Origin of the sequence: Microbacterium sp. NPDC064978 (assembly GCF_044543605.1) — a bacterium.
Lineage (GTDB): Bacteria > Actinomycetota > Actinomycetes > Actinomycetales > Microbacteriaceae > Microbacterium > Microbacterium meiriae.
The window spans coordinates 1-54,774 of sequence record NZ_JBITWF010000002.1 but is presented as its reverse complement, the minus strand read 5'-3'; the positions used below and the strand labels follow the sequence as shown (position 1 = coordinate 54,774).

Sequence of the window (54,774 nt, the reverse complement as noted above, 5' to 3'; positions counted from 1 at the left end):
GACCTCGTCGACGAGGGCGAGCGCCTATCTGTACACGACAGCGTCCGAGGTGGATGCCGTCATCGAGGCGGTCGCCGGGGCGATCGCGTTCTTCGGGAGGGGCGCATGAGCGACCTGCAGAGCCTGTACCAGGAGCTGATCCTCGATCACTCGCGCACGCCGCACGGCTTCGGGCTCCGCGAGGAGATCGCGGCGCAGTCGCATCAGCTCAACCCGACCTGCGGCGACGAGATCACCCTGCAGGTGCATCGCGGCGCCGACGGCGACGTGGAGGCGATCGCCTGGGAGGGGCAAGGGTGCGCCATCTCCCAGGCGTCCGCCTCCCTGCTCGCCGAGCTTGCCGAAGGCCTCACCGTGGACGAGCTCGAGGTGCGCATCGCGGCCTTCCGCGAGGCGATGCGCTCCCGGGGCACGATCGAGCCGGACGAGGAGCTGCTCGGCGACGCCGCGGCCCTCGGCGGGGTCTCCCGGTATGTGGCTCGCGTGAAGTGCGCCATGCTCGCCTGGGTGGCGGCCGAGGACGCGCTCACGCGCCTCTGACCTCGTCCGCTCCTGTCTCGGACCGGGAATAGCATCGGGCGGCAGGCGTTGGCCCGAGCATGACAACTCTCGGAATCATCGGAGCAGGCAACATCGGCAGCCAGGTCGCCCGAGTGGCGGTGGCCAACGGCTATGACGTCGTGATCGCGAACTCGCGAGGGCCGGAGACCTTGGCCGACCTCGTCGCAGAGCTCGGGCCGCACGCGAAGGCGGCGACGGCGGAGGAAGCGGCCGCCGCGGCGGACGTGGCCGTGGTGACGGTGCCGCTGCACGCGATCGATCAGCTTCCCGCCGCACAGCTCGCCGGGAAGATCGTGCTCGACACGAACAACTACTACTTCGAGCGCGACGGGCACATCGAGGCCCTCGACAAGGGCGAGACCACCACGTCCGAGCTCGTGCAGGCGCAGCTTCCGGAGTCGAGGATCGCCAAGGCGTTCAACCACATCTACGCCGCGGACATCACGACCGACGGGACTCCGGCCGGTACGCCGAACCGTCGGGCGCTGGCCACCGCCGGTGATGACGCCGAGGCTGTGGCCTTCGTGACCCGCTTCTACGACGAGGCCGGCTTCGACACGGTCAACGTCGGCCCGCTCAGCGAGTCGTGGCGGGTCGAGCGCGACCGTCCGGCGTACGTCGTCCGGCAGAACGCGGAAGAGCTGACCGCGAACGTCGCGCGGGCGAACCGTCTGCCCTGAGCCGGCTCGCGCCTCCGGTCTGGGATACCAAACTTGGCCAATCCCGGGCCGGGGTGCGAGAATGCCCGGATGGCGGGGGCTGTGGGGGTAGGCGGGGAACTCGAGTCGGTCAGGGTCACGAGGATCCTCCGAGACGACATCGTGCTCGGGCGACGCCCACCGGGATCGCGTCTCGTGGAACGGGACATCGCGGCCGAGCTGCAGGTGTCGCGTCTCCCGGTGCGGGAGGCTATCAGGACGCTGGTCGCGGAGGGCGTGGTGGTCGCACGACCGCGGACGTGGGCGGTCGTGCGGGAGTTCACCCATGACGACATCCGCAACTTCGCCGAGGTGCGGGAGGCGATCGAGACCCTCATCTTCGTCTTCGCGGCCGAGCGGCATGACGCCGCCGGGCTCGCACGCCTGCGGGATGCCTATGAGCGCGAGGCCGCGGCGGCGCGGGCAGGAGACGCCGAGACCGCGCGCACAGCGGCGGCCGAGTTCCACGAGATCGCCGTGGATCTGGCGGGCAACGAGATGCTGGGCGAGCTCATCGCGGTGTTCCTGACCCGCCTGCGGTGGCTGTTCGGACAGCACGACGATCTGGCGGCGATGGCGGACGAGCACCGCGTCATCCTCGAGGCCGTCGCCGCGCGGGACGTCGAGGCGGTGCGCCGGATGGTCCCCGCTCACCTGGCCAGCGGACATTCGGCAGCCGAACGACGGCTGGCGCAGACCGTGACCGGCTGAGCGCGTCCGCGAAGACACCCCCACCGCGCGGAAGGCCGGTTGTATCCTTGTCCGGTCGGAGTCGGTCCGGTCTGTTCGCGCTGTCCTGGGGAGCGAGATGCGAAATCTTGCTGTCGTCGTCGGGGGAATCCTCCTGCTCGGCGGTGCTGCGCTCCTCGTCGTGGCCGACCAGGAGCGTGCCGCGGACGTCGCCGCTGTGAAGGCCGAGATCGCTCGGATCGAGGACGTGCTCGACGAGTCGCAGACGGAGAACCTCGCCCTCGCGGAGCGTCTCACCGAACTCCGGTCCCGTATCGCTGAGCAGGACGCCGATCTCTCGGACACGACGGGCTTCCTGCCGTGATGCGCCGGAAACTGGCGGTGACGGTGTCGGTGGCCGTGCTCCTCGCGGCGGCCGTCGTCGCCCGGGCCGACGCGCTGGACCACGAGCGGGCGGAGGCGTTGGCGCAGCTCTCTGTTCTGGCCGACCGATCGCACGACGCCGCGCAGCGCACCGACCACCTGTCCGGCGCCGTCGCGCAGGCCGAGCAGGACACCGCGGATCGGGCCGCCGTGCTGGCCGTGCGTCCCGCGTTCCTCGAGGAGCTCTCGACGCTCGCGGCCGTCCTCCGTGGTGCGGACGGCAAGGTCGACACCGCGGCGCATCTCGCGTCCGCCCGGTCGGCTCAGGAGACGGTGCGCGCCGAGCGCCACGATCCCGACACCGTGGTCGCGGCGACCGCGACGGTCGAGGCGCTCACGCAGAAGGTCGGCACCGAGGTCGCAGGGTGGCAGGCGTCGCAGAGCGCCGGTCCCGGCGGGCCCGTGTGGACGTCGAGCGGGCCGGACGGCTATGCGCGGGTGCGCGCGGCCCTCGACCGGGTGGGCGGCGGGGGCGTCGGGCTGTACGAGTCGTCGTCGTGTGCGGGCGGCACAGCGCCGGCCTGCGCCAACAGCAACGGCTACATCAAGTACCGTGCCGACATCACAAGGTGGAGCGACGGACGCCTGAACTGGGCGATGGCGCACGAGCTCGCCCACATCCATCAGTTCCGGGTCTGGGGTGCCCTCACCTCGTCCGGCGCCTACGCGACGATGTTCGGCGGCGATCCGGAGTTCCTGGCCAACTGCATGGCCGTCGTCCGCGGCTTCCCGGGTTCGGTCGGGTGCTCCGGCGAGCAGCAGACCTGGGCCTCCGGTATCTGGGTCGGGGTCGTCCGCTAGCCCCGGCCCGACATGGCTTCGATGTCGGAGGTGTGCGGCATGCTGATCCGGAGCCAATCCGGCCGAGACTGCGCGGCATCGGTACCGGTACGCTCGAGAGAAGGAGGTGCCGGTGGGACGGACTGCGGATGCCATCGCCGAAGGCGTCGCGATCGCGACGGCCGCTGCGCGCCTCGCCGTGAAGAATCACATCCTCATCGGCACCATCGCCGAGGACGGCGTCTTCGACCTCGACAAGTACGTCGAGGATGCGAGGGCTGCGCTCGGGGCGATGGCCGAGGAGTCGGAGGAGGCCGCGGCCACGGTCACGGCCTTGCGCAAGCGCGCCCGCGGTCGGCATTCCGATCCGGTCGGCACGCACGACTACCGCGACCGCGATGTGCGCAATCTCCGGAGGCGGGCGAAGCAGTCGCTCGGCGTCGCGCAGCGTCTGCGCGAGATGATGGACGACCGGCCGCAACTCGAGAGCATCGTCGAGGAGGCGCGCGCGGCGGCCTGGGCCGACGTGCGGCACAACCTCGACCGTCGACTGCGCGTCGAGGGCATGCGACCCGATCAGGATCCCGACTACGCACGTATGCGTGAGGCGCGGATGCAGGCACTGCGGCTCGTCGACCTGCAGGCGCTCTCCTCGCAGCAGCGGGCCAGGGAGAAGCGGCGGAAGAAGCAGGAGAAGGTGGCCGCGAAGGGGGAGTGAGCCCTCGTTTCGCTTTCCGGTCTCGTCTGTTGTAGGCTGGTCGTCGGCCCGCTGAGCGGTAAAGCACCGCGGGTCTTGCGCCTCTAGCTCAATGGATAGAGCATCTGACTACGGATCAGAAGGTTGGGGGTTCGAGTCCCTCGAGGCGCACACTGTGTTGAGACAGTACGGAAACCCCCGTCGCGGAAGCGGCGGGGGTTTTCGCTGTCCGGGGGCAGGTGCCGCGGTCAGAGCAGGCTGGTGATAGCGGGATCGCGTTCCGCGAGGTCGGCCGCCGTCGCCATGATCGCCGACCGCATCGCGGCGACCGCGACGGCGGGCGTCACGTCGGAGCGGTGGGCGAGGCTGATCGTCCGGGACATCGCGGGGTGGGCGAGACGCGCGGATCGCAGTGCGGGGCGTTCGTACAGCACCATCGCTGGGACCACCGCGACGCCGACGCCGCGCTCGACGAAGCGCAGCACCGCATCCATCTCCGCGCCCTCCAGCGCGAGGGTCGGGGTGAGATCGGCGGCCCGAAAGGCGGCGTCCATCGCGGCGCGCAGTTCGTAGCTCTCGTCGAACTGGATGAGCGGGAGCGTGGCGAGGTGCGCCAGGCTCACGGACGAGCCGTGGGTCACCGGAGGGGCCGCCGCCGACGAGATCACCACGAGCTCCTCGGCGAGCAGCGGGACGTGCGTGAGGCTGACCCCTGCCGGCACCGGACCCTCGGACTGGGTCACGAGGGCGATGTCGACCGCGCCGACCGCGAGCTGCTCGACGAGCAGGCGAGAGCCGCCCTCCGTGAGGTGCAGATCGATGCCGGGGTGGGTGGCATGGAACGAGCTGAGAGCTTCCGCCACGAGGCTGATGCACAGGGTGGGCGGGGCGCCGAGTCGCACCCGGCCACGGCGGAGCCCGGCGAGCTCGGCCACCTCGTCGCGGATGGCGTCGGCCTCGGCGAGCATGCGCTGCGCGCGAGGGAGGACCGTCTCCCCGGCCGCCGTCAGGGCGATGTGGCCCCGCGCGCGATGGAACAGCTCGGCGCCGAGCTCGCGTTCGAGGGTCGAGATCTGACGGCTCAGCGACGGCTGGGCGAGGTGGAGGTGCTCGGAGGCGCGGGTGAAGTGGCCGAGGCGGGCGACTTCGACGAACCCGCGGAGCTGCTCGAGGTTCATATCCATAGCGTACCCGCATGGTTTCCAGACGAACTATGCATTGGAGTTATTAGGATCGCCTAACTAGCGTCGAGAGCATGAATGCACCCGAACGTCAGATCTCCACCACGGTCCTCGTGATCGGCACCGGAGGCTCCGGGCTCCGCGCCGCGATCGAGGTCGCCGAGCACGGCGTCGACGTGCTCGCCGTCGGCAAACGCCCGCGGCAGGACGCCCACACGTCGCTCGCGGCTGGCGGCATCAACGCCGCTCTCGGCACGATGGACGCCGAAGACAGCTGGCAGCAGCACGCGGCGGACACGATCAAGGAAAGCTACCTCCTCGCCAACCCCCATACCGTCCAGATCGTCACCCAGGGCGCCGAGCGCGGCATCCGCGACCTCGAGCGCTGGGGCATGGACTTCGCCCGCGAGGGCGACGGCCGCATCTCGCAGCGCTTCTTCGGTGCGCACACCTACCGCCGCACCGCCTTCGCCGGCGATTACACCGGCCTCGAGATCCAGCGGACGCTGGTCGCCCGCGCCGAGCAGCTCGACGTCCCCATCCTCGACAACGTCTACATCACCCGTCTGCTCGTGCGCGACAACGTCATCTTCGGCGCGTACGGCTTCGATCAGGCGGACGGCACGCGCTACCTCATCCATGCGGACGCGGTGATCCTCGCCGCGGGCGGGCACAACCGCATCTGGCGCCGGACGTCGTCGAGGCGTGACGAGAACACCGGAGACTCCTTCCGGCTCGCTGTGGAGGCGGGAGCCCGGCTCCGCGACCCCGAGCTGGTGCAGTTCCATCCGTCCGGCATCATCGAGCCCGAGAACGCCGCCGGCACGCTCATCTCCGAGGCCGCGCGCGGGGAGGGCGGCATCCTCCGCAATGCCCGGGGCGAGCGGTTCATGGAGAAGTACGACCCCGAGCGGATGGAGCTGTCGACGCGCGACCGTGTCGCGCTCGCCGCCTACACGGAGATCCAGGAGGGCCGCGGTACGGGGAACGGCGGCGTCTGGCTCGACGTGTCGCACCTGCCCCGCGAGACCATCATGACCCGGCTTCCGCGCGTCTATCAGACGATGATGGAGCTGCAGATGCTCGACATCACCGCGGACCCGATCGAGATCGCGCCGACCGCGCACTACTCGATGGGCGGCGTGTGGGTGCGGCCGGACGACCACCAGACCGACGTCGACGGGCTGTACGCGATCGGGGAGGCGTCGAGCGGACTCCACGGCGCGAACCGTCTCGGCGGGAACTCGCTCATCGAGTTGCTCGTCTATGGCCGGATCGTCGGTCAGGCCGCCATGGCCCACGCTGCGGGGCTCGACGCCCAGCGCCGGTCGGCCGATGCGGTCGCCGCCGCTCGTGCCGAGATCGACGACCTCCTCGCCGCGGAGGGGCGCGAGAACGTGCGGGCTCTGCAGCGCGCGATCCGCAACCTCATGACGGAGTACGCCGGCGTGGTGCGGTCGGAGGACGGGCTGAAGGCGGGCCTCGCCGACCTCGACATGATCGAGGGGCGCATGGAGGACATCGGCATCCACCCGGACATCGCCGGATTCCAGGACCTCGCGCACGCGTTCGACCTCAAGGCCTCCGCGCTCGCTGCCCGGGCCACGCTGGAGGCGGCGCGGGAGCGTCGGGAGACTCGCGGATGCCACAACCGCAGCGACTTCCCGGACACCGATCCCACGCTGCAGGTGAACCTCGTGTGGTCCCCGTCCGCCGGCGTGACCCGCGAGGAGATCCCCGCGATCCCCGAGGAGATCGCCGAGCTCATGCGCGACGTCGACACGACCGGCAAGCTCGTCGAGTAGATCCCCGAGACCCCGCTCTCGCGTCGAGACCCCGCCCTGCAGACGTCTGCAGGGCGGGGTCTCGACGATAGTCCGGGCTTCGGGACGGGTCAGTCGACGCCGATGCCGACGGCCTCGTGATCCGGTTCCGGGTCGTCGCGCTTCGGGGCCTTCGGCTCCTCGCCGGGGGACTTCTCGGTGCTGGGCTCCTCCAGCTCCTCGGTGCTCGGGACCTCGGCCGGGTCCGCGTCCTCCGGGGAGTCCGCCTGCTCCGGGGTCGTCGCCTCGCCCTCCGAGGTGTCGGACGCGGGGGTCGGCGTGGGGGTCTGCGCCTCGGGCGAGAGCTCGTCGTTCGCGGTCGGTTCGGGAGTGTTGTCGGTCATGATCGTCCCTTTCTGCGATGTCGTGCTCTCAGCCTGCCTCCGCCTCGACACGAGATGAAGGGCCTTGACGCCGACCCGTCGGCCACGCGGTTAATCGCGGTGAACCGGATCCGTGAACTCGGCGTAGCCTGGAGGGGTGACTGCGTACGTCTCGGCCTTCGACCTCTTCTCCATCGGCGTCGGCCCGTCCAGCTCGCACACCGTCGGACCGATGCGGGCGGCACTCGACTTCGCGCGCCGGCTCTCCGGCTCCGGCGAGCTCGACCGCATCGCCCGGGTCGAATGCACGCTGTACGGCTCGCTCGGCGCCACCGGCATCGGCCATGGCACCCCGGACGCGGTGGTCGCGGGGCTGCGCGGTCTCGCACCCGAGACCTGTGACCCGGCGGCGGTGCGCGCGGCCTGGTCCGCCTACCCCGAGGGGGAGCCGCTGCGGATCGACGGCGCCCACGCGGTGCCGTTCCAGAAGGACGACATCGTGTTCGCGCCGCGGACCCGCCTCCCCGGTCATCCGAACGCCATGACGCTCATCGCCCGTGACCGGGACGGAACCATCCTGTTCGAGCAGACGTACTACTCGATCGGCGGCGGGTTCATCCGGCGCGAGGGGGAGGAAGCGCAGCTCTCCACCGGCGCCTTCCCGCACCCGTATGCCGATGCCGCCTCGCTGCTCGCCCTGTGCGACGAGCTCGGACTGTCCATCGCGGAGGTCGCCCGCCGCAACGAGACGGCGCTGCGGAGCGAGGAGGAGGTCGCCGCCGGCCTCGACGCGATCTGGGATGCGATGTCGGGCTGCGTGGACGCGGGGCTCCACGCCGACGGGGTGCTTCCGGGCATGCTGCAGGTGAAGCGCCGCGCCGGCACGATCCGCGCACAGCTCGAGGCGGTCGAAGCCGAGGGGCACCGAGAGCTGCCCGGCGAGTGGCTCGGCGCGTTCGCGCTGGCCGTCAACGAGGAGAACGCGGCGGGTGGGCGCGTCGTGACCGCTCCGACCAACGGCGCGGCGGGCATTCTCCCCGCGGTGGCGATGTACTGGTGGCGCTTCCTTGCCGACTCGGGGCTCGGCGCCGGGAACGCGGTGACGCCGTACGGGGAGCTCGTCGGCAGCGCGCTGCTCGGGTTCGACGGGGCCCCGCCGCCCGCTCCCGCACTCGACGGGGAGGACGCGGAGATCGCGGAGGCCAATCGCCGCCGGGGCATCCGCCGGTTCCTGCTGACGGCCACCGCCCTCGGGTCGCTGTTCAAGGCCAACGCCTCGATCTCCGGCGCCGAAGGCGGGTGTCAGGCCGAGGTCGGCTCCGCGTGCGCGATGGCCGCGGGTGGGCTCACCGCGGTGATGGGCGGCACGAACCGGCAGATCGAGAACGCCGCGGAGATCGCGATGGAGCATCACCTCGGCCTCACATGCGACCCGATCGGCGGACTCGTGCAGATCCCGTGCATCGAGCGCAACGCGATCGCCGCCTCCACCGCGGTCACCGCCGCACGTCTCGCGCTCCGCGGCGACGGGAGCCACTATGTCTCGCTGGATGCCGTCGTCGAGACGATGCGCCAGACCGGTCTCGACATGTCGACCAAGTACAAGGAGACCAGCGAGGGCGGTCTGGCGGTGAACGTCATCGAGTGCTGACCTCGCCGACCCACCCCCTCTCGTGCGCCCCGGCCCGTTACGTGCGCACGAAGAGGGGTGGCAGGCACACAGAGGGGTGGGTCGACGGAGGAGGGAAGGGAGAGGCATATGAGGCAGCAGCCGGTCGTCGCGGTGCGGGCGAACGACGAGGCGCCGACCCCGGACGGGACGTGGCCGACGAACATCCCCGCGGTGGCACAGGTGCTGCGCGAGGGACTGGATCTGGGACCGGGAGTGACCTTCCTCGTCGGCGAGAACGGCAGCGGGAAGTCCACCCTCGTCGAGGGCATCGCGATCGCGTACGGTCTCTCCCCGGAAGGCGGATCCCGGCAGGCGCAGCACCGGACGCGTCCGACCGAGTCGCCGCTGTCGGACTGGCTGCGCCTCCAACGGGGCGTCGGCGCGCACCGCTGGGGATTCTTCCTGCGGGCCGAGACGATGCACTCGTTCTACACGTACCTCGAGGAGAACCCCTCCCTGCGCGGCGACGTGCCCTTCCACGAGATGAGCCACGGGGAGTCGTTCCTCGCCCTGCTCGACAGCCGCTTCGATGATCCGGGGTTCTACTGCCTGGACGAGCCGGAGGCCGCCCTGTCGTTCCATTCGACTCTCACGCTGATCGCCGTGCTGCAGCGCATCGCCGACGAGGGTGGCCAGGTGCTGTGCGCCACGCACTCCCCGGTGCTCGCGGCGCTCCCGGGCGCCACCATCCTGGAGGTCGGGGCGTGGGGGCTCCGCCCTGCCGCCTGGGAGGACCTCGAGATCGTGAACCACTGGCGCTCGTTCCTCGGGCAGCCGCAGCGGTATCTCCGGCATCTGCTCGACGAGCGAGGCTCCGCGGAGCCGTAGGCTGACGGGCATGACCGAGCAGAGGGCACCGAGACGACGCGGGCGCCCGCGCGGCGGCACCGACTCCCGCGAGCGCATCGTGTCCGCGGCCGTCGACGAGTTCGGCGCGCAGGGGTACGACGGCGCCACGGTGCGGTCGATCGCCGCCCGCGCCGGCGTCGACTCCGCGCTCGTCCACCACTACTTCGGCACCAAGGCCGACCTGTTCGCAGAGGCCGCCGGGATCCCGTTGCGCCCCGACCTCGACGTCCCGGAGATCCTCGCGGGGCCGAAGGACGAAGCGGGGGCCCGGCTCGTCCGCTATGTGCTCGACGCGTTCGAGAAGCCCGACGTGCGCCGCCGCGGGGTGCTGCTCCTGCGCACGGCGATCGGGAGCAGGCTGACGACCCCCCTGCTCGCCGGCTTCCTCTCCCGCGAACTGCTCTCCCGCGTGGCACGACGCCTCGACGTGGAGGACGCTGACCTCCGCGCCGCCCTCGTCGCCTCGCAGATCGCCGGCATGCTCATCGGTCGCTACGTGCTGCAGCTCCCCGCGCTCGCCGGAGCCTCCGTCGACGAGCTCGTCCGCCGCGTCGGCCCCACCGTCCAGCGCTACCTCTTCGACTGACGCCCGCGTCCCCGGGCACGGCTGCGGAGATCTCGGCCGCCGCGCCGGTCGGCACGGGCCGACGACGGCGTGTCGATCCGGCGCTCCGCAGCTGTGCCCACCGAGCCGTTGACGCCCGACGAGGCGAGGCGCATAATTCATCGCATGATGAATAACGCGGCGGTCGAGATCACGCAGCTCCGCGTGCGGCGTGGGGCCGTATCCGTGTTCGACGGCATCGACCTCGCCGTCCCCCGCGGGCAGATCACGGGTCTCCTCGGCCCCTCGGGGTGCGGCAAGACCACGCTCATGCGGTCGATCGTCGGTGTGCAGCGGATCGCCTCCGGCGACGTGACCGTTCTGGGTGAGCCGGGCGGTTCGCGTCGGCTCCGGCACCGCGTGGCCTACGGTACGCAGGGCGCCTCGGTCTACGGCGACCTCAGCGTGCGGCAGAACCTCTCGTACTTCGCGTCGCTCCTGAAGGCGCCGAAGGGCGATGTCGACCGGGTCATCCAGGAGGTCGGCCTCGGCGCACAGGCCACGCAGCTCGTCGATGCGCTGAGCGGCGGCCAGGCGACGCGGGTGTCGCTCGCGGTGGCTCTGATCGGCTCGCCGGAACTGATCGTGCTGGACGAGCCGACCGTCGGACTCGACCCCGTGTTGCGGGCGGAGCTCTGGACCCTGTTCCGCCGGCTGGCCGACCGGGGCGTCACGCTCATCGTGTCCAGTCACGTGATGGACGAGGCGGTGCGCTGCGACCGGCTGCTGCTGATGCGGGAGGGGAGGATCATCGCCGACACCACGCCGTCGTCCCTGCTCGCCGACACCGACACGACCGACGCCGAGGCCGCGTTCCTGGCGCTGATCGAACGCGACAGAGCCGCCGGCGCCGCGTCCTCCCGGCGCGCACGCCGAGAAGCGCAGGAACACAAGGAGGAGGACGGGACATGAACGGCCGCCGGCTGTTCGCGACCGCCGGCCGTGTGCTCACGCAGCTCCGACACGACCCGCGGTCCATCGCCCTGATGCTCATCGCCCCGAGCCTGCTCGTCGGCCTCTTCGCCTGGCTGTTCAGCGAGCAGGACGGTGTGTTCGACCAGTTCGGCGGTGCCATCCTGGCGCTGTTCCCGTTCATCGTGATGTTCCTCATCACGTCGATCACCACCTTGCGCGAACGCCGTTCCGGCACGCTTGAACGGCTGATGACCACGCCGCTCGAGAAGGCCGACTTCATCCTCGGGTACGCGCTCGCCTTCGGGCTGATGGCCGTGCTGCAGGCGGTGATCACGGTGTCGTTCGCGGTCGGGGTGTGCGGGCTCGACGTCGACGGACCGCTGTGGCAGCTGGGCCTCGTCGCGGTGGTCGACGCACTGCTCGGCACAGCCCTCGGCCTGCTGGCGAGCGCGTTCGCCCAGACCGAGTTCCAGGCCGTGCAGTTCATGCCGTTGCTGGTGTTCCCGCAGATCATCCTCGGCGGGTTGTTCATGCCGCGCGACCAGATGCCCGACGTGCTGTACGCCATCTCCGACTGGCTGCCGCTCAGCTACGCGATCGACACGATCAACGCCGTCACGGCGGGGGACGAAGAGTGGGACGTGTTCGGTCCGCTGCTCATCGTCGTGGCCTTCGCGGTCGGCGCTCTGGTGCTCGCCGCCCTCACACTGCGGCGGCGTACACGCTGAGCCGGAGTCCTGGCCTGGGTCAGCGCGCGGCGCGGTTCTTGGTGTGCTTCGTCGGCACGGCGGCCCAGGGGTCCTCGGGCCAGGGGTGCCGGGGGTAGCGGCCGCGCATCTCGGCGCGCACCTGGGCATAGGGGCCGGACCAGAACGAGGCGAGGTCGTCGGTGACGGCGAGCGGGCGGCCTGCGGGCGACAGCAGATGGAAGAGGACGGGAACACGACCGTCGACCAGCCGGGGAGTCGCCGCCCACCCGAAGCACTCCTGCAGCTTCACCGCGACGACGGGGCGTGCGGTCGGATCCCCGTCGGGTTCCGGGTAGGTGATGCGGACGCGGGAGCCGCTGGGGACCTCGAGCCGCTCCGGGACGAGGGCCTCGAGGTGCACGGCCTCGGGCCAGGGCAGCAGACGGCGCGGCGCCGAGGACAGATCCAGCCGACTCGCGGGGGTGCCGGATGCGAGAGCCTCGAGCTCCGGTGCCATCCAGGCATCGAGGGCGTCGATCAACCCCGCGTCCGACACATCGGGCCATGGCTCACCGAGCTCACGTCGGAGCAGCGCGAGTCTGCGGCGGAGGGCCTCCGCCCCGTCGGACCAGGTGAACATGCCGAGGCCATCGCGTCGGACCGCCCGGGCCACGGCATCCCGCCCTGTCGATGCCGCCGCTCGCACCGGCACCGATGAGCGCAGGATCGCACCGATCCGGCGCTCGCGGCGGGCCTGCACACGACCTCCGACGAACTCGGCTTCCACGCGGTCGCTCATCAGGGGGCCCGCCGCGCGCTCCGCCTGCTCCTCGGTGAGGGTCGCCGCCGTGCGGATGACCGCACCGGAACCGGCGGCCGCCCGGGACGAAGCGCGGGCGACGTCGGCCACGGCGAGCCATTCCGAGGACGCGAGGGGACCGCTCACTCCGGCCCGCGTGCCGGAGGCCAGCAGGAACGTGGCTCCCGATCCCGAGTGCTCGACACGGTGGGCGATACGCTCGGGGAAGGCCAGCGCGATCACGAGACCGACGCCGTCGAGACCCGCGCGGGTGTCCGGTGTCGGATCGGCGAGGCGTTCCAGACGACGCGCGTCCTCGCGCCAGCGACGGGCCTCCGCAGTCCCGCCGCCCCGCAACGCGACAAGAGCGTGGGCGACGTCGGCATCCGGGACGCGCTGATCACCGCCCAGAAGCGCGACGACCTCGGCGGCGAGCCGGCTCCCCACCACGGGGCTGCCGTCCCGCAGCGCCCTGGCCAGCCGGGGGTCGGTCGGGATGCGGGCCAGCACGCGGCCCTCGGCCGTGGCGCGCCCGTCGTCGTCGATCGCTCCGAGACCGCGAAGCACCGCGACGGCGTCGGCGAGACTGTCGGCTCGCAGCGGTTCGATCAACCGCAGGCCTGCTCCGCCCGGGGCACCCCAGCACGCCAGGAGGAGGGCGGCGCCGGTGAGGTCGGCCGTCGCGATCTCCGGGGACGGACGCGCGTGAGCCGCCGCGTAGGCGCGCTCGTCCACACACCGGACGACGATGCCGGGGCCCTGACGCGTCGCGCGTCCGGCACGCTGCACGCACGAGGAACGGGAGGCGGCGGTGGTGACCAGACCCGTCATGCCGCGGGCGGCGTCGCGCTGCGGCTGCCGGGACAGACAGCTGTCCACGACCATCCGCACACCCGGCACCGTGATCGACGACTCGGCGAGCGAGGTGGCGACGATGATGCGGGGCACACCCCCCGGTGCACGACCGCGGATCACGGCATCCTGTTCCGCCGGCGGGATCTGGCCGTGCAGCTCCCGCACGTCGAAGGCGCCGTTCCGAGTGCGGACGCGTCGGGCGATCTCCGACACCTCGCGAGCGCCCGGGGCGAACACGAGCACGTCGGCTTCGGGGTCTTCGCGGACCAGCTCGGTGGCGGCGGAGGCGGAGACACTCGCGATGTGGTCGAGGAAGCCGCGGGTGACTCCCCGTTCGTCGAGGCGGGGCGTGGGACTCGGAGCCCAGCGCTCGGTGAGGGGGAAGGCCGGGACGTCATGGTCGACGATCGGCGCGGGGGACTCGGCGGTGCCGATGACGGCGGCGAGCCGGGCAGCGTCGAGGGTGGCGGACATCGCGACGACGACGAGGTCATCCCGCAGCTCCCGCACCTCCGAGAGCAGGCCGACGAGGAGGTCGGTCTCGAGGGCACGCTCGTGCACCTCATCGATGATGACCGCACTCACGCCGTCGAGTCCCGGGTCGTCCAGCAACCGTCGCAGGAGCACGCCGGCGGTGACGAACTCGACCCTCGTATCCGGCCCGGCGGTGCGCTCGCCGCGGACGGTGAAGCCCACCCGGGATCCGAGCGGGGAGCCATCGAGGTGTGCGAGTCGGCGGGCGGCGGCACGCGCGGCGACCCGGCGGGGTTGGGTGACGATCACGCGGTCGGTGGTTCGTGAGGCGAGGAGCGGCGGTACGAGGGTGGTCTTGCCCGTGCCCGGCGGCGCGGTCACCACCACGGAGCCGCTCGTGTCGAGGGCAGCGGAGAGCTCCTCGAGGGCGCCCGCGAACGACAGGCCTGCACCGATGGCGGCGAGGTCGAAGGCAGCGCGGGTCACCCGTCCAGTCTGCCCGGTTGATCGACGCCCGGAGCCGTTCGCAACTCAGGAGATCCGGGGGGATTCGGAGCAGCGGGACGGATCGCCGCGTCCGTGCCTGCCGATCTCCTGAGTTGTGAACCGGCGGAAGCGGTGCTCCGACGACAGACAGCGGATGCCGCGACCGAGTCGGTCGCGGCATCCGCTGTCCTGTGCTGCTTACTCCGCGTCGCGAGCCGGAGGAGCGGGGGGCGGCGGGGTGGTCGGTGCGGGCGTGCGCGGCGCAGGGGCCGGTGCGGACGCTTCGGCGACTCCGGCTCCGAAGCCGCGACCGACGGCCTGCCCCTGGATGATTCCGGCCAGGTCGAGGCCTGTTGCGGAGTGCACGCTGTCGAACACCGAGCGCATGGCCTTCGCGCTGTCGGCGCCCACGACGTTCGACGCGCCGTCCTCGGCGGACCCGCCGACGATCGAGACGCTGCCGATGGCGGCGTAGCCCTTCGCGAACTCCGACATGATCGACGGCAGCACTTCCAGCACGCGCTGCGAGAGGAAGGCATCCTGGTTGGAGGCGATGGCCTTGGCCTCGGCCTCGACAGCGGCTGCACGGGCCTCACCCTCGGCGCGGATCGCCTCGGCCTCGGCGTTGGCGCGGAGGCGACGGGCCTCGGCTTCGGCCTCCGCCTGGGCGCGCAGAGCATCCGCGTCACCGGTCGCCTTCGCGATCGCGGCTGCAGCCTCACCGTCGGCGCGCGCCTTGTCGGCCTGCGCCTGCTGCTCGGCGATGCGGGTGCGCGCCTCGGCCTGCTTGACCTGCTCGATCGCCGCCGCCTCGGCCGCCCGCTCACGCGTGTAGAGCTCGGCCTGCGCGCGGGTCTCCGCCTCGTACCGCTGGGCGTCCGCGACGCGCTTGACGTCGGCGTCGAGCTGCGCCTGCTTGTTCTCGGCCTGCTGCTGCAGCACGGCCTGCTCGGCCTGGGCGCGGGCGAGCTGCTCTGCCTGCTCCGCCTCGGCGCGGGCCCGGCCGATGCCGGCGTTGGCGTTGGCGGTGTTGGTGTCGAGAGCGGTCTGCTCGACGAGGTTCGCCTCCTGGTTGGCGATGTTCTTCTGGTTGATCGCGCGGTCGGCGTTGGTCTGCGAGATCTCCGCGGCCTGACGCTTCGCCTGGATCTCCGGCGCACCGAGGGACTGGATGTAGCCGACCTTGTCGGTGATGCCCTTGATCTGGAAGGAGTCGAGGATGAGGCCCTGTTCGGCGAGCTCCTGGGAGACGTCGGCGGCGATCTGGTCGGAGAACTTCTTGCGCTCCCGCATGAGCTCCACGACGGAGAGCGTCGCGACGATGCCGCGCAGGGCGCCCTCGAGCTGCTCGGTGGTGAACTGCTCGATGGCCTTGTCCTGGGAGGCGAAGCGCTCGGCGGCCCGGCGCACCAGCAGCGGGTCGGAGCCGATCTTGACGATGGCGACGCCGTCGACGTTGAGCGTCACGTTGTCGAGCGACTGGGCCTCGGCGTTGAGCGACACCTGCCGTGAGCGGAGGGAGATGATCTCGTGGCGCTGGGTGATCGGGTTGACGAGCGACTTCCCGTTCACGATGACCGTGACGGGCGATTCCGTCATCTCCGAGCTGCTGGTGCCGTCGGCGCCGATGACGGCACGCTGCACCTTCTGCTTGCGTCCGGAGATGACGAGCGCTTCGTCGGCACGAGCGACCTTGATCCAGCTGCGTGCGAACAGCAGCAGGATCAGCAGGACGACGATCGCGGCGACGACCGCGATCCCGACGATGGTGAGGATGCCGATGATTCCGGCGATCTCCATGGATGACCTCCCTGGTTCCCCCCGAGGGGGCGGTCCGATATGCCCACGGTCGATGTGGGCGTGCGCAACCCACCCTGCCAGAAAAGAGACGCCCGCCACCGCGTCGGGCGCCATCATGCCGGTATCGGTGGGCGTTCCTCCCGCCGCCCTGCCTGCGGAGGAGGGGAGCGGTCAGCGGGTGCGGAGTTTCTCCGCGAGGTCGCGCAGCAGGCGCAGCTCCTCGTCGTCGAGGCGTGACATCCGGTCGGCGATCGACCGGCCGTGCACGGTCGCGAGCGCTCGGAAGGCCCGGGCGCCCTCGTCCGTCGCGCGGATCAGGGCGCCGCGGCCGTCGTCCGGGTCGGCGCACTTCGCGACCAGTCCCCGCGTCACCATCCGGTCGACGAGGCGGGAGACGCTCGGCTGGCTGATGAGCATGTTGGCGGTGATGTCGCGCAGGCGGGCGGTCATCTCCGGCGAGCGCGTGACGGTGAGCAGCACGTCGTACTCGGCCTGCGTGATGTCGCCGGTGTCGAAGTCGGCTGCCATCTCGGTGAACAGTTCGTGCTGCGCGCGGAACAGGCTTTCCCAGGCCTCCAGCGCGAGCTTCCGATCGGTCATCCTCACAGAGTACCGGGCGCAGTAAAGGGCCGGTCGGAGAGGCTCCCGACCGGCCCTTGTCCCTTGCACCAAGAGTGTCCTGCAATCACATGCGGTGGATGCCACAGCAAACATTCACCGTGCGATCACTGTATAACGGCGAGGTAACGAATGCAACGGTTTGATCACAAATGGCAGGCCCCCCGCGACGATGTGTCCGATCTCACGAAAAGTGTCGGAGTCTCACGAAGGCTGTCGGAGAGTCTCACGAAAGTGTCGGAGTCTCACTAGACGTGTCGGAAGAGCGGCGTGTCGACCAGCCTCGTTGGGTGCCGGACATAGTCTGCCCGTGAGCAGATCCCCAGTCGGGGCATCTTTGTCAGGGCTCAGGACATAGGCCAGTACCGCTCCCCAGGAGAGAGGCTGACTGCCGAATAGGAAGTATCCGTCGATGTCGATTGGATCCCTATGGACCTGACTCAGCAGTGGCCTGTTCCTCCCACCACTAAAGCCAACCGGACGCGAGCTCGCGTTGAGTACCGTCTCGATGGCGTGCAACTAGAGCTCGACGCCGTCGACTGCGACAGCGTGCCCTTCGAACGAGGCGATCCCGTTCGGAACTTTCCCAGTTGGCGGCTCAAGCGTCATTACGACGGCTACCACTGGATGGGTGCGCTTGGCGCGTCTGTCGGATTCGAGTCGCTGACGGAGCGGGGCTGCCTCATCGAATTGGACCGCACCCCGGGCGTGGTTGCGATCGCCAGCCAGCCCATGTGGATCCGATGGACCACACCCGACGGCCCGCGCGAGCACTGCCCGGACTACTTCGTGCGTCTGGACGACGGGCACGCCGTGCTGATGGACGTCAAGCCGGCGACTCAGATCAAGGACGACGTCAGAAGACAGTTCGACATGACAGCGGTGTTCGCCGCTGAGCGCGGCTGGCGGTATGTCGTCTATGACGCGGAATCGGTAGTCCGCGAGGCCAACCTCCGATTCCTGGGCCCGTTTCGAGACTGGGCGAGCAGCGAAGAACTGCCAATGCTCCCAGAAGATGGGCTGCCCCTGGCTGAGGTAGCTGCGCTGCTCGGCGTCGGATCCGAGGGCTTCGCACACTGCTACGCGCACCTCTGGTCAGGGGCGCTCGAGGCAGATCTCGATCAAGCCCTCAACATCAGAACGATCGTGTGGCAAAGGAGCGTGTAATGCGGGTTGTAGTTGGCGGGTCGCTCACGTGGCGTCAACGCAAGTTCTCGGTCTTGTTCATCGAGAAGGATTCGGCGATGCTCCGAGATGAGGACGGAAGTGAGGTCGAAGTCGCTCTCGACGAGCTTCGACATGATGCAACACCGGTGCCTAGCGACACTTCAGGTCTGCTGAACCTTCCTCTGCAGGTGCAGGACATCACGCCGGACATGGATGCGTGGCTGCAATCCTGCATACGTATCGAGGCGACCCGAGAAGAGATCGGGGTCGGGAAGGCTGTTGAAGCAGAGCGCGAGTGGCTGGAGGTGCGCCTAAGTAGAACTGTCTCCACGCGCGCCGTGGAGCGTCGGCTTAAAGCGTTCCGAGAGCAGGGGACGACCACTGCAGGCAAAGGCTCCCCACGCAAGAGCACATGGGATCCACGCCTCGTCGAGGCCATCAACCACGTACTCGGAGGAAAGAGCCGCGCCTCGACTGTGAGTCGAACTACAGCGATCGAACAAATCATGAGGCGCGTCGAACGTCTCCACGGCGATGCGGTGAAGCTGCCGAGCCGAGCGACGTTCTTCCGACTTCTCGAAGCAGACGAGCACGGGCAATTCACCTTCGGTTCGGCCAAGACTCGCGAGTCGCTTGCGCTTCAACCCGACGGCACATTCGGCACTCGCACCGCACTGCGTCCCGGCGAACTGGTCGAGATGGACTCCACGCGGATTGATGTCATGTTGCGGATCGATGACGAAACCGTCGGCCGGCCCGAACTGACGATTCTCCTTGACGTCGCAACGCGCTCGATTCTTGCCGCGATGCTCCGCCCCGAAGGGACGAAGAGCGTCGACCTGGTGGCTGTCCTTGCACGGGCCCTGGTGCCCTATGGCCGGCGTATGGAAGGGGTTCGCGAGACCCGACAGCTGATTTCGACGGCATGGGCTGACGATCAACTGATCGATCAGGAGCGATTTGAGCGATTGCGTATCGCGCAGCCGTATGTGTTTCCGGACACGATCACCACCGACCGCGGACGAAACTATTTGTCGCGGCATTTCCGCGCTGCGTGTGAAACCTTGAATATCTCGCTGATCACCTCGGCGCCGCACACACCAACGGACAAACCGCACGTAGAGCGAGCGTTCGGGGCAATCAACTCAATGCTGCTGCAGCATGTGAAGGGATATGTCGGCCGCAGCGTCGAACATCGCGGGCGCGACACAGACACGGAATCCGACGAACTACTGACGATCGCACAGGCCCAGGAGCTCCTAGAGGACTGGATCGCGGTCGAGTGGCAGAATCGTCCGCATGACGGACTGCGGGACCCGTTGCATCCGCGCATCAAGTTGTCGCCGAACGAGATGTGTCGCGCGTTCCGCGCTTACGTGCCCGAACTCCACGTACCGCTGACGCGAGACGACTACATCGCGCTGCTACCTGTGGACTACCGAGTTCTGAACCGCTACGGCGTGCGCATCGATAACCGCGTCTACAACTCCGAGCGGCTCAAAGGCCTGTGGAGGCGCAAGTCTCCTGACAAAGCGCGGAACGGCCGATGGCCGATCCGCGTAGACCCCTACAATCTGCACGTCGTCTGGCTCGAGCGGGACGGCGAGTTCATCCCTCTGAGATGGTCCAATCAGGTCCATGAACTCCCGATGCTGGGTGATGTCTGGCGGTACGCTCGCACGTCGCGCTCCGGTGGTGTCGCGGATCTCGATGCTGAACGTCGCGAGCTTGCGATGGCGATCAAGGCGTTCGCCGGTCAAGGGAATCCGGCCCCTCGAAGCAACGGTCAGAAGCGAAGCGGGCGAGAGCGCGCTCGATTGGCAGCGATCGCTGAAGATCCGATGAACTTCACCAGTGTGAAGGGCATCGAGGACGAGAAACGACCTGCTGACGATGACAATTCGTCCATCGAGACCACCTCTACTGAGGAATGGCCTAACACCGGTGGCTTCCCTCTCATCGGAGACAGGCTCGACGAGGTGCGGCGGAGGATCGACGAATGATCGAGATCGCGACCAAGGAAGGCTGGCGCGAGCACGTCGACACCGCGTATGAGCGCCCGGCGCCGGTCACATCCGAGGAGCTTCGGGCCATGAGCTTCGGGGACCGCGCGTTATACAACCAGGGACGAGCTCAATACTCGCAGGCAGGCGCCTTCGTGCGGACACCGCAGTTCGAAGCCTTCCAGCGAGCCGTGCGGGATCGCGTCATGCTCAACGCCTACCGACGAGTCGGGAAGCTAGGCCTGATCCTCTCGGGGGAGCCAGGCCAGGGCAAGACTACTTCGCTAGTCGAGATCGGTAGAGCACACGAACGCAGGCGGCGAGACACCGGCCACCCGGCTGCGGGGCCGGGCATGCTCCCAGTCGTGTATGTCGCGGTACCCGCCCAGTGCTCAGCCAAAGCTCTGATGCATGAGTTCGCCCGATTCCTTGGTCTCCCGGTTCTCAGCAGGATGACCTACGGGGACCTGCTGGAAGCGGTCTCGAACGCCCTGCGCAGATGCTCCACCGAACTTGTCTTGGTCGATGACGTGCATCACCTCGATCTGAAGTACCGGCAGAACGTCGAGGCATCAGACATGCTCAAGCAGCTTTCCGAGCGATGTGGAGGCACGTTCGTCTACGCCGGAATCGCAGTTGAGGGGACCGGACTTCTCGACGGCTCACGTGGTGGGCAGATCGGGAAGCGATTCGAAGTGCACGTGGCCTTACCATTTCCTTTGATCTCGACCGCGGAGAAGGCTCGCTGGGGTGATCTGCTTCTCGCCATGGAGAGCTCACTGTGTCTAGCAGAGCAACGGCCAGGATCGATTCTGTCCGCGGCGCCGACACTGCACGCGCTGACGGGCGGGGAGATCGGACTGCTCAAGGACCTCTTGCAGTTCGCTGCCCTGAGCGCGATGGACGACGGAACCGAGAAGCTCGATTCGGCCGCATTTGAACGCGATCTTGCCCGCCGTCAGACGGCCGCAACGCTCCACACAAGCAAGCCGCGACGATCGCGAACGCCTGTGAGTGCGGCATGACCTCGCGTCCCGGGCTTCCGACTTCCGTTCGCCTGTATCCGGGAGAAACGGCGGCGAGCTACTGGGCGCGGCTTTGCGCCGCAAATGCAATCGGCGAAAAGGACCTCTGGTTGGCGTTGCGACGCGAGGATCGAACCCTCCCAATTCGGGTGACACCGAGAAGCGCCCTCCGGAAGATCGAGGCGTTGGGTGGGCTTCCGGATGGTGCATTGCTCCGCGAAGCCGGCGGTCGCGCCTGTGGACATGGTGGCGCCACGCGTCAAGTCGAATGCCCGAGTTGTCGCATGATTCCGGCAGCTGTGGCTCTCTGCAGACGGTGCGCCCGAGGCGATCAGGTCACAGTCGCGCGTATGCACGGTCCGGTCTGCGTGCGACACCGGAGGTGGCACGGAAGCGGCCGAGATATTCCCCTGCCGGGGAGGCACAAGCACCTGCTCGCGCAACGCCTGCTGAATGGAACTCTCACTCTTCGAGGTGTGCCGTATCGGTCACCCGAAGTTGATGCGGCCGCGGAGTTGCTGCGACTGCGAAATCTCGAAGGTGGGTGCGCAGCTGAACTTCTGGATGACGAGATTCTTCAATTTCCGCGGCGAATCGCGCTCACTGCGCGGCTCACTGACGCTCGTCTCGCGAACGTTCTGATGTCGCAGGGTCTCGGTGGGTACGCACTGGCAATGCTGTTCGATCGCGTAGTCGCCGCGCACTCTCTAGGGCATCGCGCCGTGGACGGCATCTTCGACAGCCTGAGAATTCAGGGACGGGAACTCTGGATCGGCAGGTCCGCGGTCGCGACGCAAGGCGGCTGCGTGCTTACGCCCGCTGCCAGGCGCATGCTTCCGAGGGTCAAGGCGATCAGGGCGCATGTGCTGAACCATCGTGTGGAACTGAGGTCGAGGTAGGCATGCGAACTCTTCCCTGTCGTGTGATTCCGCTGCCCGGGGAGACGCCTGCCGGTTTCCTGGCTAGGTTGGCCGTCGCCAACTCGCTCGATCTCAGCGCGCTCACCCACTATTTGGAGCGGACGGTTGGTGCCAACAGGTCGAGCTCGACCAACGCTCGATTCACATCTGCGACTGAGGCAATCGGTGCGCTGCCTCCCGGGTACTTCGCCAAGGAGCGCGCACGCTTCCGTCTGTATCGGCGCTGCCACCACGTTCGGTGGATGCTTCGACGCTGCGCCACGTGCGAAGTTGTTGATCGCGCTCGCTCCGCGTGCTTGGTATGCAGCGACGGAAACCCGACTGAGGTGTTCAGTAGGGGAGGTGGGTTTTGCATTCGCCACCGTCGATGGCACTTCCTCGGTGAAGATGAACTCCTGTCCACCCCGTCGGCGTGCCATCGCGCCGAACAGTCGATTTCAGGAGTCCTTTGGAGACGTGGAGTGACGATGCACACGGGCGAATACGACCTTGCCCTGCGCTTGATCATCGACAGCTGGCAAGAGCGACCTGACGCGCGCTGGCTCCGAGCCTCGTGCTCGTATGCGCCGGCAGTTGACCTGCTCGTGACGCTAACGCACCCTGACGTCACGCTCAGCTTGTTTGCACTCGCCGAGAGCGACTCCCAGCAGGTCGAAGGGCTTATCGGGCTCGTCGTAGGCATTGGAGGTGGAAGCCGGACGGCGGAACTGGAATCGACCGCAGCCACGGTCGTAGCGGTTCACCGCGCCGCGATGTACACCGCGATCCGAATGCCGAAGTCGAGCGGGGCGACGGTATCGAAAACGCCATTTGAGAAGGGGGTCGCGGAAGCGTCCTACCGTGAGAAAGCGGTTCTCCTGCGCCACATCACGCGCTCCGGCAGAAGAGCGGACATCCTGGAGCGTTCTGTGCGTGCGGCACCTGCATCTCGGGTCGTATCCCGGCGCATCGTTCCCGGCTGGGCCGACGATGCACCGTGGGTCACGCAGGGGCCTGAACAGCGCTCAGCGACTTCGAAGATCGGGAGCGTTCCCCGGGACCAGATCGGTCAAGGTGATGCCGAGCACCTGGGTGAGAGCCAGGAGAGTTCGCAACGTCGGGTTAGCCGGGTGGCCGGGGCGTGATTCGCCCTTCTCGTACTTCTGATACGTGTACCGGGTCAGCCCGGCGCGGTAGGCCACGTCTTCCTGGCTCAGATTGGCTTTGTGGCGAGCAGTGCGAAGGGAAGTGGCGAAGCGCTGCGCGAACGCATCCCAATCTGCTTCCAAGTCGTCGTTCCGCTGGCGCACCTTCCAAGCGTCTAGATCCGGGCTCTCATGCTTGGCCTAATCGATATGGCATAATTTGGGAGGCCATACGAAACAATCATCATCTTCGTCGGATTGCTCCGCTACTCCCTGCACGTGTGCTGCCCATCCCGGTGACTGGCGGTCGCGCCGCGGGATCGGCCCGTGCATGCGACCGCGAAATGTGATGGTGTGCGTCATGTGTGAGGCGTTCCCGATCTGGTGGCAGGACATCACGAGTCCGCCGCCTACAGAATGGGTGTACATGTTCGAAGAGTTCACCGGCGATGACACCGCGGAGGAATGGGCGCTGGCTGCCGCCATCTTCATCGCGCAGACTCGACGCCGCACGGGCCTCGGTCCGACGTTCGCCGAACTCTTCACCCACCTGCTGCCCGACACCGGTGGATTGCCGGGTCCTTTCCCAGAACTCGAGTTCATGGAGCGCCGACGGGCGGTCACGGGATTTCGAGGTCACGCCGCTATCGAGTGGCGTCGTCGAGGAATGATTAGCTTCGACAGGGCCGTGATGCGCAGTCTGCGCGTAGGGCGCGCGTTCCGTGAGCATTCTCGACGGCGGCAACAGTCCCGAGCGTCCCTAGTTGCCCGTAACGGTTCGAAGCATTCCACACTGGTCCTGCTTGCGGAACCGCTGGAGGTGGCTGACGAAACGAACGAAGGTACGTAGGCTCCCATCGAGCCGATGTACCCGTGAGCCACCACTAGCCCGTTCGAGTCGTCTAGAGCGGAGAACGTCGATCAGGAGGGGACGATATGACTGAGAACGCTCCGCCGGGGCTTCGGCGGATCATTGCTCGCATCGAACCTGGCTGGCCTGAGCTCATCGATGTGAGCTCCGGCTGGTACCCGCTTCTCGACCGGCTTGACAGAAAGCTCGCGGCGATCGCTCCGGGCTACGTCGTTCAGCAGATCAAATCAAAGTTTGGCTCTCTCAGCTTTTACGCTCGTGCATCCGACGACGTCTACGACTACAACGAAGTGTTCAGCGACGCCATCCTTGCTGCTGAGTGGGAGAGCACGAGGACCTGCGAAGAATGCGGGGCACCGGCGAGGACCTACACGATCCGAATGTGGGTGTGGGCACTCTGCGCGTCTCACGCTCGTGCCAAGGCCGGGGAAGCATCCGAATGAGGGCCGCCCTGCCTGGCGGACGTTCAGACTACGAGCTGCTCGTCTAGGAACTGATCAATTTGCCCAACATCGGCAAGGGTGAGGCCCACGAACTTGTCGGGGCGGACGACCAGCGATGGGACCTCCGTCATCGCGGTTAGCCGTTGCTCAGCGTCCTCGGGAGCTCGATCGTCTGCCCACACGACCGCATCTGGGCCCGTCTGCCGGATGTGCGAGATGAGGCTCATCGTCCGCCATCCACTCTTTGGCCAGTTTTGCCAGGGCACGTAAGGGCCATTGAGCTTGCCGCGTAACGGCTCGCGGATCAACCAGCCGACCTGATCGCGCGGCCAAGTCGTCAACCACGCGAACTGCACGTCGGCTCGCAGTGCGAGATCGTCAAGCGCGTCCACGAGGTCATCGTCGACCGTCATCCAGGAGCGCCAGCCTTGTGCGTTCTGGTGCAGCGTGCGCTCTTCCTCGCGGTGGATCCTGGAGATCGTGCCATCGACGTCGAGCACAAGCAGTGCGGAGCGCTGATGCGAGCGTCTATCCATGATCAGGCATCTCCCCGTAAGTGCTCGGGGGTTTGGACGTGCAGCCGCCTTGACGTGTCCGACGAAGGCTCCGAGATCGTCATAGCGCGAGCTTACGACCCCCTTGAGTTTGAGGTGGAAGTGGCTAAGCGTGAGTGGTCAGCGACGCCGGGTGCCGAGTGATGCGCCGGAGTGTCTCCTTCGGGTGGGAGAAGCCGCGTGCGTTGAGAGCCTCGTGCGCTTGGTCGGTGGGGTACATGCCGGATGTAGGGGTGGCTCGTCAATTTATGAAGTGCTCGAGCGTAGCTCGGCTGCCGAGGTACGTGCTGAAGATTGGACGGAACTCGGCTAGTTCGTGACGTACTGCAACCACGCGCGGTACTTTGAGCGTACAGCGATCCATCCCAGCGCTCTGGCACGAGCCACAGGTTGGACACGACGAGGCTTGCAAGGGGGCGGCGATGAGAACAGTCGATGATCAGATCCGTAGCGCCGATCGTGCCATCTGTGACAGCATCGCTGCGCTGAAAGGCGATCGTGCACTTATGTCGCTCGTGGTTTTGTCACACCTTCGAAATCTCGTAGAGGGAGCAGCGGTTCGCCTTCACACGGGCCGTGCTGATGCTGACTACGACTACGACGCGATTCAGGCGGCGCTGGTCGCCATCGGGTCAGCGCCGAAGCGCGTTCAGTTCCTGCACCGTTTCCACAAATTGCTACAGGAGAGCGTGTCGCACTACACGATGGATGGTGACACCTCCGAGCGGCTGATGCTCAAGTACTACGAGTACCTCATCAGGCTACGCCTGCTGCTGCGGGCAGCTTGCAAGATTGAGACGCTCAATAATCTGGAGGATTTTCCGGTCAACCTCGATCCTTCACTTCGCGAGTACCACCGCAAGATCGCCGCCCGGATCGATGCCGTCCGCGCCAATCCGACACCAGGAGGTGTTCGGAACCGGTACTACGTCCATCGAATCCGGCCGATCTTCACGAAGGGGCGGATTCTCTACGAGGTAGTCTTCCGCGCGACGACTGATCACTTGCAGAAGGTCGACCGAATCATTGCCTTCACGGACATCGAGATGACGGACAAGTACGCGGCGAACCTTACCGTGGTTTCCGAAGCCATCGACGTGCTCGGCCAGACGATGCCGATCACCATCATCACGGACTGGGAGGTCTCGATTCGTCCGTGCGAGTTCGACAACTTCGCTCGGTTGTTCGGAGTGGCGTCGAAGGTATCGTCAGGGTCCAGTGAGTACCGCGTGCTTATGGAGTATTTGACTCGAACGGAGACTGGACTCCTCGATGTCGTCGCGCTTCCTGACACTAGGTTTGCGGGGCTACGAGAGGATGCCACGCGGCGCGTCCAGAAGGCGGCGATCTTTCCCGTGCTTGAGAGGGCCCGCGATCTGATTTCCCGCCATCGCCCCGGGCACAACATGATCCGCTACCTCATGCTCAGGATGAATAACCTGATCCTCAAGCAGCAGTACAGCTCTCAAACCTCTAGCCTGCTTTCGAATCTCAACCTGGATCGCGGATGCAAGCCATTCGATTCAATGCCCTTCTGCACCTCGCCGAAAAAGCACAACGTCACGTTCTCCGACCTGGTCGAAAGTCTGGACACTCGTGACCGCGTCCACGAGCTGCTTGCTCGTCGTGTAAAGAACAACGTCGAGCAGCACGGCATGCTCTACACACCCGATGAGGAGCTTGAGCGCTTCGGCGACATTGACGCTTTGATCGCGACCTTCAACAGCAAGCTCTGGCACGGGCACCGCCCGGCGCGGGACCTCGTCCACGACAAGAAGCACGTCTTCGTCCAGGAGTACGAAGACGACTCGGTCGAGATCATCGAAGAACTTCAGGCCCACGCCAAATCTGGGATCGGCGGATATACCGAGGCGGTCGAGCGATGGCTTGAGGAGACGCCGACGGTGAACGTGGATGATCCGGTGAAAGAGGCAGCGCTCAAAGCACTGTTCGCGAGTTCCCAGGTCGCCTTGATCTACGGTGCAGCCGGCACGGGAAAGTCGACGATGATCGACCACATCGCTCACTTTTTCAACGACAAGAGGAAGTTGTTCCTGGCGCACACCAATCCGGCGAAGAACAACCTTGAGCGGCGCGTCAGTGCCCAGAACTCCACGTTTCGAACGATCGCGAGCCACCTCTGGAACGACACCGGCACCGAATTTGACGTGCTGTTCATTGACGAGTGCAGCATCGTCAGCAACGACGATCTCCTCCAGGTGCTACGGCGGACGTCGTTCGAACTACTTGTTCTTGTCGGGGACAGTTACCAGATCGAATCAATAAAATTCGGCAACTGGTTCACGTTGGCTCCGGCGTTCCTGCCGGACTCCTCGGTGTTCGAGCTCACCAGCCCCTACCGCACGAAGAGCGCCCAGCTACTGAAGTTCTGGGATGCCGTGCGCGGCATCGAGCCGAACATCGAAGAGTTGCTGGCTCACTACGGCTACTCAGCCGTGCTCGACGAGACCCTCTTCGCACCGCGCAATGACCAAGAGATCATCCTGTGCCTCAACTACGACGGCCTATACGGCATCAACAACATCAACCGGTTCCTCCAGAGCGGCAATCCTGGCGAAGCGACCGTTTGGGGCGTCTCAACGTACAAGATCGGCGACCCCGTCTTATTCGGGGACACCTCGCGATTCAGAGGAGTCATCTACAACAACCTCAAAGGAACGATTGTTGGAATCGAAACCTTCCCCGGTCAGATCCAGTTTGACATCGAGTTAGATCGGATACTCACGGCATTTGATGTCGCGCGAGTCTCCGGATTGCAGTGGCTCGGCGGCTCGACGGTCCGTTTCTCCGTTTCGGAGCAGGGGAGTACCGACGAGGAGGACGAGTCCAATAGCAAGACGGTTCCGTTCCAAGTCGCCTACGCGGTTTCCATCCACAAGGCGCAAGGTCTCGAGTACGATTCCGTGAAGGTTGTGATCACCGACGCCAACGAGGACCGCTTCTCACACAGCATCTTCTACACGGCGGTTACCCGAGCTCGAGAGCGCCTCACGATCTTTTGGACGCCAGAGACCCAACACGCTGTGTTGAGCCGGCTCGAACGACCGCACCAAGGACGGGACCTCGGTCTACTCCGTGGACGCCGCGGGCTCAAGTCGATTGGGTCGAAGAAGCGTCCCTAGTCTCCGGTCGGTGTCGCCACCGGCTGCTGAGCGGGGTCTGGTCAGGCCCAGCGGCAAGATCGGCACCACGACCCGCGTCGCCGAAGTGGGGAACAGCCCGAAATGGCCGACTTCATCTCCACTCGTCTCCGTGCATGTGTGCGGCGCGCGCGGCGGTTGGGGTTCGCGTGCAGTTTCGTGACGGTCAGTCGAGTTGGTCGGAGACGGGGCGGCGGCCGGCGCCGCGTTCGTAGATGACAGACACCCCGTGCGGGACGCGCCAGCTCTCGAGGGGGAGAGAGGCGATGAGGACTTCGAGGAGTGCGGCGGTGTGTGGGTCGTCGATCAGTTGCGCGGTCGAATTGTCGGTGACGGTGTCGTTGTGCACGAGGGTCACGCCGACCTCGCCGCTGCCGAACGGTGGTGCGTGGTAGAAGTTCAAAGCATCGAGGAGGGGTCTGAGGGCCACGACCGCGTCGCCGGGTTCTGGCAGCGACGAGATGTGGTCTTCGAGGACGGTGCCGAGGCAGTCGAAGGTCTCGGAGGTTCTCGACAAGATCGGTTCTGTGGCGTCCCGGAGCGCTGCCTGACTGATCCCTGCGTCGAGCTTGGTCATCGCGAGGAGGAACCGGGCGGTGTGACTTGCTCGTGGAGTCCCGGATAGGGCCTGGATGAGTGTGTTGCGAATGAGGCTTCGTGTGGTGGAATCGGCGCTGGCTGCTGCGGTGAGGCCGTCCGCGAACGCCTGCATGTTGCGTGGTGCCGGGCCGGTCAATGCTCGGAGGGCGACTTGGACGAGTCGGCGCAGCCATTTAGGTGTCTGGGTGGCGAGGCCATCGTCGAGGAGGGCAGCGGCGAGTTCGGGGCCGATCGGGCTCAACCAGCCGGGCCACGTCTCGCCGATGTCGACGTTCTCCACGATGTGGACGATCATTTCTCGTTGTTCGTCGGTGCCGTTGGAGAATACGTATCCGGCCATGAACACCCAGGTTGCGCGCCAGTGCGGGCTGGGGGCGAGGGCGATGAGCCGCGTGCGAAGGTTGGCGTCGTTGGTTTTCACGAGTGACCGAGCAGCCATGAGTTCTTGAAGGCTGCGGACTTCGAAGGCGAACCCGTCGTCTTCGGCGGGCACGAGGAGGACGAGCCGTTCGGTTGCGGCTTGCATGATCCGGTCCCCGATCTGGGTTCGGAGGCGGTCTGTGTCGTGTTCGAGTTCGGTGAGTCGGGCGTCGAGAAGCTCGCGCATCTGCCCGCGGGGCATCACCGATTTTTCGCCTCCGGAAGTTTCCGCCTTGATGTGGAGGACCCGGCCGACCGTTTCGTGCAGATAGATGATGGCGTGATTCTGTGACGCGAGGAGGGGTGCCAGGGTGGTGGGTTTTCCTGCTTCGCGCGTGTACATCGTGTCGAAGTACTGGGAGTAGAGCTGGTAGCGGTCCGAGGGCAGTGTTCCGACTCGCTCCAGGATGATCGTCATGATCAGTACCTGGAGCGGAGTCTTCATGAGGCGTTGCATCGTGCTCAGTGAGAACTGACGTTCCAGGGACGCGAGGAGTGGGTCTCGGCGGTCCGGATCGTCGGCGAGGCGCCGTTGAGTGACCATGCGCCCGTAGCGTTCTGCTGTTTCCCGATCGAGGGAGGTGAGGTTAAGTTGACGGAATCGTTCGGGCATGAATCGTTCCGCGTCGCTGGAGGGGCGGGTGGTGACGATGCAGAGGAGGTCGGCGTTGCTGTTCTCGAGGTCTTCCACAAAGTAGGTGATCGCGTCGAGCACTCGTGGGCGGACCTCGAGCGCGGTCACTTCATCGAGCCCGTCGAGGATGATGATCGACGGCCAGGAGGTGAGCCACCGTTTGAGGACGTTCGGTTTGATGTCGATGTCGGCCCGGCGCGAGATCGTGTCGGCGAGGAATCGGAGCAGCATGAGGTCGCCGCTCGGCCCGATGGCCGCAGCGAAATCCGTGAGCCTGATGAGCACGGGCCATCGCCGCCCGGTAGGACCATCCGTCCCGAGGCCGCGGAATGCTGCCTCGGTTGCTTCGCGGACGTGCCGAGCGGTGGGTGGCAGAGACTCTTCTGCCGCAAATTGTGAGCGAAATGCCTGCGTGACGAATTTCGTGATGGTGCTCTTGCCGCTTCCTGCTCGTCCGGTTATGACGACGTGGGGGCGCTCCACCCGATCGGCCATCATGGGTTTCAGCACAGCGCTTGACCGGGTGAAGATCTCGGAGAGGACCGTAGACTCCGTTGCGTCTTCGTCGGTAGTTTTCAGGTCGATGACGATCTGCTCGACGGACTCGCGGTCGCTGCCGCCAGCTTCTTGAAAATGGACCCAGCGTTCGGCGGACAGCGCCGCTCCCGCGTGGGTGTGTAAGAAGGGATGCAGCTCGTCGGGCCTCAAGGTGTCGGAAATCTGAGTGAGGCGTTCGAGCAGGTCACCCACGGTGAGGAGAGCCCTGAACCCGTTGCGCACGGATCCGTGCGCGGTGAGAAGAGAGTTGACTTTGTCTCGGTGCCACACCCGGATCTGTCGAAGGCCGCGCTTTCGCAGGGTGACTCTCGGGTCGCCGGACGCGGGGTTGTCCAACCATTTGGCAAGGTGCGCGGTGAGGCGGTCGATGCCGGCGCCCGGCGCACTCGAGATGCGGGCGTTCGTGACGAAAAGGAGGTGGTCCGGGACTGAAGCCCGGGTGCTGGACATGTCCAGCCATTTCTCGAGTTCCGCGTCGATCTGCTTGAGAAGCCAAGAGAGGTTGTTAGCGGGATCGACGGAGTGATGCTCGCGCTGTTTCGCTTGGATCACCGTGTACCCATCCCACACGTTCGGATCGTCAGGCTCGGTGCCCCACCGAATGAGCCCACGGAAGGTGGCCTCGCGCCCCCCGTCCGGCCCCGCCCCGAAGGCTTCAAGCCCTGGACCGAACACCTCCTCACACACGGCGATCGTCATTTGTTCGAAAGCGCGCGGACTGAGTTCCTCGAGCGGGTAGTCCTGGGCCATGGGGGCTCCATTCGTGGTCTTTCGAGGCGAGACGATTCAATACGTGACAGATCCAGTCGGTCGCATCAATGTACCGAACAGGGCCACTGTTTCACGGCAGGGTGCTCGCCGAGGCTGCTCGAGCAGGAGCGTTGAAGATTGTGCGAAGCGCCCTCCCTTACGAGTGACCCGTGCCGAACATGTCCGGAGAAGCGCAGAGCGTCGGCCTCGGTAAGATCACGTGACCGCCAGGAGGCCACGTGATCTATCTAGCCGCCCTCGCCTGCGTCGCGCCGGCCCCTAATCCTCTTGCCGACCTGGTGCAGGTGGGGATCCTGGTCGTCGCGGCTGTGGCACTCTTCTGGGCTGTCCGGGAGTGGGTATGGGGCGGCAGCATCCTGAAGGTGCAGCTCGAGCTCGGCCGAACCGATGGCCTCCGGATGGTACGTGCCTCTCCGGCAGATATGGAGAACCCCGATGCCATCGACTGGCGGATGCCATACAGACTGGACGGTCCCGCACTCGATGTCGCTGTCATCACAGTGATCAACAAGGGCCGAACCCCGGTGACGGTACTCAGCCCGGCGCTGCTCTTCAGCTCGAAGGGTGCGGAGGACTTGCGAGTGTCGGGTCAGCTGGTAGGCGGCAGCTGGGGAGAGGACGAAAGCCGGATCCGGCTCGAGGTCCATGACTCCTGCGTCTTTACCCTGATGCTGCAGCCGATGGCCGTCATCGCGCGCAGCGACATGACCTTCCAGAAGCCTCAAGGAGCGGGGGGAAATATCTGGGCTCGCGCAGCCGTGACGTCGGGGAAAGGTGGCGTCAAACTATCGCCGAGCTCCGTCCGGTCGAGAGCGAAGTGGTACTCGCTGAACCGCCTGGATGCTCGATGGAAGGTGAGCACTCCGTTGCGCGGGAAACCCCTCACTCCCACCGAAGAGCTGATGGCGCAGTTCCTAGCCCCCGGCGGAGATGTCTACGATCAATCGGTGCTGCTCGGCAGCGTGCTCGGTGCCGCGGAAGCAGGAGAATCCGTGAACGAGCTCGCCGCGCGGGTCGAAGACCGATACGGGATCATGAATGCCGGCAAGATCGCGATGCGCGCGATGGTCCTCGCTGGGAAGCTCTAGGGGCTTCGCGGCCTTCGAGAGTGCAGGCTGACCGCTACGCCAATGGCTGCGCACGGGCACCTCGCCCCGGGCGCTTCTGATTGGGGAGGGTAGTGCGGGGTGCAGCTGTGTACGTGAGCGTGAGGATCTCGCCAGCTGCAGGGGTCTTCACGGCGAGTGGTCGATAGGTGCGTTCCCACTCGGCGGGCACCGCGAACTCCGCAGGCGGCTCCAGGTGAGACAGGCGCGTTTCGCGTCGATCGCCATCTGCAGCCCGCCACTATGGCGTAGTTGGTGAAGCCCGCGTGCAGGAAAGTTCTGGTGAGGATCGCGCCTGCCTTGCTGGCCGAGACGGAACTGATGGGCTGCCGGTGCTCTGTCCGTGCTCGGCGCGTCGACTGCGTTGTGCCGAACTCGTCGGTGCTACGGGAACGACTTTTCATCGATTCCGGTGAGATCCCACGGCGACGCGAGCACTGGCTCGGTTTCAGAGCGGACTAACCGTGTGGGGGCCCACGCTACAAGGTGCTCGCCTTGCGGCGGACTCATGATGTAGTCGCGCGGGTGCCCGGGGCTGTCGGTCGCCGTGGTGGGATGCACCTCGAGCTGCTGATGCCAGAGGTGCGTCGCGGGCGTTGGGATCTGTTGCCCGGCGAACGCGATCGATCCCTCCTTGATGGTGATGACCTGCGGTGGATTTCCCGATGGTGAGGTGACGGTCGCGCTCTTTAGGCGGGCATGGACGACTTTGCCTTCCCAGATCAGACGTGTCTGCCGCAGTCTGACGCGTTCCAGGTTAGTGAAGCGTCCGTTGCAGACTCCGATCTCATTTCCCGTGATCCTCTCGATCTCGATCACATCACTGAGCGCCTCCTCGATAACGCGCATCTGGAGTTCCTCTTCGGCGCTGAGGTCCTCCATCGAGATGGTGATGTTTCCGCCGGGGACGTCGAACACCGCGCGATCTGCTGAGTGCAGGCGCCGTGCGAGCTGTGTGGAGCGAAGCTTTTGCGCGTTTGTGAGTTCGAGGTACTTTTCCTCAGCGAGGGTGCATGCGACTGCCCGATCGTTCTCGAATGTGAACGCGAAGGTGAGGATGAGGCACCCATCGACGAAAATGTCCCATTCGACGCCGCCTTCTTCAGGGCGACGGTGCATGACTGCGGCTTCGAGGTTCGTATGCTCGTCGCCAGTCTGAAGGGTGAGGGACACCTGATTGGCGGGGTCCTGCAGGAACAGGTCAGAGACGGTGAAGCGCGACCATTCGGTCGGCAGGTCGCTGCCTTCCGCTAGATCAGGGACCGCGGTGCCGGTGTCGGCGTAAAACACGCGCACATCGATCGGTGACTCCGACTCGTGAACGCTTACCGCGGACGTCCATGCATCATCAGGCAACATGATCAGCGATCGTTCTTGCAGGTCGCGAACAAGGTCCAATGTGTCGAGTGTGAGCATTGCGATGCGCGAGAACACGCGAACCGCCGCGGTGTAGCGCTCCTTGAGATCATGCTCGAGCGCCGCCACCTTCGCTCCGCGGGGGTCCGCGTGGACGAGATCTGCGTAGAGCCAGCCTGCCGCAAGTTGCGTATCCGAGACGATGCTGGTCGGTGCATGATCGGGTCCGACCGCCTGAACGGTGTATCCCTGGACTTGTGTTCCCTGGATTTCCGTAGACCCCCAGGCTGCTCGTAGGGCCGTGATTCGCTGCCTATCGGAAGCTGATGCCGCCCCGGCAGTCAATGCGGTGATCGCGTCGAGGACCCGGTTGTAAAAGATCGGCTCCGACTCGACCGTGAGCGGGCGCAGGCGAGCGACGAGAGACTCGAAGGTCTCCTCATCGGGCAGGTCCTCTACGACGGTAAAGCGGCCCGCGAGATCGATGTTGCCGCGGATCATGGTGTTGGCGAACGCCTGGAGGCGGTCCCTCGACTGCGAGAGTGAGTGCGCGGCAACCCGTCGCGCACGCAGAACAAAGCGTTCCACGATCTTTGCGGGCTCGATCGTCGGTGCCACCTTCTTCTGGCCGCGACGATCGTTCTGAGCCGCCATCAGTCCACACGCCTTGTGAATCCCGTGATCGGGTCGAACGGCCAATCGACGGCGAAGACGCGATTGAAGCTGATCACCATTGCCGATTCCGTTAGTTCATCCGAGGCTGCCATCAAGATGATCTCGCCAGGGCTCGGTTCGTGTGCGGAACGCGCGACCTTGATGGACCTCGCTACGTCGCCGAGCTCAGCCTTCTGGTCACGGGGCACGTCTCGGGCAACGAGGAGCTCAGCTCTCAACGCATCAGCGCGGGGCGTCCGCGGGATCGCGTGCAGCGCAACGCATCCGGCCAAATATGCAGTCTTGACCGCTGCGATGTGCGAACGGGTTGCGTCGACAATCTCGTAGCTCATCTCGAACTCCTGTTCTCCCAAGATCTGAGAGACCGCCGGGTCGTGTTTGCCGTGTTGGAAGAGAACAAACCCGCCGGATGCGTTCTCGCGTAGTAGGTACTCGCCAACGCTGCGGCGGCCGGGAACGGTCTTGCCCGAGAGTCGTACCTTCCCGATCGCGTTCTCATACCAATTGCGCAGGTGCGGCTCGTACTTGCTGCCGAACTCGTTGTTGCAATTTTCACAGGTCATCGTGATCACGCTCCCGCCAACTGAGTGGGGCGGCACATGCTCTCGGCTTCGCGGCTCCGGCGCGAAGCAGATCGGGCAAACACCAAAGTCGACAAAATCGAACGCGACAGGGAGCGCCTGAAAATACCGCTCTGTTCCCAATGGCCGCGGCATACGCACCTCGAGCGTCGACCCATCCTCCAGACGAAGAACGGCCTGGCTGAGCTCAGGGATGCCGCGACCATTCGCACGCCCATTGACGCTTTCAATCACACCGCGTACACGAGGCTGGCCAGACGAATCGCTCACGGGTCAGACTGTACTCGTCGTCCTCGACGTTGCGGGAATGTCCGCTAGCTCTCTAAATCGAGGAAGTAGCGCGACTGCGTCGCCTCTATCGGTGAATTCGCTCAGGCTTCATGACGGATCGCGCTTGTGAGCCGGATGTAAATTCCGGGGCATGCAGAGTCGTTTCTCTCTGGGGTGAACGGAAAGAGTCGTAGCCTGCGCGGGACTTCGTCCCCAACGTTCCGGCCGAGCTACGCCCATTGGTTCGCCTTCGAAACGGGCCGTGTCGGTGTCCGCCGCTAGCATGCACTTGCGGCGGACTGTCGCCGTGGGCTGGGGGAAAGATGCATCGACGAGAGACAGAACCGTCAGAGGCGGGTCGTGACTTGCTTCTCAACCAGGTGAGAGAGCTATATGGGCGCATCGCGTACACGCAGAAGACCCATGAGAAGCAAGCTGACATCTGCGCGATGTCCTCGCGGAGGCAAAGAGTCTGGAAGTTCGTTCTCACGGCGGTCGGATCGGGGACGTTCCTAGCGTCACTCTTCGGGCTGCTGCTGGACCCGCAGTGGGCATCGCTAGCTACCTCCTTCATCGCCGTGCTAGTCACGGCGGCAAGCCTGGGTGACCGGACATTCCGATACGGCGAGGAGATGCAGCAGCACCGCGACACCGCGGCTTTGCTATGGAACTTGCGGGAGTCGTATCTGTCGCTGATTGTGGACCTGAAGTCCGAGTCTCTGCCGCTCGACCAGGCGCGGCAGAAACGAGACGAGCTGCAGAAGGCGGCTCAGGCCGTGCTGAAGGACGCCCCGCGAACGACACCGCAGGCGTATGCCATGGCTCAATCCGGCCTGAAGGACAAGGAAGATCTCACTCTCAGCACGCAGGAGATCGATTTGATGCTGCCGGAGGCGCTTCGAGAGGATTGGGAGCACTGATGTCGCAAACCGGTGACATCTTCGATGGTCTCCTCACCAATCTCAGGGTCAACACTGCTGAGAGCATCGCCGACCGGCGGGACGAAGTAACGAAAGCTCTGAACAGCGAGTTCCGCAGCTTGACCGGCTCCACGGCGAACAAGCTGATGGTCGGTTCCTACGGTCGTTGGACAGCGATCAAAGGTATATCGGACCTTGACCTCCTGTACATATTGCCGTCCAGTCTGCGCGCCTCATACGAGGAGGAAGGCGGGCCGCTCAAAGCGCTGCGGCGCGCCCGCGCTGCGATCCAGAAGCGGTATCCGACGACGACTGTCGGGGTCGACAGGCTGGTCGTCGTAGTGGAGTTCTCGAACTTCACTTTCGAGGTGCAGCCCGTGTTCGAAAACGAGGACGGGTCCTTCGACTACCCGGACACTTACAGCGACTCGTGGAAGATGACGAAGCCTCGCGATGAGATCTCCGCAATCAGCGAGGAAGACTCAGCTACTAGTGGCAATCTGCGACGCTTGTGCAAGCTCGCTCGAGCATGGCGCAACAAGCAAGGAGTCGTGATGGGCGGGCTGCTCGTAGACACCCTTGCGTACAATTTCCTAACGTCTACGACGGAACATCGCTCTGGCACGTCCCGAATCCTACGGCGAGATGATGCGCGACTTCCTTCTGTACCTCGCGGACCAGGTGGACCACGATTTCTATCTGGCGCTTGGAAGCCGTCAGCGCGTTCGAGTCAAGAAGCGCTTCCAGAAGAAGGCTGCGTCCGGCGCTGAGCTTTGCACCGAGGCGGTCGACGCTGCTGGTCAGAAGAACGAGTACAAGAAGTGGAGAGCAGTATTCGGAAAGTCCGTCCCAGCAGTAGTGGCTGGAGGGGAGAATGCGCTTGCAGCCAGATCGTTCAACGACACGGAGGAGTTCATCGAGGACACCCATCCCGTGGACATCCGTTTTTCGGTCGAGATCAGCTGTACCGTGACCCAGGACGGATTCCGTCCTACCTCGCTGAACTCATTTCTCAACCTGTTCTCGCTACTGCCCGCAAAGAAACAACTTACGTTCGCGATCGACAACATCGACGTGCCGGGATCATATGAGGTGCGTTGGAAGGTACTGAACCGAGGAGCCGAAGCTGAGCGGCGGGATCACGTACGCGGTGAGATCATCCGTCCGACCCACGGCACCGAGCGCCGCGAAGTGACCTCCTTCCGAGGGAATCATTACGTGGAGTGCTACGTCATCCAGCGCAACGTCGTCGTGGCTCGCGGGCATATCGACATCCCGATCGCAGCAGAGTCTTCCTAGACCGCGCCCCTGGTGCAGTGGGTGCCCATGCCCGCGGCCCTGCGGCGATCCACCCTGCCACAGGTGACTGGCTCCAACGCCTCTCGAGCAAGTCAGCTTGGTCGATCATTCTCGTCGTCGGAATTTTGATAAGCGTCATGAGGCAAGTCGCTCCATGTGCCGGCTACAGCTGTCCCGGAAACTCGCGGGATCGCGATCCGATCTCACGACAACTCTCGTGAGATCGGACATCAAGCAGATTTCGACAGGCCTGTCGTTTCTCACGAAAGTCGTCACTTTCTCACGAATGTTGTCGCAGTTCTCATGGAAGGTGGCGGATTCTCATGAAACCTGTCGCAGCACCGATCGGCGGCGAAGCTACCGACCCCGCCGAGAATGATCGTGTACGGCGGGATGACTCGTACAGCCGCTGAATGGGGTCCAGAAACGTGAGCCGTCAGAGGGTTTTGGCAGGCGTATTCGCTGACCTCTGGCGCTCCGCTCCAGTCAGCTCAACGGTTGAGAAGTGAGCTCTGGATCTTCTCGGATACGGCTTGGCGCAGCGGGCGCACTGCTTCGGCGTCCCAGGACTCCGGGTTGGGGAACGACCATTCCAGCACTTCGCCGCGGGGGGTGGAAGGCAGGGTGAGTCCGGGCTTCATCAGGACCACGATGTCGGCAGTATCCAGGTCGTCGATGGTGACGGCGCGAGGTGCCCGGGCGGTGATGTCCATTCCGAGTTCTGCGACTGTGGTGGCCACGGCGGGGTTCACTTGGTCGGCAGGGGCGAGGCCTGCGGAGGTGGCGCGGAATCGGTCGCCGGCCAGGTGCTCTAGGAGAGCTGCGCCGAGCTGTGAGCGGCCGGCGTTGTGCTGGCAGATGAATAGGACGGTGGGGGTGGTGTCGGTCACGGGTTTTCTTCCGGGTTGGGTTTCAGCTGGCGGCGAGACGGGGCGCGAGTTCCGCGATGCGGCGCTCCAGCTCGTCGTAAGTGGTGTCGAAGGCGTCATCGGTGCCGATCCGCACGGGGTCGGGGATCGACCAGTGCAGGTGCCCGGAGACGCCGAGTTCTTCGTGAGCGTTATCGCACACCGTCACCACGAAATCCGAATCGGTCAGGACCGAAGTCAGGGCGCGCGGTGATTCCGTAGGCAGCGCGAGGGCGTGGCGCTCGGCTGTAGCAACCGCGCCCGGATCTATCCGCTCGGCCGGGTGCGTTCCTCCCGATGACGCCGGGATGCTGCTGCGGGTAGACCACAATGCCGCAGCAAGCTGCGACCGGGCGGAGTTCGCCGTACAGACGAACACGACGCGATCCGCGCGCTCCACTCGGCCGGGAGTGAGCCCGCGAAGCGCGGTTTCGGTCAGGTGAACATAGCTGCGCCGTTTGTCAGCCTCCGAGCGTGAACGTGAGACCATCCCCACGGACTCCAGCACATTCAGATGGTGTGTGACGAGGTTGGAGGGAAGGCCCAACGCCACCCCGATTTCGGTGGGGGAGAGGTCGCCCAGCGTGAGACGGTCGACGATCCGCAGGCGAGATGGGTCACCCAGCGCAGCGTGCTTCGCCGCGCGCGCCTCCACCTGATCAGTTCGTTCAGTGTTCATTGTTTCAATCTTGACTGAACTACACCTCTCGGGTCAAGATAAGCCGACATGAACATTGCTACCCGCTCCCAGTCCGAGCCCGCGCGACCTCACCTGCTGCGCCGAGCTGCTGCCGAGTTCCTTGGAACTGGCCTGCTCGTCACGATCGTTGTGGGTTCCGGCATCGCGGCGCAGCGACTCTCGCCGGATGACGTCGGCCTCCAACTGCTGGAGAACAGCCTGACCACCGCGCTCGGTCTGACGGTCCTGATCCTCATGCTGGGCCCCGTGTCCGGTGCGCACTTCAACCCCGTGGTGTCGATCGCGGATTGGCTGCTCGGACGCCGCGCCCGGACGGGACTCCCGCTGCGCGACCTCGCCCCGTACGTGCTCGCGCAAGTTCTCGGCGGTATCACCGGAACGTTCTTGGCGGGAGTGATGTTCGACGCGGCCCCCGCGCTCTCATCGAATGATCGCGCGACCGGTGGACACCTGGTCGGGGAGGTGGTCGCCACGGCGGGACTGGTGCTGTTGATCTTCGCGCTCGCGCGCACGGGCAAGGGATCTGCCACGGCGGCCGCGGTCGGTGCGTACATCGGCGCCGCGTACTGGTTCACAAGCTCTACGTCGTTCGCGAATCCCGCGGTGACGATCGCCCGCATGTTCACCGACACCTTTGCCGGCATTGCGCCCGCCTCTGTCGCGCCGTTCATCGCTGCACAGCTCGTCGGGGCTGCGATCGGCCTCGCTGTGCTGCTCGCCCTCTACCCGACCGCCTCCCGCACGGCCGGCGACGTCGTGGTCCCTCAGCAACTCGAAAACCAGCCCTGAAAGGCACCCTCATGCATCTTGTAGCGATCGGCGGAAGCGACGCTGGAATCTCCACCGCCCTCCGGGCCCGCGAACTCGACCCGTCCGTCGACGTCACCGTCGTGGTAGCCGATGCGTATCCGAACTTCTCGATCTGCGGCATCCCGTACTACTTCTCCCGCGAGGTGCAGCCCTGGCAGTCGCTCGCCCACCGCACCCACGCGGATCTCGAAGCCACCGGCATGAACCTCCGCCTGGACACCCTCGCCACGGGTATCGACGTCGACAGCCGACGACTCACGGTCCGCGACGCGCACGGCAGCGAATCGACCATCGCGTACGACGAACTCATGGTCGGCACCGGAGCATCCCCGTCAATCGCCGGCATCGCAGGCCTCGACCAGCTCGGGCCCGACGACGGCGTGCACCTGCTGCACTCGATGGGCGACACCTTCGCGCTCGAGAAGTACCTCGACGAACATCAGCCCGAGACGGCAATCATCGTCGGAGCTGGCTACGTCGGCCTCGAAATGGCCGAAGCGCTCACCGTGCGGGGCCTCCAGGTCACCCAGCTGCAGCGCGGCCCCGAAGTCCTCTCCACCCTCGATCCCGAACTCGGCTCCCTCGTCCACGACGAACTCACCCGACACGGCGTCGACGTCCTCACCGGCACGCGCGTCGAAGCCGTCGCCCGTGAAGCCGGACGGATCGCCGTCACCGGCACCCGTGACGGCGAAGCATTCTCCCGCAACGCTGACGTGGTCCTCGTCGTCGTCGGCGTGCGACCCAACACCAGCCTCCTCACCGCAGCCGGCGCAACCACGGGAGCGGGCGGCGCTGTCGTCGTCGACGAACAGATGCGCACCGGCCTGCCGAACGTGTGGGCGGCCGGCGACGGGGTGGTCACCCATCACCGCCTGCTCGGCGTCACATACCTTCCTCTCGGCACCACGGCGCATAAGCAAGGGCGCGTCGCAGGGGAGAACGCGATCGGCGGCGACACCCGATTTGCAGGGAGCCTCGGCACGCAGGTCGTGAAGGTCTTCGACGTCGTGGCCGCACGCACGGGGCTCCGCGACCACGAAGCCACAGCCGCCAGCTTCGCCCCGCACAGTCACACCGCGATCGCGGACGACCACAAACGGTACTACCCGGGCGCCACGCCCATCAGCATCCGCATCACCGGAGACACCAACGACGGCCGTCTGCTCGGCGCGCAGCTCGTCGGCACCCGCGGTGCCGAAATCTCCAAGCGCGTCGACACCTACGCCACGGCTCTGCACCACGGCATGACTGTCGCGGCGATGAGTGACCTCGACCTGTCGTACACGCCCCCGCTCGGCTCACCGTGGGACGCCGTGCAGGTCGCAACCCAGGCGTGGGAGCGGGAAACGCGCCGGTCGGCATCTGCGCTGCGACAGCCTGCTGCTTAGGATCGCTCTGACGTGGGGATACTCCGGGCCCACCAACGACGCTGGAAGCCTTACTCGAGTCCTCTTTCGACGATCGCGATTGGTCACCGATGGCTGTATAGTTCAGTACGTGCTGACTATTGCTTCCCGTATCGATGTAATGAACCGGCTTGGCCGGGCGATGGCCGATCCGACGCGCTCCCGGATCCTGATGACCCTGCTCCAGGGGCCCAGCTATCCGGCCGTCCTCTCGCGCGATCTGGTACTCACTCGTTCGAACGTGTCGAACCACCTGACGTGCCTGCGCGATTGCGGAATCGTCGTCGCGGAACCAGAAGGCCGCCAGACTCGCTATGAGATCGCCGATCCGCACCTCGCTGCTGCCCTCATTGCGCTGGTGGATGTGACGCTGGCTGTGGATGAGCACGCGCCGTGCGTGGACTCAGCGTGTACGGTGGCCGGTTGCTGTGCGACGGGGGTGGACGCGTGAGCGCGGCGTGTGGCTGCGAGCACGAGCCTGCCAGCGCGGTGGACGAGGAAATCGAAGAGGCCGAGCGCCCCTGGTGGAAAGACCGCGGAGTTCTGGTGCCGGTTTTCTCCGGGGTCGCGTTCCTGGCCGGCCTGATCTTGGAGTGGTCTGGCCAGGAGATCCCCGCGCTGGTGCTGTTCTGGGTCGGTCTGCTGCTGGGTGCCTCGACGTTTACGCCGGGAGCGGTTCGAAAGCTGTTCAAGGGCAAGCTGGGCATCGGTCTGCTGATGACGATCAGCGCCATCGGTGCAGTCATCCTCGGCTACGTGGAGGAGGCCGCAGCTCTCGCGTTCCTGTACTCGATCGCTGAGGCGCTCGAGGACAAGGCGATGGACCGTGCCCGCGGCGGCCTGCGCGCACTGCTCAAGCTCGTACCGGAAACAGCCACGATCCTGCAGGGCGACACTACTGTGCAGGTGCAGGCGAGAGAGCTGACGGTCGGCCAGGTCATGGTGGTCCGGCCGGGCGAGCGGATCGCGACCGATGGGGTCGTGCGTTCTGGTCGCTCGAGCCTGGATACCTCGGCGATCACCGGCGAATCGATCCCGGTAGAGGTGGAGCCCGGCGATGCGGTGTCGGCGGGTGCGATCAACAGTGCCGGTGCGCTGGAGGTCGAGACGACGGCTGCTGGCACCGACAACTCGCTCACTACGATCGTGGAGCTGGTAGAGAAAGCGCAGACAGAGAAGGGCGAGCGTGCTCGTCTCGCGGACAGGATCGCCCGCCCGCTGGTGCCCGGTGTTCTGATCCTCGCGGCGCTCGTCGCGATCATCGGGTCGCTGCTGGGCGATCCAGAGGTGTGGATCACCCGCGCGCTTGTCGTGCTGGTCGCGGCTTCTCCGTGTGCACTCGCAATCTCGGTGCCACTCACGGTCGTCGCCGCGATCGGCGCCGCAAGCAAGTTCGGCGTGATCATCAAGTCCGGTGCCGTCTTCGAGCGCTTCGGCACCGTCCGGCACGTTGCCCTCGACAAGACCGGCACCCTCACCCGCAACGAGCCCATCGTTACCGCTGTCCTCACCGCAGATGGCGTGTCGGAGGCTCAGGCGCTGGCGTGGGCGGCAGCGCTGGAGCAGCACAGCACGCATCCTCTCGCTGCCGCGATCACGGCGGCCGCTCCGGGTGTCACAGCCGCTGCGGACGTGACCGAGCGGGCTGGTCACGGCATTGACGGCACGGTCGACGACTCGAGAATCACTGTGGGAAGCCCCCGCTGGCTGGACGCCGGCGCGCTCGGGGATCGGGTCGCGGAGCTCGAAGAGCAGGGCATGACCGTCGTGATCGTGCATCGTGACGGGACGCCGGTCGCCGCGATCGGCGTCCGTGACGAGCTGCGCCCAGAAGTCCCCGAGGTGGTCCGAACGCTCACCGGCCAGGGCGTCGGCGTGACGATGCTCACCGGCGACAACGCCCGGACTGCCCGTGCGCTTGGTGCGCAGGCCGGGATCAGTGACGTGCGAGCCGAGTTGCGTCCGGAGGACAAGGCGACCGCGATCGCGGAGTTGTCGAAGGTAGGGCCGGTCGCGATGATCGGTGACGGAATCAATGATGCCCCGGCTCTCGCCGGCGCAGACATCGGCATCGCGATGGGCGCGACCGGCTCCGACGCAGCGATCGAATCCGCCGACGTCGCGTTCACCGGTCACGATCTGCGTCTGATCCCGCGCGCGTTTGACCACGCCCGACGGGGACGACGGATCATCAACCAGAACATCATCCTGTCGCTGCTGATCATCACCGCACTGCTCCCGCTCGCGCTCTTCGGTGTCCTCGGGCTCGCGGCGGTCGTCCTGGTCCACGAGGTCGCCGAGGTCATCGTTATTCTCAACGGCCTGCGCGCCGCCCGCACTCCGCGAGTGAAGAGCTGATGCTCGCGACCATCGGATCAGCGATCGGCCTGTTCGCTGCGACCAACATCGATGACATTGTCGTGCTCACCGTGCTGTTCCTCGCTTCCAGCCGAGGAAAGCCGCGACCGTGGCAGATCGTCGCAGGCCAGTACTTCGGGTTCATCACCCTCGTCGTGATCAGCGTGATCGCCGCGCTCGGCCTCACGATCGTCCCGGACGAGTGGGTGGGCTTCCTCGGGCTGATCCCGCTCGGCATCGGCATCTGGACGCTCGTACGTGGCTTGCGTCGAAACGGTGATGACGATGATGATGACGCCAAGATCACAGCGGTCGGGTTGTGGGGCGTCGCCGGGATCACGATCGCCAACGGGGCCGACAACATCTCCCTTTACACGCCGATCTTCCGCACCAGCGCGCCCGGCGACGTCGTCGTCATGATCGTCGTGTTCCTCATCCTCGTCGCCGTCTGGTGCGCTGCCGGACGGCTGATCGGCACCAACAAGGCCGTCACCGAGGGGCTGGAACGAGTCGAGCACTGGCTCGTACCGGCCGTATTCATCGGTCTCGGGCTGTTCATACTGATCGAATCCGGCGTCATCGTTCGCCTGATTGAGGTCCTCGGATGATGTCGTCCGAGGCCGAAGCTCGCCCGTCTATTGCGCGAAAAGTGCCGTCGGCGCCGCGCTGGCAACTCACGGTTGGAGCGCTCCTGATCGCCGTGTTCGTCGTCCTGATCGATCAGGGAACGAAAGTGTGGGCGGTAGCGACTCTCACGGAGCGCGAGCGCATCCCGCTGGCGGGCGACCTGCTGGGCCTGCAGCTTGCGTACAACCCTGGTGCCGCCTTCTCCTTCGGCGAAGACTTCACCTGGGTGTTCGCGCTGCTCGCTGTCGCCGCCACCGTTACAGCGATCGTGTTCGCGTTTCGAGTTCAACGCCTGGGATGGGCGATCATCATCGGCGCGCTCGGAGGAGCCGCAGCATCACACGCAGGCGACCGTCTCTTCCGAGATCCCGGGTTCGCCCGCGGACACGTCGTGGACTTCCTCGCCTACGGGAACTGGTTCATCGGAAATGTCGCGGACATTGTGATCTTCGCTGCTGCGATCGCCGGAGCGTTCCTTATGATCCGCGGCGGCGATGAGACCCAAGAATGAGACGTCTAGGGCAGCCGCTAATGCGCGGATGCGGTAGGAGGGCTGATTGCGGCGGCAGGACGCGAGAGGGTTCGAACACTCGAGGTCAACGGTTGGTCGCCTCGTCGAGTGCGTTAGTCAGGTCGCTGAGCTGAGTGAGTTCAAGCTTCTCGCCATCCAGGAAAAATGATGGCGTGCCGCTGACCCCAAGATACTGTCCATCGTTGAAGTCAGCTTCGACTCTCTCCCTAGTCGCCGGGGCGGCTACAGCCGCGTCATAGGCACCCAAATCCAACCCGAGGTCCTCCGCGAAGGTACGGAACAGGTCCGCTCGCGAGGTCTGCTGTTCGCCCCACTGAGTCTGCGTTTCGAACAGGCGCTGATACATCTCCTCGAACTTCCCCTGCTCGGACGCGGCTTCCGCAGCCAGGGCGGCGTTCATCGAATTGAAGTGTCCGGGGAGGGGGTAGTAGCGAACGACGTAGTTGATTCCACCCTCGTACTGTTCGCGGATCTGCTCGACGACCGGATAGAACGCACCGCACGCTTCGCACTCGAAGTCGAGGAACTCAACCAGCGTCGGAGCGTCTGGCCCGGCCGCGTCGAGCACATGCGAATCCGCACGGGTACCAGGCAGTGCACCTTCTGTGCGGGATTCCGGAGCTGCGGGGCGGGTCATCAGGACGACCACGAGCGCCATAATGGCGAGCACGGTGAGGGTGGAGCCGGTGACGAGGGCGACCTTGACGGGGGGTTTCAAGACGGATGCTCCAGATCGGTGGCGGGCGTCGCCAAGGTAGGGAGGTTTAGAAGAGGGCGAGTAGGGGCGTCTCGTTCATTGCATCGAGACGAAAGCAAAAGTCAGCACACGCTGACTGTACAGGGACTGCTGACTAACTCTCCTGGTGATCCGGTGGATGGTCGCGTCGCAGACGAAGCGCAACCCACCAGCCGCACCGGCGACAGATGAACACCCCGCGCTTCCCAAGGGCATGCAATTTCCTTCGGGGCAACGATCGCCCGCAACACGTACATGTCTCGTCTGACTCAGCGGCCACGAGTGATGATCGCCTCCCGGATCTGATCAACCGTCGGCGTACCTGCCACGCCCGCGGGTGTCGCGTAGACGCGACACGCTAAGGCGACGCTGTGATCCGCGCCGGGGAACAGATCCTTCCCGTTCAGTGTGATCGTGGGAGACCCGGCAAAGGGAACCGCAGCGGCATCCTCCTCCGTGCGGATGAGTCGATAGCGCAACGGCGTGGCCCCATGGCCTGTCTCCCGAAGCGCCTCGGCAACATTGTGGCCCGCGGCGATCCAGCTGGGACAGCCCGCGATATGCAATAACTCAATCTCCATGATCACAAGGATCCTCCCATCTGCTGCTGACCGCGCAGCATCGCCGGAGGCCTACGCTTCAATCTTTTGTAACGATCGGCTATGGCAAGGCAGCGGTCGTCGTCAACCAGGTGCGCGACCAGCCGAAAACGATCGTTTCCGGCGCGGGCATGACCGGAGGGCGCGGGTCCTGCCGTAAGCAGTAGCCGAAACTGGGTCTTCGGGTGGGTCCGGGTCACTAGGGTGGTTCTCATGGCCAGTCTTGTGTACGGGGATGGCGGGGATCCGATTCATATTGAGGATCGGGCGCTCGCGCATCTGAAGATCGTTATTGCGACGAAGTTGCGTCGTAATGAGAGCTTCACGTTGTCGTGGAAGCATCCCGAGGGTGATCCGGGGGGGCGTTCGACGATCTGGATTCATCCGTCGATTCCGCTACGGTTCACTTTCGATGAAGTTGAGCCGCCGCCGATCAGTCTCAGGTGGGTCGAGCAGCTCATGCACACCGCGAATTCGTCGGGCGGGATCACGCTCGTCGACGAAGTGCTGGATGCCCCTGAGATCGAAGCTGCTGCAGACTAGAGCAGATCCCAGCTTCCGGACAGGCCGAGTGTCAACACTGCCTGGTCGGAATCCAGTGTCACTTCTTCCTCGGTGATGATCACGTGACTGGAGGGCGTGACCAGGGAACGGACGAGTCGATCTCCTGCATCTTTGAAGCGCACGATTCTTCCTGTGCTGGCGGCGGCCACTTCTAGGTCGTCGCAGAGCTGTTCCGCGTCCTGCGTCGGGGAGAGGATGAAACTTGCCTCGTCGATGGTGACAAGCGTCTGAAGTGTGGTGCGCTCGCTCATCCGACCAGGGTAGGAGCCGGGTGGGTGGGATCCTAAGGGGCTTGCGCGCTGGGGTCAGGCTGGTGCACTATCCAGATCGCGTTCGAGGCGAGTGCCCTCGGCGCGTTCGGGAGTGAGGTACAGGCCCGTGGGAGAGCTGGCGGCGAAGGCGAGAGCAGCGACCCACGCCCGATTGATTGCCGGTTGCCGGCCGCCGAAATACTTGAATACCAGCGCACTTCCGGAGTGCACCCACACCGTTGTGCGGCCACCGCCCGTACCGGCATCGTCTTTCCATGTGAACGCGAAGGGCTCACCACGGCGGAGCTTCGCCGAGATGACGAGCTGTAGATGGCTGAGTGCCCGATCTTCGATGTCGACCTTCAGTCCGCCTTCGTAGAACTTTCCCATGACGTGCACTCCTCGGTCGTATCGCCACGGACACCTCTGCAAGCAGGCGAGACGAAGGAAATCGTCGTGTCGTGAATCTTCATCTCTCACCGATCCTTGACGGCTAGTGTTCGCGTCCGACCAAGACGCTCACCGGCCGCGTTGGCGTGTTTTGACTCTCCGGCGCCCTGGCCCCCGTTGTCTCCGCGGTGCGGGAGACCCGCACGCGAAATAGTGAGACGCAAGCACCGAGTGCCGAGCAGAGAAGTATCCGGTGCCCGCGGGGGCGTGGGCACCGGATACGAGGGAGCGGGATTTGTTAGTTGTCGGACAGTGCGTCCTTGACGTTCTCGCCAGCCTTCTTCGCGCTGGCCTTGGCCTGGTCGGCGTGGCCGTCGGCTGTGGTCGACTTGTCGTTGGTTGCTTTGCCGACAGATTCCTTGGCTTTGCCTTTCAGATCTTCGGCAGTGTTCTTGATGTCATCTCCGATACCCATCGGATTCTCCTTTCAGTGGGGCTGACGACGGGGAGTTGTCAGCGGTCGGTGTGGGTGTCGCCCTCGAGCTCGATCTCTTCCTTGCGGACCTCTGCGCTGACCTGCTCAGTGTCGGTCTTGGTTTCTGTGCCGATGCGGACACGCTCGACCGGCACCGTCTCCTTCTCGACCACGGGGCGCTCCTCCGTGAGGACGACCTCGTGCTCTTCCTCGCTGATGTCCGGACCATCCAGGGCGTCTTCGACGTTCGCCTCCGTGATGGGTTCACGCTCGAGACGAACCTCTTCGTGGCTGACGGGGACCGTGACGGTCTCCTGCTCGGTGACGACGTACTTGCGGAGGCGGGCTCGGCCGGTCTCGACGCGCTCCGTGCCGACGTGCAGCTGCTCCTCGGACCGAGTCATCGCGTCGTCGGTCGTCGGTCCGGAGGTGTCGTAGCCGTCGGTCGATGCCACATCCCGGTCCGCGGGTGCGTTGGCGACGGGAGCGGCGCCGGTTCCGTAGTAGGTGTACAGCTCGTCCTGTTCGTTGTCGGTGAGGTCGGTGCCAACATCGATGCGAGGTGCGTCCTTGACGAAGTCTTTCGCGTACGGGACTCGGAGATCTCCGTCGACGGCGTCGGCCTGGTCGAGCGGGACGAACGATTCCGAGGTTCCGAACAAGCCCGTCGCTACGGTTGCCCAGTTCGGCCGACCGCTGGTGGGGTCGACATAGATCTGGCCGACCTTTCCGATCTTGTTGCCGTCAGTGTCCGTGACGGTGGCCCCGATGAGGCTGGCGATGTTCTGTTCGCTGATCATTGGTGTTGCCTTTCGTTCGGTCGTGCGGGTGGTGGGTGGTTGAGGAAGTCGGTGTGTCAGGGGCGACGACGGCAGGGGTTACCGGCCAAGTCCCACGCGGTCGACCCTGCGGTGGTACCGCATCCCCGCAAGGCCGCCGAGGATCGCGCCGATGAGGGCGACCACAGCGGCACCGAGGGCGGTGAGGATGCCGGTGAGAGTGGCTGTCTCGGGGGCGACGGGGATGCGCGGGAAGCTCTGCAAGTTGGCGAGGATGTCCCACTGGGAACCGGCTATCGCGGTGACGATGGCGAGGATGATCGCGATCACGATCGCCCACAGCCACACCGCGACACCCTGCTTGACTCCACTGAAGCGGGCCATCCGTCCGGCGACGTAGCCCCCGGCGTAGTAGGCGATGAGCAGGACGATTCCGATCGCGATGGCGCTAATGATGCCGGTCGCGTCGACGTTCTCTGTCGCGGCGTCGGCGGCCTCCTCTGGGGTGGTGCCGTTGCCGAGCCCGACAGCGGCCCCGATCGCGGCGACCAGGGCGGTCAGGAGCACGGTGGTGCCCATGGCGGTCAGCCATCCGAAGAACGCGGATCCGAATTTGAACCCGCCGAATTCTGCTTTCTCACGCTCGTGGACATCGGCGCGGAGAGTGTGATTCGCATCGACGGGGACGGCTGCGTGAGAGGAGTCCTTGTCGTAGACGGGTGCGCCGGGTTCCCGGGGCTCGTGGGAATCGTTGCTGTTCATACGGCGAAAGTAGGCGCTTTCGGAACGAGCGCAGGAGGTGGTTGCCTCTGGGGATCGAGGCGCGTACTGTATGCAGGCTTACAAAGTAAGGCTCTTCTGTGCCCGGCCTGAATACACCGTAAGTCTGCTCGGAACAAGGGTCCTGACCGAGGCGGGAGAGACGGTTTAGAACGGGTTCCACCGACTGTTCGGTCGGTCCGCGAGAGGAGCACTAATGTCGGACAACTATGAGACGTCCAGCCCGAGCGGCTCGGGCGTGAACGCCCCCGGTTCTTCGGGCAAGGTGGATGCTGTCAAGCAGGAAGCCACCGACCTGAAAGACACGGCGGCGACCCAGGCGAAGGACGTTCTTGGCACCGCCAAGGATGAGGCTGCGACCGTCGTGGGGGAGGCGAAGACGCAGGCGAAGGATCTGTACGCGCAGACTCAGCGGGAGCTGTCGGAGCAGGCGAACACCCAGCAGCAGCGTCTCGCCGGTGGTCTCCGCTCTGTCAGCGACGAGCTCGGCTCCATGGCCAGCAATTCGGAAGGCAGTGGCGTCGCGAGCGATCTGGTTCAGCAGGTGTCGGGGCGTTTGTCTGATGCCGCGAGCTGGCTCAGCGACCGCGATCCTGGTGCTGTGCTCACGGAGGTCAAGCGGTACGCACGTCGCAAGCCCGGCACGTTCATCCTCGCCGCCGCGATCGGCGGCATCGTTGTGGGACGCCTCACCCGCGCCCTCGCCGCGAACGCCTCCGACGATAAAGACGCCGCACCCGTGTCCGCTCCCGCGCCGGCACCTCCGCAGGTGCACCCTGACCCGTCCGTGCCCGTCCCCGTGGTGAACGACACGGGCGCTGGCACGCCCATGTACTCGCAGGCGGCCGCCAGCCGTCCGGACATTCTGAGGGAGGACGGCTATGACCGACCCGACACCGTCTGAAGCCAAAGCCGCATCGACCTCGATCGGAGATCTGCTCGGGGAAGTGTCCCGTGACATTTCGACGCTGATGCGCCAGGAGGTCGCCCTCGCTAAAGCAGAGTTGAAGGACTCGGCCACGAAGTCCGCCAAGGGTGCGGGCCTGATGGGTGCGGCTGGCTACGGCGCGCTGATGGCGGTGTTCTTCCTGTCCGTCGCGCTGTGGTGGGCTCTGGGAACGCTGATGGGCGGCGGCTGGTCCGGCGTTGTCGTCGCGGTCCTGTGGGCAGTCATTGCCCTGATCCTGTTCCTGGTCGGGCGCAGCCAGATCAAGCAAGTGAAGGGCGTCCCGCAGACCGTGGACACCCTGAAAGAGATCCCCGAAACGCTGAAGAGAAATGAGGAGAACCGATGAGCGATTCACCCGACGAGATCCGCGCCGACATCGAGCGGACCCGCCACGACCTCGGCATGGACGTGGACGCCCTGGCCGATAAGGTCTCCCCGTCGAAGATCGTGGACCGACAGCTCGGCAAGGTGCGCGGTGCGTTCACCTCCGTGCGCGAGCGTGTGATGGGCGCCGCGGATGACGCCGGCTCGTCGCTGTCGGATGCGGGCTCTCACGCGGGAGAGCTGAAGGACCGGGCGGTCGCGAAAGCGGAAGGGAACCCGCTGGCGGTCGGACTGATCGCGTTCGGTGCCGGCCTGCTCGCGGCGTCGCTGATCCCCGCGTCATCGAAGGAGAAGGACCTCGCTGCAACCGTGAAGGAGCAGGCGCAGCCGCTGGTTGACGAGGTCACCGATGCTGCGAAAGAAGTCGGCGAGCATCTGAAGGAGCCTCTGCAGGCGTCGGTCGAATCCGTGAAGTCGTCGGCACAGGACTCCGTCGCCACCGTTAAGGACGAAGTCCAGGGCGCGGCCAGCGACGTGAAAGACCAGGCTCAGCACGCTCGCGAGAACATCTCCGACAGCTGACCCCGCACGAATCGGGCGGGCCCGTCAGACGACGGGCCCGCCCCTTTACGAAGGAACCTGCGATGACCAGCACAGCCCCCGCCGCCCCGCGCAACGCCCCGGGCCCCGAAGCATCAGGCAAGCCGGATTCCCCGGACGATCTGCACAAGAGGTCCTGGAAGTACGTACTGCGGAAGACTATTCGCGAGTTTTCCTCGGACCAGTGCACGGACATCGCTGCGTCGCTGACGTATTACGCTGTGCTGTCGCTCTTCCCGGGCCTGATTGCGATCTTCTCGCTGCTGGGTGTCTTTGGGCAGGGGAAAGCCGCCAGCGATGCGGTGCTGGGAATCATCGAGCAGGTCGCTCCCGGCGACACGGTTGACACGATCCGCGGGCCGATCGAGCAGATCGCGGAATCCCCCGGTGCCGGATTTGCCCTCGTCACCGGCATCCTGCTGGCGATCTGGTCAGCATCCGGGTACGTGGGAGCGTTCAGCCGTGCGATGAACCGGATCTACGAGATCGAGGAGGGGCGCCCGTTCTGGAAGCTGAAGCCCGCCCAGCTGCTGGTCACCGTGATCACGATCGTGCTGCTCGTGATCGCCGCGATCATTCTTGTCGTCTCCGGCTCGGTCACCAAGGCGATCGGCGACGCACTCGGCATCGGCGACGTGCCCCAGACGGTCTGGTCCATCGCCAAGTGGCCGTTGCTCATATTCATCGTGGTGTTGGTCGTCGCCATCCTCTACTACGCCACCCCAAACGCGAAGCAGCCGAAATTCCGGTGGATCAGCATGGGCGCCCTGCTGGCAATCATCGTGCTCGCACTCGCCACCGCAGCCTTCGGGTTCTACGTCGGCAACTTCTCCAACTACGACCGCACCTACGGCTCGCTCGCGGGCGTCATCATCTTCCTGCTCTGGCTGTGGATCGCCAACCTCGCGCTGCTGTTCGGGGCAGAGTTCGACGCTGAGCTCGAGCGCGGCCGCCAACTGCAGGCCGGCATCGCAGCGGAGGAGGACATCCAGCTCCCGCCACGCGACACGCGCAAGAGCGACAAGGCCGCCGCAAAGGAGCAGGAGGATGTCGAGAAGGGCCGAGAGATCCGACAGAACGTGGACCCGGACGATGACACAGCCGAGGACACCACCACTCGAGGAACGCCTCGGAAACGCTGACGTCTGCCCGGCCTTGGGCGCTCACGTCATGTCTATTGGGTCAGCTCTCGGGCGAGACGGTCGAGGAGTACTTCTAGCGATACCTCGAACTCTTCGTCAGAATGGTCCTCGCTCAGAAGAGCCCGTAGCCGACGGACCTCCGGAGCGTCATCCAAGCCGATGCTCCCGTCACGCTCGGGAATATCCGCGCCTCCTTCGTCCAGCGGTTCTTCCACCGGGCCCGTCTCAGCCCCCCGAACCGCGGACTCCAGCAAGAGTTGACCCAGTAGGAAACTACTGAAGGCACGGTACGCATCCACCGCTTGAGCGTCGGTGAACCCATGCCCCAGCAGGGTGCTGAGGAACGTGTTCACCACCTCGACGCTACGAAGCGGCGGGCGCAGCCAAGGGGCCGCGGGATGCCGGGTCGCCACTAACGGAAATGCCTGAGGATGATCGATCGCGATCTGACGCACCTTATGGGCGACATCCTGCAGAAAGCCTTGCCAATGCTCGGCCAACTCCTCATCCAGGTCCGATGTCAACTGTCCGAGGAGCAGAGCGATCACACCCTCAAGCAGATCCTCACGCCCGTGCACGTACCGGTAAAGAGACATCGCCTCCACACCCAACTCCTGAGCGAGCGAACGCATCGAGAGCCCCTGCGCACCAGAGCGATCAATCTGGCCAAGAGCAGTCTCGATAATGAGTTCGCGGCTCAGGCGGCCGGCCGCTGACCCTCTGGACTCCCGGCTAGATTCTCTCGACATGACGCGTCATCCCTCCCACCGGTCAAAGCACGCACCCTATCCGCGAGTGCAGCAGGACCGACCGATGTATGCCCACGGTAGACCCGCTTACGTTGTAAGCAGGGCTACCGACCCCCGCGCTGTCCGAGACTCGCCGCGCGACTCCGACCACTAGACGGGTTGAGCTCGATTGGCGGACCAGAGAGAGTGCTTCGGTCGTAGGCGATAGTCGGGAGCGTCAGTTGTCCCCGTCGGCGGCTTCGTCTTCTTCTGGGTTAAAGTGCGAAGGTGAGTCGGAGAGGCCTGCGGCTACCCCGTCGGGGTTCGTGGGGATGGTGTTGTCTTCCCCCAGGCCCCCGGGCTTGACTGTCCCATCGGAATCGTTGGTCGGAACATCGGTGTCGGAGTATTCACGGCTCGAAGCATTGCTATCGTTCGTCATCGGCTTCTGCTTTCACTATGTCCTGTACTGCAAGAGACGGCAAGAATACCTCCTGCGACACGTTAGTTAGCACCCCACTGCCTATGAACCCAGGTCACGGTCGACCGAGGTTGGGAATTTCGCCACGCCTCAGCGTCAAGACGGTCTCACGACGCCGCGACTCAAGTCGGACGCTAGCGTCGACTGCTGCGCATGACCAGGTATCGGGACTAGGCCCGCGATGCTCCGGCCCGTCGGGATAGTTGCCGACCGAAAACGATCGTTTCCGGCGAGCTCGCGTCGCACGTCATCGTACGCCCGCCGTTAACGTTCGCCGGTATCTGCTTTCGGTAGACGTTTCCGGCGTTCAGGTAGCTGATCTTGCTCGTCGTCTGTCGATGCGAGTTGGCGTGGTTGGTTTCGTTCCGCGCGGAGTTGTTGCTCGATCTTGGCGTGTGCTTTTCGTTCGTTGCGGTCGGCTCTGATGATGGACCGCAGGACGAACCAGAATGCTGCGACGACGGCGATCGTGGGGATGACGGACCAAAAGGCGTTGGTCCAGTAGTCATTGAGATTCATCCGCGCCTCCCGGGGGGTTCACGCAGCACGAGCGCCAGTCCGACGATTGCGAGGATGAACGCTGTTTCGTAGCTTCCGAGCGTGTATGCCCAGAGTGACCATTGGTCTGGAACGGTTGTGTCGATGAGGAGATGAGCCGCGATCAGTGCGACGGCGGCCAGGAGAAGGAAGGCCCCGACACGTACGAGGCGATCGTGACGCCGCTGTGGGGACACGTGGCTGGTGCGCGTGGGAACGTGTGCTGGTGGACGGTGCCGAGCTGGGTGCAGGTGGCGGGTCATCTGAATATGGCTCCGATGAGGTAGAAGCTCGCAAGGGCGAGAAGTAGGGCGAGGACTGTGGCGCACGCGATGAAGATGGATATGCGTCGGAAGGGATTGCGGCGGGGGACCATGGGTGGCCGTTCTGGTGGTGGCTTTCTCTACCGGGCGGGGGCGAGGATGGTTGTGTCGTCTGCTGTGATCTGGACGATGCCGCGGTCGTCGACAACGATGAAGCGTTCGTCATCGATCGCGGTGAAGGCCTGAGCGGCCCCTTGAAGCGCGTCGAGGCGTTGCCATGTTCCTTCGGTGTTCTGTGACCAGAGGGCACCGTCGGTTCCGACTCCTGCGAGCGAGCCATTGGGTTTGGCGTCGAGTGTGTAGAGCAGGGGGGCGTCGGCGATGGGGGTGAAGGTGGCGCCGTTGTCGGTGCTGAGGAGCAGCCCTTCTTCTGAGGC

At 65.5% G+C, this 54,774-nt stretch carries 57 protein-coding genes, 1 tRNA gene and 2 pseudogenes (1 of these 60 only partly in view); 37 read left to right on the top strand and 23 right to left on the bottom strand.

What is annotated here, in order from left to right; translation table 11 throughout:
* From ACIGJI_RS07225 to ACIGJI_RS07190, 8 genes are all read left to right on the top strand, one after another.
* Positions 1–109: the final stretch of a SufS family cysteine desulfurase gene (locus ACIGJI_RS07225; RefSeq protein WP_363444669.1), read on the top strand. It extends 1,199 nt beyond the left edge of the window; only the last 109 of its 1,308 coding nucleotides appear in the window; its start codon lies beyond the left edge, outside the window; the stop codon is at positions 107–109.
* Positions 106–540: a Fe-S cluster assembly sulfur transfer protein SufU gene (gene sufU / locus ACIGJI_RS07220; protein WP_363444666.1), complete on the top strand. Its 435-nt coding sequence runs from the start codon at positions 106–108 to the stop codon at positions 538–540. Before ACIGJI_RS07225 ends, sufU begins: the two co-directional genes overlap by 4 nt.
* A gap of 59 nt (positions 541–599) precedes the next feature.
* On the top strand, positions 600–1,241 hold the full coding sequence (locus ACIGJI_RS07215) for an NADPH-dependent F420 reductase (RefSeq protein WP_259953666.1): 642 nt from the start codon (positions 600–602) through the stop codon (positions 1,239–1,241).
* Between the two features lie 69 nt (positions 1,242–1,310).
* Positions 1,311–1,970: a GntR family transcriptional regulator gene (locus tag ACIGJI_RS07210; RefSeq protein WP_187663251.1), complete on the top strand. Its 660-nt coding sequence runs from the start codon at positions 1,311–1,313 to the stop codon at positions 1,968–1,970.
* 97 nt (positions 1,971–2,067) lie between these two features.
* Positions 2,068–2,313 carry a hypothetical protein gene (locus ACIGJI_RS07205; protein ID WP_292794537.1) on the top strand — a complete coding sequence of 82 codons (246 nt, stop codon included), beginning with the start codon at positions 2,068–2,070 and terminating at the stop codon, positions 2,311–2,313.
* Positions 2,313–3,173, top strand: a complete 861-nt coding sequence (locus ACIGJI_RS07200; protein ID WP_363444663.1) for a hypothetical protein — start codon at positions 2,313–2,315, stop codon at positions 3,171–3,173. Before ACIGJI_RS07205 ends, ACIGJI_RS07200 begins: the two co-directional genes overlap by 1 nt.
* A 112-nt stretch (positions 3,174–3,285) precedes the next feature.
* Entirely contained in the window at positions 3,286–3,870 is a 585-nt protein-coding gene (locus tag ACIGJI_RS07195; RefSeq protein ID WP_268777610.1) for an asparagine synthase, read from the top strand.
* A gap of 77 nt (positions 3,871–3,947) precedes the next feature.
* A tRNA-Arg gene (locus tag ACIGJI_RS07190) sits at positions 3,948–4,020 on the top strand.
* Between the two features lie 77 nt (positions 4,021–4,097).
* Here ACIGJI_RS07190 and ACIGJI_RS07185 read toward each other — a convergent pair.
* Positions 4,098–5,033, bottom strand: a complete 936-nt coding sequence (locus ACIGJI_RS07185) for a LysR family transcriptional regulator (protein WP_396667021.1) — start codon at positions 5,031–5,033, stop codon at positions 4,098–4,100.
* Between the two features lie 71 nt (positions 5,034–5,104).
* Between ACIGJI_RS07185 and ACIGJI_RS07180 the strand changes: the two genes are divergently transcribed.
* Entirely contained in the window at positions 5,105–6,835 is a 1,731-nt protein-coding gene (locus ACIGJI_RS07180) for an FAD-binding protein (RefSeq protein ID WP_363444657.1), read from the top strand.
* 89 nt (positions 6,836–6,924) lie between these two features.
* On the opposite strand, the gene ACIGJI_RS07175 is transcribed toward ACIGJI_RS07180, so the two are convergent.
* Complete coding sequence (locus ACIGJI_RS07175) at positions 6,925–7,197, bottom strand: hypothetical protein (protein ID WP_363444654.1); 273 nt, start codon at positions 7,195–7,197, stop codon at positions 6,925–6,927.
* Positions 7,198–7,333: 136 nt separating this feature from the next.
* Between ACIGJI_RS07175 and ACIGJI_RS07170 the strand changes: the two genes are divergently transcribed.
* From ACIGJI_RS07170 to ACIGJI_RS07150, 5 genes are all read left to right on the top strand, one after another.
* Positions 7,334–8,827 (top strand): L-serine ammonia-lyase, iron-sulfur-dependent, subunit alpha, encoded by a 1,494-nt coding sequence (locus ACIGJI_RS07170; protein WP_363444651.1) that lies wholly within the window; start codon positions 7,334–7,336, stop codon positions 8,825–8,827.
* Positions 8,828–8,935: 108 nt separating this feature from the next.
* Positions 8,936–9,676 carry an AAA family ATPase gene (locus tag ACIGJI_RS07165; protein ID WP_363444648.1) on the top strand — a complete coding sequence of 247 codons (741 nt, stop codon included), beginning with the start codon at positions 8,936–8,938 and terminating at the stop codon, positions 9,674–9,676.
* A gap of 10 nt (positions 9,677–9,686) precedes the next feature.
* Complete coding sequence (locus ACIGJI_RS07160; RefSeq protein ID WP_315637205.1) at positions 9,687–10,283, top strand: TetR family transcriptional regulator; 597 nt, start codon at positions 9,687–9,689, stop codon at positions 10,281–10,283.
* A 144-nt stretch (positions 10,284–10,427) separates the two neighbouring features.
* Positions 10,428–11,213, top strand: coding sequence for an ABC transporter ATP-binding protein (locus ACIGJI_RS07155; protein WP_363444645.1), 786 nt, complete (start codon positions 10,428–10,430; stop codon positions 11,211–11,213).
* Positions 11,210–11,944, top strand: coding sequence for an ABC transporter permease (locus ACIGJI_RS07150; RefSeq protein WP_292794557.1), 735 nt, complete (start codon positions 11,210–11,212; stop codon positions 11,942–11,944). Before ACIGJI_RS07155 ends, ACIGJI_RS07150 begins: the two co-directional genes overlap by 4 nt.
* Before the next feature lie 19 nt (positions 11,945–11,963).
* Here ACIGJI_RS07150 and hrpB read toward each other — a convergent pair whose 3' ends face one another.
* The 3 genes from hrpB to ACIGJI_RS07135 all read right to left on the bottom strand — a co-directional run bounded on the left by hrpB (position 11,964) and on the right by ACIGJI_RS07135 (position 16,919).
* Positions 11,964–14,519 (bottom strand): ATP-dependent helicase HrpB, encoded by a 2,556-nt coding sequence (gene hrpB / locus ACIGJI_RS07145; RefSeq protein WP_363444642.1) that lies wholly within the window; start codon positions 14,517–14,519, stop codon positions 11,964–11,966.
* 198 nt (positions 14,520–14,717) lie between these two features.
* Positions 14,718–16,319, bottom strand: a complete 1,602-nt coding sequence (locus tag ACIGJI_RS07140; protein WP_363444639.1) for an SPFH domain-containing protein — start codon at positions 16,317–16,319, stop codon at positions 14,718–14,720.
* A 171-nt stretch (positions 16,320–16,490) separates the two neighbouring features.
* Positions 16,491–16,919 (bottom strand): MarR family winged helix-turn-helix transcriptional regulator, encoded by a 429-nt coding sequence (locus ACIGJI_RS07135; protein WP_025104537.1) that lies wholly within the window; start codon positions 16,917–16,919, stop codon positions 16,491–16,493.
* A gap of 447 nt (positions 16,920–17,366) precedes the next feature.
* Between ACIGJI_RS07135 and ACIGJI_RS07130 the strand changes: the two genes are divergently transcribed.
* The 5 genes from ACIGJI_RS07130 (at position 17,367) to ACIGJI_RS07110 (ending at position 23,176) form a co-directional block, all read left to right on the top strand.
* Positions 17,367–18,104, top strand: coding sequence for a TnsA-like heteromeric transposase endonuclease subunit (locus ACIGJI_RS07130; protein ID WP_082066568.1), 738 nt, complete (start codon positions 17,367–17,369; stop codon positions 18,102–18,104).
* A complete protein-coding gene (locus ACIGJI_RS07125) occupies positions 18,104–20,107 on the top strand; it encodes a Mu transposase C-terminal domain-containing protein (protein ID WP_052748609.1) in 2,004 nt (667 codons plus the stop codon). Before ACIGJI_RS07130 ends, ACIGJI_RS07125 begins: the two co-directional genes overlap by 1 nt.
* A complete protein-coding gene (locus tag ACIGJI_RS07120; protein WP_045264203.1) occupies positions 20,104–21,132 on the top strand; it encodes an ATP-binding protein in 1,029 nt (342 codons plus the stop codon). The genes ACIGJI_RS07125 and ACIGJI_RS07120 overlap by 4 nt, the downstream gene beginning before the upstream one ends.
* Positions 21,129–22,031, top strand: coding sequence for a TniQ family protein (locus tag ACIGJI_RS07115; protein ID WP_153243565.1), 903 nt, complete (start codon positions 21,129–21,131; stop codon positions 22,029–22,031). Before ACIGJI_RS07120 ends, ACIGJI_RS07115 begins: the two co-directional genes overlap by 4 nt.
* 482 nt (positions 22,032–22,513) lie before the next feature.
* Entirely contained in the window at positions 22,514–23,176 is a 663-nt protein-coding gene (locus ACIGJI_RS07110; RefSeq protein ID WP_045264201.1) for a hypothetical protein, read from the top strand.
* Here the strand turns inward: ACIGJI_RS07110 and ACIGJI_RS07105 are convergent.
* Positions 23,057–23,341 carry a helix-turn-helix domain-containing protein gene (locus ACIGJI_RS07105; RefSeq protein ID WP_197073245.1) on the bottom strand — a complete coding sequence of 95 codons (285 nt, stop codon included), beginning with the start codon at positions 23,339–23,341 and terminating at the stop codon, positions 23,057–23,059. The genes ACIGJI_RS07110 and ACIGJI_RS07105 overlap by 120 nt on opposite strands.
* Positions 23,342–23,603: 262 nt before the next feature.
* Here ACIGJI_RS07105 and ACIGJI_RS07100 point away from each other — a divergent pair, with 262 nt between their 5' ends.
* Positions 23,604–24,026, top strand: a complete 423-nt coding sequence (locus tag ACIGJI_RS07100) for a hypothetical protein (RefSeq protein ID WP_156149170.1) — start codon at positions 23,604–23,606, stop codon at positions 24,024–24,026.
* An 86-nt stretch (positions 24,027–24,112) separates the two neighbouring features.
* Positions 24,113–24,490 (top strand): hypothetical protein, encoded by a 378-nt coding sequence (locus ACIGJI_RS07095; protein ID WP_045264199.1) that lies wholly within the window; start codon positions 24,113–24,115, stop codon positions 24,488–24,490.
* A gap of 23 nt (positions 24,491–24,513) precedes the next feature.
* Here the strand turns inward: ACIGJI_RS07095 and ACIGJI_RS07090 are convergent, their stop codons facing one another.
* Positions 24,514–24,990 (bottom strand): HAD domain-containing protein, encoded by a 477-nt coding sequence (locus ACIGJI_RS07090; RefSeq protein WP_045264198.1) that lies wholly within the window; start codon positions 24,988–24,990, stop codon positions 24,514–24,516.
* Positions 24,991–25,466: 476 nt separating this feature from the next.
* On the opposite strand from ACIGJI_RS07090, the gene ACIGJI_RS07085 reads away from it, so the two are divergent.
* Positions 25,467–28,187, top strand: a complete 2,721-nt coding sequence (locus ACIGJI_RS07085; protein ID WP_062635597.1) for an ATP-dependent RecD-like DNA helicase — start codon at positions 25,467–25,469, stop codon at positions 28,185–28,187.
* 184 nt (positions 28,188–28,371) lie between these two features.
* Here the strand turns inward: ACIGJI_RS07085 and ACIGJI_RS07080 are convergent, their stop codons facing one another.
* The gene (locus ACIGJI_RS07080; protein ID WP_046746359.1) at positions 28,372–31,167 is read right to left on the bottom strand and encodes an NACHT domain-containing NTPase; all 2,796 of its coding nucleotides are present in this window, start codon (positions 31,165–31,167) and stop codon (positions 28,372–28,374) included.
* 239 nt (positions 31,168–31,406) lie between these two features.
* Between ACIGJI_RS07080 and ACIGJI_RS07075 the strand changes: the two genes are divergently transcribed.
* Positions 31,407–32,276, top strand: a complete 870-nt coding sequence (locus ACIGJI_RS07075) for a hypothetical protein (RefSeq protein ID WP_259953529.1) — start codon at positions 31,407–31,409, stop codon at positions 32,274–32,276.
* A gap of 402 nt (positions 32,277–32,678) precedes the next feature.
* On the opposite strand, the gene ACIGJI_RS07070 is transcribed toward ACIGJI_RS07075, so the two are convergent.
* Together ACIGJI_RS07070 and ACIGJI_RS07065 are read right to left on the bottom strand one after the other, a co-directional pair.
* Positions 32,679–34,304, bottom strand: a complete 1,626-nt coding sequence (locus ACIGJI_RS07070) for a hypothetical protein (protein WP_046746362.1) — start codon at positions 34,302–34,304, stop codon at positions 32,679–32,681.
* Positions 34,304–35,176, bottom strand: a complete 873-nt coding sequence (locus ACIGJI_RS07065) for an HNH endonuclease (RefSeq protein ID WP_153243569.1) — start codon at positions 35,174–35,176, stop codon at positions 34,304–34,306. Before ACIGJI_RS07065 ends, ACIGJI_RS07070 begins: the two co-directional genes overlap by 1 nt.
* Positions 35,177–35,541: 365 nt before the next feature.
* On the opposite strand from ACIGJI_RS07065, the gene ACIGJI_RS07060 reads away from it, so the two are divergent.
* The 3 genes and pseudogenes from ACIGJI_RS07060 to ACIGJI_RS07050 all read left to right on the top strand — a co-directional run bounded on the left by ACIGJI_RS07060 (position 35,542) and on the right by ACIGJI_RS07050 (position 37,395).
* Positions 35,542–36,096: an SLATT domain-containing protein gene (locus ACIGJI_RS07060; RefSeq protein ID WP_197073244.1), complete on the top strand. Its 555-nt coding sequence runs from the start codon at positions 35,542–35,544 to the stop codon at positions 36,094–36,096.
* Positions 36,096–36,512, top strand: a pseudogene (locus ACIGJI_RS07055) (nucleotidyltransferase); the annotation flags it as partial. The gene ACIGJI_RS07060 and the pseudogene ACIGJI_RS07055, both read left to right, overlap by 1 nt.
* Before the next feature lie 229 nt (positions 36,513–36,741).
* Positions 36,742–37,395 (top strand): hypothetical protein, encoded by a 654-nt coding sequence (locus ACIGJI_RS07050; RefSeq protein ID WP_050304882.1) that lies wholly within the window; start codon positions 36,742–36,744, stop codon positions 37,393–37,395.
* A 491-nt stretch (positions 37,396–37,886) separates the two neighbouring features.
* Here the strand turns inward: ACIGJI_RS07050 and ACIGJI_RS07045 are convergent, their stop codons facing one another.
* Together ACIGJI_RS07045 and ACIGJI_RS07040 are read right to left on the bottom strand one after the other, a co-directional pair.
* Entirely contained in the window at positions 37,887–38,285 is a 399-nt protein-coding gene (locus ACIGJI_RS07045) for a low molecular weight phosphatase family protein (protein WP_259953528.1), read from the bottom strand.
* Positions 38,286–38,307: 22 nt separating this feature from the next.
* Positions 38,308–38,982, bottom strand: a complete 675-nt coding sequence (locus ACIGJI_RS07040; protein WP_363444625.1) for a helix-turn-helix domain-containing protein — start codon at positions 38,980–38,982, stop codon at positions 38,308–38,310.
* A gap of 48 nt (positions 38,983–39,030) precedes the next feature.
* Between ACIGJI_RS07040 and ACIGJI_RS07035 the strand changes: the two genes are divergently transcribed.
* From ACIGJI_RS07035 to ACIGJI_RS07010, 6 genes are all read left to right on the top strand, one after another.
* On the top strand, positions 39,031–39,792 hold the full coding sequence (locus ACIGJI_RS07035; RefSeq protein ID WP_363444622.1) for an MIP/aquaporin family protein: 762 nt from the start codon (positions 39,031–39,033) through the stop codon (positions 39,790–39,792).
* 11 nt (positions 39,793–39,803) lie between these two features.
* Positions 39,804–41,204, top strand: coding sequence for an FAD-dependent oxidoreductase (locus tag ACIGJI_RS07030; RefSeq protein ID WP_045264187.1), 1,401 nt, complete (start codon positions 39,804–39,806; stop codon positions 41,202–41,204).
* A gap of 109 nt (positions 41,205–41,313) precedes the next feature.
* Complete coding sequence (locus tag ACIGJI_RS07025; RefSeq protein ID WP_045264358.1) at positions 41,314–41,673, top strand: helix-turn-helix transcriptional regulator; 360 nt, start codon at positions 41,314–41,316, stop codon at positions 41,671–41,673.
* A complete protein-coding gene (locus ACIGJI_RS07020; RefSeq protein WP_182252218.1) occupies positions 41,670–43,580 on the top strand; it encodes a cation-translocating P-type ATPase in 1,911 nt (636 codons plus the stop codon). Before ACIGJI_RS07025 ends, ACIGJI_RS07020 begins: the two co-directional genes overlap by 4 nt.
* Positions 43,580–44,188 carry a cadmium resistance transporter gene (locus ACIGJI_RS07015; RefSeq protein WP_045264185.1) on the top strand — a complete coding sequence of 203 codons (609 nt, stop codon included), beginning with the start codon at positions 43,580–43,582 and terminating at the stop codon, positions 44,186–44,188. Before ACIGJI_RS07020 ends, ACIGJI_RS07015 begins: the two co-directional genes overlap by 1 nt.
* Positions 44,185–44,718 (top strand): signal peptidase II, encoded by a 534-nt coding sequence (locus tag ACIGJI_RS07010; RefSeq protein ID WP_227991975.1) that lies wholly within the window; start codon positions 44,185–44,187, stop codon positions 44,716–44,718. The genes ACIGJI_RS07015 and ACIGJI_RS07010 overlap by 4 nt, the downstream gene beginning before the upstream one ends.
* Before the next feature lie 85 nt (positions 44,719–44,803).
* Here ACIGJI_RS07010 and ACIGJI_RS07005 read toward each other — a convergent pair whose 3' ends face one another.
* Entirely contained in the window at positions 44,804–45,457 is a 654-nt protein-coding gene (locus ACIGJI_RS07005; protein WP_045264183.1) for a thioredoxin domain-containing protein, read from the bottom strand.
* 287 nt (positions 45,458–45,744) lie between these two features.
* Positions 45,745–46,056, bottom strand: coding sequence for a hypothetical protein (locus tag ACIGJI_RS07000; RefSeq protein ID WP_045264357.1), 312 nt, complete (start codon positions 46,054–46,056; stop codon positions 45,745–45,747).
* A 231-nt stretch (positions 46,057–46,287) separates the two neighbouring features.
* Here ACIGJI_RS07000 and ACIGJI_RS06995 point away from each other — a divergent pair, with 231 nt between their 5' ends.
* Positions 46,288–46,617, top strand: a complete 330-nt coding sequence (locus tag ACIGJI_RS06995; RefSeq protein WP_363444616.1) for a hypothetical protein — start codon at positions 46,288–46,290, stop codon at positions 46,615–46,617.
* On the opposite strand, the gene ACIGJI_RS06990 is transcribed toward ACIGJI_RS06995, so the two are convergent.
* From ACIGJI_RS06990 to ACIGJI_RS06970, 5 genes are all read right to left on the bottom strand, one after another.
* Positions 46,614–46,889, bottom strand: coding sequence for a hypothetical protein (locus ACIGJI_RS06990; protein WP_259953516.1), 276 nt, complete (start codon positions 46,887–46,889; stop codon positions 46,614–46,616). The two genes, ACIGJI_RS06995 and ACIGJI_RS06990, sit on opposite strands and share 4 nt — an antisense overlap.
* Before the next feature lie 54 nt (positions 46,890–46,943).
* Complete coding sequence (locus ACIGJI_RS06985) at positions 46,944–47,279, bottom strand: ATP-dependent DNA ligase (RefSeq protein WP_259953514.1); 336 nt, start codon at positions 47,277–47,279, stop codon at positions 46,944–46,946.
* A 298-nt stretch (positions 47,280–47,577) separates the two neighbouring features.
* Positions 47,578–47,754, bottom strand: coding sequence for a CsbD family protein (locus tag ACIGJI_RS06980; protein WP_082066565.1), 177 nt, complete (start codon positions 47,752–47,754; stop codon positions 47,578–47,580).
* 38 nt (positions 47,755–47,792) lie between these two features.
* Positions 47,793–48,554, bottom strand: a complete 762-nt coding sequence (locus ACIGJI_RS06975) for a PRC and DUF2382 domain-containing protein (RefSeq protein ID WP_259953513.1) — start codon at positions 48,552–48,554, stop codon at positions 47,793–47,795.
* A gap of 78 nt (positions 48,555–48,632) precedes the next feature.
* Positions 48,633–49,295 carry a hypothetical protein gene (locus tag ACIGJI_RS06970; RefSeq protein ID WP_259953512.1) on the bottom strand — a complete coding sequence of 221 codons (663 nt, stop codon included), beginning with the start codon at positions 49,293–49,295 and terminating at the stop codon, positions 48,633–48,635.
* Positions 49,296–49,509: 214 nt separating this feature from the next.
* On the opposite strand from ACIGJI_RS06970, the gene ACIGJI_RS06965 reads away from it, so the two are divergent.
* The 4 genes from ACIGJI_RS06965 to ACIGJI_RS06950 all read left to right on the top strand — a co-directional run bounded on the left by ACIGJI_RS06965 (position 49,510) and on the right by ACIGJI_RS06950 (position 52,328).
* Positions 49,510–50,217 (top strand): hypothetical protein, encoded by a 708-nt coding sequence (locus tag ACIGJI_RS06965; protein WP_259953511.1) that lies wholly within the window; start codon positions 49,510–49,512, stop codon positions 50,215–50,217.
* Positions 50,195–50,608 (top strand): phage holin family protein, encoded by a 414-nt coding sequence (locus ACIGJI_RS06960; RefSeq protein ID WP_046746438.1) that lies wholly within the window; start codon positions 50,195–50,197, stop codon positions 50,606–50,608. The genes ACIGJI_RS06965 and ACIGJI_RS06960 overlap by 23 nt, the downstream gene beginning before the upstream one ends.
* Entirely contained in the window at positions 50,605–51,168 is a 564-nt protein-coding gene (locus ACIGJI_RS06955) for a DUF3618 domain-containing protein (RefSeq protein WP_259953508.1), read from the top strand. Before ACIGJI_RS06960 ends, ACIGJI_RS06955 begins: the two co-directional genes overlap by 4 nt.
* Positions 51,169–51,230: 62 nt before the next feature.
* Positions 51,231–52,328 carry a YihY/virulence factor BrkB family protein gene (locus ACIGJI_RS06950; RefSeq protein ID WP_259953506.1) on the top strand — a complete coding sequence of 366 codons (1,098 nt, stop codon included), beginning with the start codon at positions 51,231–51,233 and terminating at the stop codon, positions 52,326–52,328.
* Positions 52,329–52,360: 32 nt separating this feature from the next.
* Here ACIGJI_RS06950 and ACIGJI_RS06945 read toward each other — a convergent pair whose 3' ends face one another.
* The 4 genes and pseudogenes from ACIGJI_RS06945 to ACIGJI_RS06930 form a co-directional block, all read right to left on the bottom strand.
* Positions 52,361–53,077, bottom strand: coding sequence for a TetR/AcrR family transcriptional regulator C-terminal domain-containing protein (locus ACIGJI_RS06945; RefSeq protein WP_259953504.1), 717 nt, complete (start codon positions 53,075–53,077; stop codon positions 52,361–52,363).
* Between the two features lie 217 nt (positions 53,078–53,294).
* Positions 53,295–53,498, bottom strand: coding sequence for a hypothetical protein (locus ACIGJI_RS06940; protein WP_259953503.1), 204 nt, complete (start codon positions 53,496–53,498; stop codon positions 53,295–53,297).
* 303 nt (positions 53,499–53,801) lie between these two features.
* On the bottom strand, positions 53,802–54,056 hold the full coding sequence (locus ACIGJI_RS06935) for a hypothetical protein (RefSeq protein ID WP_074731521.1): 255 nt from the start codon (positions 54,054–54,056) through the stop codon (positions 53,802–53,804).
* A 421-nt stretch (positions 54,057–54,477) separates the two neighbouring features.
* Positions 54,478–54,774, bottom strand: a pseudogene (locus ACIGJI_RS06930) (hypothetical protein); the annotation flags it as partial.

Excerpts from the sequence above, each read along its gene's own strand:
- ACIGJI_RS07185 (WP_396667021.1), bottom strand. The coding sequence starts at position 5,033 with ATGGATATGAACCTCGAGCAGCTCCGCGGGTTCGTCGAAGTCGCCCGC.
- ACIGJI_RS06975 (WP_259953513.1), bottom strand. The coding sequence starts at position 48,554 with ATGATCAGCGAACAGAACATCGCCAGCCTCATCGGGGCCACCGTCACG.
- ACIGJI_RS06945 (WP_259953504.1), bottom strand. The coding sequence starts at position 53,077 with ATGTCGAGAGAATCTAGCCGGGAGTCCAGAGGGTCAGCGGCCGGCCGC.
- ACIGJI_RS06965 (WP_259953511.1), top strand. The coding sequence starts at position 49,510 with ATGTCGGACAACTATGAGACGTCCAGCCCGAGCGGCTCGGGCGTGAAC.
- ACIGJI_RS06950 (WP_259953506.1), top strand. The coding sequence starts at position 51,231 with ATGACCAGCACAGCCCCCGCCGCCCCGCGCAACGCCCCGGGCCCCGAA.
- ACIGJI_RS07130 (WP_082066568.1), top strand. The coding sequence starts at position 17,367 with ATGGACCTGACTCAGCAGTGGCCTGTTCCTCCCACCACTAAAGCCAAC.
- ACIGJI_RS07050 (WP_050304882.1), top strand. The coding sequence starts at position 36,742 with ATGATGCGCGACTTCCTTCTGTACCTCGCGGACCAGGTGGACCACGAT.
- ACIGJI_RS06955 (WP_259953508.1), top strand. The coding sequence starts at position 50,605 with ATGAGCGATTCACCCGACGAGATCCGCGCCGACATCGAGCGGACCCGC.
- ACIGJI_RS06990 (WP_259953516.1), bottom strand. The coding sequence starts at position 46,889 with ATGAGCGAGCGCACCACACTTCAGACGCTTGTCACCATCGACGAGGCA.
- ACIGJI_RS06940 (WP_259953503.1), bottom strand. The coding sequence starts at position 53,498 with ATGACGAACGATAGCAATGCTTCGAGCCGTGAATACTCCGACACCGAT.
- ACIGJI_RS07140 (WP_363444639.1), bottom strand. The coding sequence starts at position 16,319 with ATGGAGATCGCCGGAATCATCGGCATCCTCACCATCGTCGGGATCGCG.
- ACIGJI_RS07015 (WP_045264185.1), top strand. The coding sequence starts at position 43,580 with ATGCTCGCGACCATCGGATCAGCGATCGGCCTGTTCGCTGCGACCAAC.
- ACIGJI_RS06985 (WP_259953514.1), bottom strand. The coding sequence starts at position 47,279 with ATGGGAAAGTTCTACGAAGGCGGACTGAAGGTCGACATCGAAGATCGG.
- ACIGJI_RS07200 (WP_363444663.1), top strand. The coding sequence starts at position 2,313 with ATGCGCCGGAAACTGGCGGTGACGGTGTCGGTGGCCGTGCTCCTCGCG.
- ACIGJI_RS07150 (WP_292794557.1), top strand. The coding sequence starts at position 11,210 with ATGAACGGCCGCCGGCTGTTCGCGACCGCCGGCCGTGTGCTCACGCAG.
- ACIGJI_RS06980 (WP_082066565.1), bottom strand. The coding sequence starts at position 47,754 with ATGGGTATCGGAGATGACATCAAGAACACTGCCGAAGATCTGAAAGGC.
- ACIGJI_RS07070 (WP_046746362.1), bottom strand. The coding sequence starts at position 34,304 with ATGGCGGCTCAGAACGATCGTCGCGGCCAGAAGAAGGTGGCACCGACG.
- ACIGJI_RS07210 (WP_187663251.1), top strand. The coding sequence starts at position 1,311 with ATGGCGGGGGCTGTGGGGGTAGGCGGGGAACTCGAGTCGGTCAGGGTC.
- ACIGJI_RS07040 (WP_363444625.1), bottom strand. The coding sequence starts at position 38,982 with ATGAACACTGAACGAACTGATCAGGTGGAGGCGCGCGCGGCGAAGCAC.
- ACIGJI_RS06960 (WP_046746438.1), top strand. The coding sequence starts at position 50,195 with ATGACCGACCCGACACCGTCTGAAGCCAAAGCCGCATCGACCTCGATC.
- ACIGJI_RS06970 (WP_259953512.1), bottom strand. The coding sequence starts at position 49,295 with ATGAACAGCAACGATTCCCACGAGCCCCGGGAACCCGGCGCACCCGTC.
- ACIGJI_RS07010 (WP_227991975.1), top strand. The coding sequence starts at position 44,185 with ATGATGTCGTCCGAGGCCGAAGCTCGCCCGTCTATTGCGCGAAAAGTG.
- ACIGJI_RS07180 (WP_363444657.1), top strand. The coding sequence starts at position 5,105 with ATGAATGCACCCGAACGTCAGATCTCCACCACGGTCCTCGTGATCGGC.
- ACIGJI_RS07215 (WP_259953666.1), top strand. The coding sequence starts at position 600 with ATGACAACTCTCGGAATCATCGGAGCAGGCAACATCGGCAGCCAGGTC.
- ACIGJI_RS07000 (WP_045264357.1), bottom strand. The coding sequence starts at position 46,056 with ATGGAGATTGAGTTATTGCATATCGCGGGCTGTCCCAGCTGGATCGCC.
- sufU (WP_363444666.1), top strand. The coding sequence starts at position 106 with ATGAGCGACCTGCAGAGCCTGTACCAGGAGCTGATCCTCGATCACTCG.
- ACIGJI_RS07155 (WP_363444645.1), top strand. The coding sequence starts at position 10,428 with ATGATGAATAACGCGGCGGTCGAGATCACGCAGCTCCGCGTGCGGCGT.
- ACIGJI_RS07125 (WP_052748609.1), top strand. The coding sequence starts at position 18,104 with ATGCGGGTTGTAGTTGGCGGGTCGCTCACGTGGCGTCAACGCAAGTTC.
- ACIGJI_RS07095 (WP_045264199.1), top strand. The coding sequence starts at position 24,113 with ATGACTGAGAACGCTCCGCCGGGGCTTCGGCGGATCATTGCTCGCATC.
- ACIGJI_RS07115 (WP_153243565.1), top strand. The coding sequence starts at position 21,129 with ATGACCTCGCGTCCCGGGCTTCCGACTTCCGTTCGCCTGTATCCGGGA.
- ACIGJI_RS07120 (WP_045264203.1), top strand. The coding sequence starts at position 20,104 with ATGATCGAGATCGCGACCAAGGAAGGCTGGCGCGAGCACGTCGACACC.
- ACIGJI_RS07135 (WP_025104537.1), bottom strand. The coding sequence starts at position 16,919 with ATGACCGATCGGAAGCTCGCGCTGGAGGCCTGGGAAAGCCTGTTCCGC.
- ACIGJI_RS07080 (WP_046746359.1), bottom strand. The coding sequence starts at position 31,167 with ATGGCCCAGGACTACCCGCTCGAGGAACTCAGTCCGCGCGCTTTCGAA.
- ACIGJI_RS07100 (WP_156149170.1), top strand. The coding sequence starts at position 23,604 with ATGTTCGAAGAGTTCACCGGCGATGACACCGCGGAGGAATGGGCGCTG.
- ACIGJI_RS06935 (WP_074731521.1), bottom strand. The coding sequence starts at position 54,056 with ATGAATCTCAATGACTACTGGACCAACGCCTTTTGGTCCGTCATCCCC.
- ACIGJI_RS07030 (WP_045264187.1), top strand. The coding sequence starts at position 39,804 with ATGCATCTTGTAGCGATCGGCGGAAGCGACGCTGGAATCTCCACCGCC.
- ACIGJI_RS07035 (WP_363444622.1), top strand. The coding sequence starts at position 39,031 with ATGAACATTGCTACCCGCTCCCAGTCCGAGCCCGCGCGACCTCACCTG.
- ACIGJI_RS07205 (WP_292794537.1), top strand. The coding sequence starts at position 2,068 with ATGCGAAATCTTGCTGTCGTCGTCGGGGGAATCCTCCTGCTCGGCGGT.
- ACIGJI_RS07160 (WP_315637205.1), top strand. The coding sequence starts at position 9,687 with ATGACCGAGCAGAGGGCACCGAGACGACGCGGGCGCCCGCGCGGCGGC.
- ACIGJI_RS06995 (WP_363444616.1), top strand. The coding sequence starts at position 46,288 with ATGGCCAGTCTTGTGTACGGGGATGGCGGGGATCCGATTCATATTGAG.
- ACIGJI_RS07085 (WP_062635597.1), top strand. The coding sequence starts at position 25,467 with ATGAGAACAGTCGATGATCAGATCCGTAGCGCCGATCGTGCCATCTGT.
- ACIGJI_RS07175 (WP_363444654.1), bottom strand. The coding sequence starts at position 7,197 with ATGACCGACAACACTCCCGAACCGACCGCGAACGACGAGCTCTCGCCC.
- ACIGJI_RS07165 (WP_363444648.1), top strand. The coding sequence starts at position 8,936 with ATGAGGCAGCAGCCGGTCGTCGCGGTGCGGGCGAACGACGAGGCGCCG.